The organism is Micromonospora sp. DSM 43699 (assembly GCF_055517075.1).
Genome location: NZ_JBTMMT010000024.1, coordinates 1 through 57,671 on the forward strand (window position 1 = coordinate 1; position 57,671 = coordinate 57,671).

At 69.3% G+C, this 57,671-nt stretch carries 47 protein-coding genes and 1 pseudogene (1 of these 48 running past the window's edge); 30 read left to right on the plus strand and 18 right to left on the minus strand.

Features of this window, described 5'->3' with window-relative positions:
* The 7 genes from AC0AIB_RS14370 to AC0AIB_RS14400 all read left to right on the plus strand — a co-directional run.
* On the plus strand, positions 1-667 hold a 667-nt coding region (locus tag AC0AIB_RS14370), incomplete at its 5' end, for a hypothetical protein (protein WP_465096819.1).
* Positions 664-1,221: a DNA cytosine methyltransferase gene (locus AC0AIB_RS14375; protein ID WP_465096820.1), complete on the plus strand. Its 558-nt coding sequence runs from the start codon at positions 664-666 to the stop codon at positions 1,219-1,221. The genes AC0AIB_RS14370 and AC0AIB_RS14375, both read left to right, overlap by 4 nt.
* An 88-nt stretch (positions 1,222-1,309) precedes the next feature.
* Positions 1,310-2,098: a hypothetical protein gene (locus AC0AIB_RS14380; protein WP_465096821.1), complete on the plus strand. Its 789-nt coding sequence runs from the start codon at positions 1,310-1,312 to the stop codon at positions 2,096-2,098.
* Positions 2,095-3,255 (plus strand): DNA-methyltransferase, encoded by a 1,161-nt coding sequence (locus tag AC0AIB_RS14385; RefSeq protein ID WP_465096822.1) that lies wholly within the window; start codon positions 2,095-2,097, stop codon positions 3,253-3,255. Before AC0AIB_RS14380 ends, AC0AIB_RS14385 begins: the two co-directional genes overlap by 4 nt.
* Positions 3,252-3,710 carry an XF1762 family protein gene (locus AC0AIB_RS14390; protein WP_465096823.1) on the plus strand — a complete coding sequence of 153 codons (459 nt, stop codon included), beginning with the start codon at positions 3,252-3,254 and terminating at the stop codon, positions 3,708-3,710. The genes AC0AIB_RS14385 and AC0AIB_RS14390 overlap by 4 nt, the downstream gene beginning before the upstream one ends.
* Before the next feature lie 90 nt (positions 3,711-3,800).
* Positions 3,801-4,067: a helix-turn-helix domain-containing protein gene (locus AC0AIB_RS14395; protein ID WP_465096824.1), complete on the plus strand. Its 267-nt coding sequence runs from the start codon at positions 3,801-3,803 to the stop codon at positions 4,065-4,067.
* A 91-nt stretch (positions 4,068-4,158) separates the two neighbouring features.
* Positions 4,159-5,625 (plus strand): tyrosine-type recombinase/integrase, encoded by a 1,467-nt coding sequence (locus AC0AIB_RS14400; RefSeq protein ID WP_465096825.1) that lies wholly within the window; start codon positions 4,159-4,161, stop codon positions 5,623-5,625.
* A 173-nt stretch (positions 5,626-5,798) separates the two neighbouring features.
* Here AC0AIB_RS14400 and AC0AIB_RS14405 read toward each other — a convergent pair whose 3' ends face one another.
* The 5 genes and pseudogenes from AC0AIB_RS14405 to AC0AIB_RS14425 all read right to left on the minus strand — a co-directional run bounded on the left by AC0AIB_RS14405 (position 5,799) and on the right by AC0AIB_RS14425 (position 16,412).
* Positions 5,799-7,292, minus strand: a complete 1,494-nt coding sequence (locus AC0AIB_RS14405) for an IMP dehydrogenase (protein WP_465096826.1) — start codon at positions 7,290-7,292, stop codon at positions 5,799-5,801.
* 57 nt (positions 7,293-7,349) lie between these two features.
* Positions 7,350-9,800: a condensation domain-containing protein gene (locus AC0AIB_RS14410; protein ID WP_465096876.1), complete on the minus strand. Its 2,451-nt coding sequence runs from the start codon at positions 9,798-9,800 to the stop codon at positions 7,350-7,352.
* A gap of 35 nt (positions 9,801-9,835) precedes the next feature.
* Positions 9,836-14,692: pseudogene (locus tag AC0AIB_RS14415) on the minus strand (AMP-binding protein); the annotation flags it as partial.
* Positions 14,689-15,396 (minus strand): DUF6875 domain-containing protein, encoded by a 708-nt coding sequence (locus AC0AIB_RS14420; protein WP_465096827.1) that lies wholly within the window; start codon positions 15,394-15,396, stop codon positions 14,689-14,691. The gene AC0AIB_RS14420 and the pseudogene AC0AIB_RS14415, both read right to left, overlap by 4 nt.
* 11 nt (positions 15,397-15,407) lie before the next feature.
* Complete coding sequence (locus AC0AIB_RS14425) at positions 15,408-16,412, minus strand: TauD/TfdA dioxygenase family protein (protein ID WP_465096828.1); 1,005 nt, start codon at positions 16,410-16,412, stop codon at positions 15,408-15,410.
* A gap of 412 nt (positions 16,413-16,824) precedes the next feature.
* Between AC0AIB_RS14425 and AC0AIB_RS14430 the strand changes: the two genes are divergently transcribed.
* Together AC0AIB_RS14430 and AC0AIB_RS14435 are read left to right on the plus strand one after the other, a co-directional pair.
* The gene (locus AC0AIB_RS14430; RefSeq protein WP_465096829.1) at positions 16,825-18,165 is read left to right on the plus strand and encodes a hypothetical protein; all 1,341 of its coding nucleotides are present in this window, start codon (positions 16,825-16,827) and stop codon (positions 18,163-18,165) included.
* Positions 18,166-18,242: 77 nt separating this feature from the next.
* The gene (locus AC0AIB_RS14435) at positions 18,243-18,824 is read left to right on the plus strand and encodes a class IV adenylate cyclase (protein WP_465096877.1); all 582 of its coding nucleotides are present in this window, start codon (positions 18,243-18,245) and stop codon (positions 18,822-18,824) included.
* Here AC0AIB_RS14435 and AC0AIB_RS14440 read toward each other — a convergent pair.
* The 3 genes from AC0AIB_RS14440 to AC0AIB_RS14450 are packed head-to-tail and all read right to left on the minus strand — an operon-like array spanning position 18,821 to position 21,355.
* Positions 18,821-19,624 (minus strand): endonuclease/exonuclease/phosphatase family protein, encoded by an 804-nt coding sequence (locus AC0AIB_RS14440; protein ID WP_465096830.1) that lies wholly within the window; start codon positions 19,622-19,624, stop codon positions 18,821-18,823. The genes AC0AIB_RS14435 and AC0AIB_RS14440 overlap by 4 nt on opposite strands.
* Positions 19,625-19,636: 12 nt before the next feature.
* Positions 19,637-20,245, minus strand: coding sequence for a dTMP kinase (gene tmk / locus AC0AIB_RS14445; protein WP_465096831.1), 609 nt, complete (start codon positions 20,243-20,245; stop codon positions 19,637-19,639).
* Between the two features lie 6 nt (positions 20,246-20,251).
* Positions 20,252-21,355 carry a radical SAM protein gene (locus AC0AIB_RS14450; protein ID WP_465096832.1) on the minus strand — a complete coding sequence of 368 codons (1,104 nt, stop codon included), beginning with the start codon at positions 21,353-21,355 and terminating at the stop codon, positions 20,252-20,254.
* 624 nt (positions 21,356-21,979) lie between these two features.
* Between AC0AIB_RS14450 and AC0AIB_RS14455 the strand changes: the two genes are divergently transcribed.
* From AC0AIB_RS14455 to AC0AIB_RS14505, 11 genes are all read left to right on the plus strand, one after another.
* Positions 21,980-23,071: a sensor histidine kinase gene (locus tag AC0AIB_RS14455; protein WP_465096833.1), complete on the plus strand. Its 1,092-nt coding sequence runs from the start codon at positions 21,980-21,982 to the stop codon at positions 23,069-23,071.
* A gap of 28 nt (positions 23,072-23,099) precedes the next feature.
* Positions 23,100-23,516, plus strand: coding sequence for a roadblock/LC7 domain-containing protein (locus tag AC0AIB_RS14460; RefSeq protein WP_091250922.1), 417 nt, complete (start codon positions 23,100-23,102; stop codon positions 23,514-23,516).
* Positions 23,513-23,890 (plus strand): DUF742 domain-containing protein, encoded by a 378-nt coding sequence (locus tag AC0AIB_RS14465; RefSeq protein ID WP_363817456.1) that lies wholly within the window; start codon positions 23,513-23,515, stop codon positions 23,888-23,890. The genes AC0AIB_RS14460 and AC0AIB_RS14465 overlap by 4 nt, the downstream gene beginning before the upstream one ends.
* Complete coding sequence (locus tag AC0AIB_RS14470) at positions 23,865-24,482, plus strand: GTP-binding protein (protein WP_091250917.1); 618 nt, start codon at positions 23,865-23,867, stop codon at positions 24,480-24,482. The genes AC0AIB_RS14465 and AC0AIB_RS14470 overlap by 26 nt, the downstream gene beginning before the upstream one ends.
* Positions 24,479-25,039, plus strand: coding sequence for a GAF domain-containing protein (locus tag AC0AIB_RS14475; RefSeq protein WP_465096834.1), 561 nt, complete (start codon positions 24,479-24,481; stop codon positions 25,037-25,039). Before AC0AIB_RS14470 ends, AC0AIB_RS14475 begins: the two co-directional genes overlap by 4 nt.
* A 184-nt stretch (positions 25,040-25,223) precedes the next feature.
* Positions 25,224-26,486, plus strand: coding sequence for an acyl-CoA dehydrogenase family protein (locus AC0AIB_RS14480; RefSeq protein ID WP_465096835.1), 1,263 nt, complete (start codon positions 25,224-25,226; stop codon positions 26,484-26,486).
* The gene (locus AC0AIB_RS14485) at positions 26,480-27,322 is read left to right on the plus strand and encodes an HAD family hydrolase (RefSeq protein WP_465096836.1); all 843 of its coding nucleotides are present in this window, start codon (positions 26,480-26,482) and stop codon (positions 27,320-27,322) included. Before AC0AIB_RS14480 ends, AC0AIB_RS14485 begins: the two co-directional genes overlap by 7 nt.
* A 73-nt stretch (positions 27,323-27,395) precedes the next feature.
* Positions 27,396-28,316, plus strand: coding sequence for a hypothetical protein (locus tag AC0AIB_RS14490; RefSeq protein WP_465096837.1), 921 nt, complete (start codon positions 27,396-27,398; stop codon positions 28,314-28,316).
* Positions 28,313-29,374, plus strand: coding sequence for a hypothetical protein (locus AC0AIB_RS14495; RefSeq protein WP_465096838.1), 1,062 nt, complete (start codon positions 28,313-28,315; stop codon positions 29,372-29,374). Before AC0AIB_RS14490 ends, AC0AIB_RS14495 begins: the two co-directional genes overlap by 4 nt.
* Positions 29,371-31,872, plus strand: a complete 2,502-nt coding sequence (locus AC0AIB_RS14500) for a helicase associated domain-containing protein (protein ID WP_465096839.1) — start codon at positions 29,371-29,373, stop codon at positions 31,870-31,872. Before AC0AIB_RS14495 ends, AC0AIB_RS14500 begins: the two co-directional genes overlap by 4 nt.
* Positions 31,872-32,786, plus strand: a complete 915-nt coding sequence (locus AC0AIB_RS14505) for a hypothetical protein (protein ID WP_465096840.1) — start codon at positions 31,872-31,874, stop codon at positions 32,784-32,786. Before AC0AIB_RS14500 ends, AC0AIB_RS14505 begins: the two co-directional genes overlap by 1 nt.
* A gap of 573 nt (positions 32,787-33,359) precedes the next feature.
* Here the strand turns inward: AC0AIB_RS14505 and AC0AIB_RS14510 are convergent.
* Positions 33,360-34,814 (minus strand): UDP-N-acetylmuramate--L-alanine ligase, encoded by a 1,455-nt coding sequence (locus AC0AIB_RS14510; RefSeq protein ID WP_465096841.1) that lies wholly within the window; start codon positions 34,812-34,814, stop codon positions 33,360-33,362.
* Between the two features lie 566 nt (positions 34,815-35,380).
* Between AC0AIB_RS14510 and AC0AIB_RS14515 the strand changes: the two genes are divergently transcribed.
* The 3 genes from AC0AIB_RS14515 to AC0AIB_RS14525 all read left to right on the plus strand — a co-directional run bounded on the left by AC0AIB_RS14515 (position 35,381) and on the right by AC0AIB_RS14525 (position 36,797).
* The gene (locus AC0AIB_RS14515; RefSeq protein ID WP_465096842.1) at positions 35,381-35,908 is read left to right on the plus strand and encodes a DUF6244 family protein; all 528 of its coding nucleotides are present in this window, start codon (positions 35,381-35,383) and stop codon (positions 35,906-35,908) included.
* Between the two features lie 95 nt (positions 35,909-36,003).
* Positions 36,004-36,387: a DddA-like double-stranded DNA deaminase toxin gene (locus AC0AIB_RS14520; RefSeq protein WP_465096878.1), complete on the plus strand. Its 384-nt coding sequence runs from the start codon at positions 36,004-36,006 to the stop codon at positions 36,385-36,387.
* Positions 36,384-36,797 carry an Imm1 family immunity protein gene (locus AC0AIB_RS14525; protein WP_465096843.1) on the plus strand — a complete coding sequence of 138 codons (414 nt, stop codon included), beginning with the start codon at positions 36,384-36,386 and terminating at the stop codon, positions 36,795-36,797. The genes AC0AIB_RS14520 and AC0AIB_RS14525 overlap by 4 nt, the downstream gene beginning before the upstream one ends.
* A gap of 338 nt (positions 36,798-37,135) precedes the next feature.
* Here the strand turns inward: AC0AIB_RS14525 and AC0AIB_RS14530 are convergent, their stop codons facing one another.
* The 3 genes from AC0AIB_RS14530 to AC0AIB_RS14540 are packed head-to-tail and all read right to left on the minus strand — an operon-like array spanning position 37,136 to position 39,146.
* Entirely contained in the window at positions 37,136-38,557 is a 1,422-nt protein-coding gene (locus tag AC0AIB_RS14530; RefSeq protein ID WP_465096844.1) for a ThiF family adenylyltransferase, read from the minus strand.
* Positions 38,488-38,874, minus strand: a complete 387-nt coding sequence (locus AC0AIB_RS14535; RefSeq protein ID WP_465096845.1) for a hypothetical protein — start codon at positions 38,872-38,874, stop codon at positions 38,488-38,490. Before AC0AIB_RS14535 ends, AC0AIB_RS14530 begins: the two co-directional genes overlap by 70 nt.
* Positions 38,871-39,146, minus strand: a complete 276-nt coding sequence (locus AC0AIB_RS14540) for a multiubiquitin domain-containing protein (protein WP_465096846.1) — start codon at positions 39,144-39,146, stop codon at positions 38,871-38,873. Before AC0AIB_RS14540 ends, AC0AIB_RS14535 begins: the two co-directional genes overlap by 4 nt.
* 173 nt (positions 39,147-39,319) lie before the next feature.
* Here AC0AIB_RS14540 and AC0AIB_RS14545 point away from each other — a divergent pair, with 173 nt between their 5' ends.
* Positions 39,320-39,697: a helix-turn-helix domain-containing protein gene (locus AC0AIB_RS14545; protein ID WP_465096847.1), complete on the plus strand. Its 378-nt coding sequence runs from the start codon at positions 39,320-39,322 to the stop codon at positions 39,695-39,697.
* A 3-nt stretch (positions 39,698-39,700) separates the two neighbouring features.
* Positions 39,701-40,306 (plus strand): ImmA/IrrE family metallo-endopeptidase, encoded by a 606-nt coding sequence (locus tag AC0AIB_RS14550; RefSeq protein ID WP_465096848.1) that lies wholly within the window; start codon positions 39,701-39,703, stop codon positions 40,304-40,306.
* 305 nt (positions 40,307-40,611) lie between these two features.
* Here AC0AIB_RS14550 and AC0AIB_RS14555 read toward each other — a convergent pair whose 3' ends face one another.
* The 3 genes from AC0AIB_RS14555 to AC0AIB_RS14565 all read right to left on the minus strand — a co-directional run bounded on the left by AC0AIB_RS14555 (position 40,612) and on the right by AC0AIB_RS14565 (position 43,707).
* Entirely contained in the window at positions 40,612-41,619 is a 1,008-nt protein-coding gene (locus AC0AIB_RS14555; RefSeq protein WP_465096849.1) for a Z1 domain-containing protein, read from the minus strand.
* A gap of 62 nt (positions 41,620-41,681) precedes the next feature.
* On the minus strand, positions 41,682-42,932 hold the full coding sequence (locus AC0AIB_RS14560; protein WP_465096850.1) for an XRE family transcriptional regulator: 1,251 nt from the start codon (positions 42,930-42,932) through the stop codon (positions 41,682-41,684).
* A complete protein-coding gene (locus AC0AIB_RS14565) occupies positions 42,919-43,707 on the minus strand; it encodes a hypothetical protein (RefSeq protein ID WP_465096851.1) in 789 nt (262 codons plus the stop codon). The genes AC0AIB_RS14560 and AC0AIB_RS14565 overlap by 14 nt, the downstream gene beginning before the upstream one ends.
* Before the next feature lie 273 nt (positions 43,708-43,980).
* On the opposite strand from AC0AIB_RS14565, the gene AC0AIB_RS14570 reads away from it, so the two are divergent.
* The 4 genes from AC0AIB_RS14570 (at position 43,981) to AC0AIB_RS14585 (ending at position 52,370) form a co-directional block, all read left to right on the plus strand.
* Positions 43,981-45,117, plus strand: coding sequence for a restriction endonuclease-related protein (locus AC0AIB_RS14570; protein ID WP_465096852.1), 1,137 nt, complete (start codon positions 43,981-43,983; stop codon positions 45,115-45,117).
* Positions 45,114-48,455: an ATP-dependent DNA helicase gene (locus AC0AIB_RS14575; RefSeq protein WP_465096853.1), complete on the plus strand. Its 3,342-nt coding sequence runs from the start codon at positions 45,114-45,116 to the stop codon at positions 48,453-48,455. The genes AC0AIB_RS14570 and AC0AIB_RS14575 overlap by 4 nt, the downstream gene beginning before the upstream one ends.
* On the plus strand, positions 48,455-49,135 hold the full coding sequence (locus tag AC0AIB_RS14580; RefSeq protein WP_465096854.1) for a pPIWI_RE module domain-containing protein: 681 nt from the start codon (positions 48,455-48,457) through the stop codon (positions 49,133-49,135). Before AC0AIB_RS14575 ends, AC0AIB_RS14580 begins: the two co-directional genes overlap by 1 nt.
* Positions 49,136-49,907: 772 nt before the next feature.
* A complete protein-coding gene (locus AC0AIB_RS14585; protein ID WP_465096855.1) occupies positions 49,908-52,370 on the plus strand; it encodes a pPIWI_RE module domain-containing protein in 2,463 nt (820 codons plus the stop codon).
* 123 nt (positions 52,371-52,493) lie between these two features.
* Here AC0AIB_RS14585 and AC0AIB_RS14590 read toward each other — a convergent pair whose 3' ends face one another.
* The 3 genes from AC0AIB_RS14590 to AC0AIB_RS14600 form a co-directional block, all read right to left on the minus strand.
* A complete protein-coding gene (locus AC0AIB_RS14590; protein WP_465096856.1) occupies positions 52,494-53,978 on the minus strand; it encodes a UvrD-helicase domain-containing protein in 1,485 nt (494 codons plus the stop codon).
* Positions 53,979-53,998: 20 nt separating this feature from the next.
* Complete coding sequence (locus AC0AIB_RS14595) at positions 53,999-55,942, minus strand: ATP-dependent nuclease (RefSeq protein WP_465096857.1); 1,944 nt, start codon at positions 55,940-55,942, stop codon at positions 53,999-54,001.
* Positions 55,943-56,378: 436 nt separating this feature from the next.
* Positions 56,379-57,032, minus strand: a complete 654-nt coding sequence (locus AC0AIB_RS14600; RefSeq protein ID WP_465096858.1) for a hypothetical protein — start codon at positions 57,030-57,032, stop codon at positions 56,379-56,381.
* Between the two features lie 512 nt (positions 57,033-57,544).
* Between AC0AIB_RS14600 and AC0AIB_RS14605 the strand changes: the two genes are divergently transcribed.
* On the plus strand, positions 57,545-57,671 hold the beginning of the coding sequence (locus AC0AIB_RS14605) for a GNAT family N-acetyltransferase (protein WP_465096859.1). The gene runs 1,925 nt beyond the window's last position; 127 of the gene's 2,052 nt are visible here — the first part of the coding sequence; its start codon is at positions 57,545-57,547; the stop codon falls past the right edge of the window.

A 57,671-nucleotide genomic window follows, 5' to 3' on the forward strand; every position in this document is an offset into this window, starting at 1 on the left:
CGTCAGCACCGGAGACATCCGGGCTGACGCCCACGACCCGGAGCACCGCTTCGCGTCCATGCCCCTGTTCACGCTCGGGCCGAACGGTCAGCGGGGCATGGCCCGACGGCAGTGCACCTCCGAATACAAGATCAAACCAATCAAGGTGGAGGTGCGGCGCCGGCTCGGCTACCCGCACCCGACGCGGGTGCCGGCCGGGCTGCGGGCGCAGATGGCGATCGGGATCAGCCTGGACGAGATCGGCCGCGCCCGTGACTCGGACGTCGGCTACATGCGCAACGTCTTCCCGTTGCTCGACCTGGGCTGGCGGCGGATCGACTGTCTCCGCTTCCTGGCCGACCAAGGCCTCGGGGACACCCCGAAGTCGTCGTGCGTGGGTTGCCCCTTCCACGACGACGGCTTCTGGGCCGGCCTGCGGGCGAACAGCCCCGCGGAGTGGGCCGACGCGGTCGCCTTCGACCGGGCGATCCGCAACGGATCCGCGAAGGCCAACGCCGACGGGCACCCGCTGCGCGGGCAGTTCTTCCTGCACAGAGCCCGGGTGCCGCTCGACGAGGTGGTACTGCGTCCACGCCCACGGCCGGCGGATGCGCCTGGCTGTGGGCCGTGGGCCTGCCCGCACGACGCGGCGGCACCTGCCGCCGCGGGGCGTGGGGAGGTGGCGTGAACGGTGAACACGCCGCCGCACCACGAGTCGGCTCGGTCTGTAGCGGATACGGAGGACTCGACCTGGCCGTCGAGCTGGTGCTCGGCGGCCGGCTCGCCTGGTACGCCGAGACCGACCGACACGCCGCCGCCGTCCTGGCCCATCACTGGCCCGGCATCCCGAACCTCGGCGATATCAGCGTTGTCGACTGGGCACAGGTCGAACCCGTCGACATCCTCACCGCCGGCTTCCCCTGCCAGGACATCTCCAACGCCGGCAAACGCGCCGGGATCACCGGAGAGCACTCCAGCGTCTGGACCCACGTCGCCACAGCCGTTCGCGTCCTACGACCGCACCTGCTGTTCGTGGAGAACGTCGCCGCCCTCCTACGACGAGGACTCGACGTCGTTCACGCCGACCTGGCCGAGATCGGGTACGACACGAGCTGGTCATGCCTACGCGCATCCGACATCGGCGCCGCCCACCAACGGGACAGGCTGTTCCTGCTGGCCACCCCCACCCACCAACGGGGAGGAGAAGGGGGTACGGACGTTGCCGACACCCTGCGCGCGTGACGGCAAGGGCCCCGGCCACCAGTACGGGCTACCGGACCTGGTCGAGCCGACCGGGACCCGCCATCACCTGCTGCCGACACCGACCGCGGTGACATACGGGTCGAACAAGTCCCCGTCGGCCGGGGCGGCCCGCCGGCCCAGTCTCGCCGGTATCGCCGGGCAGTTGCTGCCTACACCCACCGCGGGAGGCGGCACCGGCTACATGAGCGGCACCCACCGTGACACCTGGCGGCCGACACTAGAATCGGCGGTCCGCGGCTACCGGCCGCAGCGTGGCGGGAAGCCGACGACTCCGCCGCTGCTGCCCACCCCGCGCGCCAGCGACACCGGCACCCCCGGCCGGCGCGCCGGTGCCGGATGGCGGCCACCGCTGTCGCAGGTGCTGCTGCCCACCCCGAAGGCCACCGACGGCACTAAGGGCTGCCCGGGGCAACGCGGCTCGCACGGGGATCTCACCCTGCCGTCGGCAGCGGTGCGGGTGCCGGCCCGGACCTTGCCCACTCCGCGCGCCTCCGACGCGCGGGGACCTGGCCGGCACGGCGACGGTGGCGCGGACCTGCGTACCACCGTCGCCGGGTTGGGTCAGCCCGACGTCGACCGGTGGGGCGTCTATGCCGAGGCGGTAGCGCGGTGGGAGTTATTGCTCGGCCGGCCGGTGCCGGAGCCGACCCAGCCCGGGCGGCACGGCAAGCCGGTGCTGGCGCCGCCGTTCGTGGAATGGCTCATGGGCCTCGACCAGCAGTGGGTGACCGACCCGGTGCTCGCGGTGCCGCGTACCGGCGCGCTGCGGGTCCTCGGCAACGGCGTCGTCCCGCACCAGGCAGCCGCAGCGTTGCGGCTGCTGCTGTGCCCGCACCGGTGGGTGGTGCCGGCATGACCGACCCCACCTCGCTGGACGCCTACCGGTACCGGAACGCCGGACCGGTCGAGTTGTATCTCGGCGACGCCCGGCAGGTGCTCGCCGCGATGCCCGACGGCAGCGTCGACACCATCGTGACCAGCCCGCCGTTCTGGTCGCTGCGGGACTACGGCACCGGTGCGTGGCACGGCGGCACCCCCGCCTGCCCGCACCCGATACCCGCCGGGCATCGCCGCGACGGCGCGGCGTACGGCCGGTGCGGGGCGACGTGGGGCGACCCGCAGTACGGGCTGGAGCCCACCGTGGGCGAGTACGTCGATCGCCTGGTGCGCGTGTTCGACGAGGCGCTGCGGGTCCTTCAACCCACCGGGACGCTGTGGCTGAACCTCGGCGACAGCTACACCGGCGGGACCCGTCGCGCCTACGACACCGGCGGCGGGACCACCGGAACATCAGGGCGGTCCGCGCCGTTGCCGGCGAAGAACCTGATCGGCGTGCCCTGGCGGATCGCGTTCGCACTGCAGGCGCGCGGCTGGTGGCTGCGCAACGCGGTCATCTGGTCGAAGACCAACCCGATGCCCGAGTCCGTGACCGACCGGCTGAGTACCGGCTACGAACTGCTGTTCCTGCTTACCAGGTCCCATTCCTACTACTTCGACCTCGACCCGATCCGGATTCCGTTCGTCCGGCCGGAGGCCGCCGACGGGACCCGGATCATCGGCGGGGCACGCAAGGGCCGCACCGGGGGGATCGGCGCGACCGCCCGCCGCCGCGGCGCCAGCGCTTACGGCGCTGGTAAGTACGGTGCCGAGGAGGTCCGGGGCGAGCCTCGGGCCGGGCGGGGCAACCTCGTCCCGCTCGGGCACGCCCACACCGCCGCCCATCCGAAGGGACGCAACCCGGGGGATGTGTGGCGGATCGCGACCCGCCCCTACCGGGGGTCGCACGTGGCCCCCTTTCCGATCGACCTGCCGCTACGGGCGATCGCGGCCGGCTGCCCACCCGGCGGTGTCGTTCTGGACCCGTTCTCCGGCGCCGGGACGACCGGCCTCGCCGCGCTGCAGCTCGGCCGCCGCTATGTGGGGGTCGACATCAGCGCCGCGTTCCACGACGAGGCGATGGCCCGGCTCGTCCCGTACCTGCCCGACGACCTGTCGAACGAGGAGAGCGGGTGAGCCTACGGACGGTGCCGGTCACGTTCGCCGAGGCCTGCGGCTTCGTCGCGGACTGGCACCGCCATCATCGGCCGCCGCAGGGGCACAAGTTCAGCGTCGGCGTGGCCCGCGACGACGTCCTGGTCGGCGTGGCCGTCGTCGGGCGTCCCGTCGCGCGCAGACTCGACGACGGGATGACCCTCGAGGTCACCAGAGTGGCCACGGACGGAACTCGCAACGCCTGCTCCCTGCTCTACGGGGCGGCGTGGAAAGCCGCCCGGGCGTTGGGCTACCGGCGTCTGGTCACCTACACCCAGGACGGGGAGAGCGGGGCCAGCCTGCGGGCGGCCGGGTGGCGCGTGGTCGCCTCCCGGCCGGCGCAGTCGGGCTGGTCACGCCCGAGCCGCCCCCGCGTCGACCACGGCACCGCCGAGATCGGCCGGCGTCGGTGGGAGCCAACCGAACCAACCGGCTGACCACCACACCAACAAACCCCCACCATCCCGAGAGCCCGCCACCACCACGGTGGCGGGCTCTCACCCTCTTTGCGCGAAGGACCAAATCCCATGGACAGCAAGATGGCCAGCACTCCCGCAGAGAATCCGCCGGTGTGGACCGTTGAGGGCATCCGGGCGCTCGGAGCGGTCACGGACGTCGCGACCGTCGGTGAGATCTTCGGCATGTCCCGCAGCAGCGCCTACGAGCTGGCGCGCCGCGACCGGCTGCCGGTGCCGGTGTTGCGGGTCGGATCCCGCTACCGGGTCTCCGTCGCCGCGATCCTGGCAGCTCTCGGCGTCTGTTGCGACCCACCGCCCCCACCACCGACGACTTGATCACCCGGCCGAAACGAGCGGTGATCACCACCCAACGGACACCCGACAATCCGATGCTCACCAGCGGGCGTCGGCGAGGAGCGAACTCGTCATGGCAGACGGATCCATCACCAAACGCTGCGGTTGCCGACACAACGGCCGACGCCTCGGCGCACAGTGCCCCAAACTCCGCCGCGGCAACGGCTGGAACCCCCACCACGGCACCTGGCGGTACCAACTCGAACTGCCCCTCGACGCCGGCCACGCACGGAGGCAGATGCGCCGCACCGGGTTCGACACCCGCGAGGCTGCCGCCGCCGAACGCGACCACGCCCGCGCGCTGCTCGACCTCGCCGGCCGCGACGAGATCCAACGCCGACGCATCGCCGACCTGCTGCAGGCGTGCAAGCCCCACCAGCCGCTGCCGGACCGCGACCACGTCGCCCGCCGCATCCGCGCCGACGTGCCCGCCGACACCCGGCTCACCCTCGGCGAGTACCTCGCCGAATGGATCACCAACCGGGTCAGGCTCGCGCCCGCGACCCGGCGCAGCTACCAGGACCACATCACCAAGTACTGGACCCCGCATCTGGGGCAGGTGGCGCTGCAGGAACTCACCGCCGCGCACATCGAGTCGGTCTTCGCCACGATCGAGGCCCGCAACGACGAGATCCGCGCCGCGAAGGCCAGCCCCGTGAAGGAGATCCGCGACGCCGTCAAGGGAATCCGCACGGTCGGCGACGCCAGCCAGCAGCGGATCCTCGCGACCCTGCGTAAGGCGCTCAACGACGCCCGCCGTCTCTATCACCACAAGTTGGTGGACCACAATCCCGCCGAGTCGGTCGAGTTGGCCTCGGGCAGGCCGCCGAGACCCCGGCTGTGGACCGACGCGGCGGTCAACCGGTGGCGCCGCACGCGGCAGCGGCCCAGCCCGGTCATGGTCTGGACACCTGTCCAGGCGGGCCAGTTCCTCGACTTCGCCGAGGCCGAGGACCCCGAGCTGTACGCCCTGTTCGACGTGGCGATCCACCGCGGCCCTCGACGAGGCGAGCTGTGCGGTTTACACGACTACGACGTCGACCTGGAGGCCGCGGCGATCACCATCACCGGGCAGCGCACCAGCGTCGGTTACCAGGTGATCGAGAAAGGGGTGAAGTCGGCGGCCGGGGACAGGATCGTTGACCTTGGCGACGAGACCGTCACGAGTCTGCGCCGGTACCTGTTCCGCCGGGCGGCGTGGAAGGTTGTCGCCGGCGACGCCTGGGCCGACAGCGACATCTTCTTCGTCCGCAAGCGCGACGGCCAACCGTGGCACCCGGAGACGGTTACCGGCCGCTTCGACCGGCTCGTCGAACGCAGCGGCCTCCCGCCAGTACGGTTCCACGACCTCAGGCACATCGCCGCGACCCTGATGCTCGCCGCCGGAGCCAGCATCAAGGAAATCCAGGACACCCTCGGCCACTCGTCCTACAAGATGACCGCCGACATCTACACCTCCGTCCTCGCCGAACTGAAGAAGACGACCGCCGAGGCCACGATCAAGCTCGTCCCACGCAGAAACCGACCGAAGGCTGCGTAACGCCACGTGGGCCGCGCCATCGCTGGCCGGCACCTCGACCAATGCGGGGTCGTCGGCCAGCGATGGCGTCGAAGCTTCCGACGTGGGTCCACCCGGGCTTCAGGCCACCGGGCACGCGGGCACCTGGGATGCCCGGCGAGACCTGCGCTGGTCGGTAGTGTCACCCCGCCGGATCAGCTGATGGCGCTGGGGCGATCGCGTAGCCGTACGTCTTCTCTGTTCTGCAGGTAGCTCTGGTGGGAGACCTCGACGAGGGTCGCCGTCTGGTGGAATTGCGGCAGGGTGGTGGAGCCGCAGCTGATCATCGTGGAGGTGATCTTGGTGAGGGTGACGGATACGTTGTCGTAGAGGCTGCCGGCGTAGGGGACGTATCCGTCGACGCCCTCTTCGAAGACGAGGGCCTTGCCCTGCCCGTAGCGGGCGGCGTTGCGGGCGCGTTGGCTGCCTTCGCCCCAGTATTCCTTGAACAGTTGCCCGTCGACCTTGACCAGGGGTGACGGGCTTTCGTCGTAGCGAGCGAAGTAGCGCCCGAGCATGAGGAAGTCGGCGCCGAAGGCCAGGGCGATGGCCATGTGGGAGTCGTGCAGGACGCCACCGTCGGAGCAGAGCGGCACGTACTGGCCGGTCTCGCGGGCGTAGGCGTCGCGTTCGCGGACGACGTCGGCGAGGGCGGACGCCTGGCCGCGGCCGATGCCCTTCTGGTCGCGGGTGATACAGATCGAGCCGCCACCGATGCCGACCTTGACGAAGTCGGCGCCGGCCTCGGCGAGGTAGCGGAAGCCGCGTCCGTCGACGACGTTGCCGGCCCCGATGCGGACCGTGTCGCCGTACTGCTCACGAACGAACTGGAGCACGGTGCTCTGCCAGGTCGAGTAGCCGTCGGAGGAGTCCAGGCATAGAACGTCGGCTCCGGCAGAGACCAGGGCAGGGATCCGTTCGCGGTAGTCGTGGGTGTTGACCCCGGCGCCGACCATGAACCGCTTGTCCTGGTCGATGCTCTCCTTGCGGAACTGCTTGTGGAGTTCGTAGTCGCGGCGGAGGACGATCGAGGTGAGGCGGCCGTCCTCGTCGACGATCGGCAGGACGTCTTGGCGGGCGTCCCAGATCAGGGTGTTCGCGTCGGACAGCGAGATGCCGGTGGGTGCGGTGGCGAGGCCCGCAGCGGGGCGCATCCGGGTTTCGACGCTGTCGCCGAGGTCGTGGCGGTGCACGTTGAAGTCGCTGGTGGAGATCAGACCGAGGAACATGCCGCCGGGGCTTCCGTCGTCGGTCACGACCGCGACATCGCGTTCGGCGGCAGCCAGCAGGTCGCCGACCTCACCGAGGGTCGCGGACGGTTTGATGTTGATGTCGCTGTGCCGGAAGCCGGCCTTGTGCCTTTTGACCGCGGCCACCATCTCGGCCTGTGCGGCGATCGGCTGGTTCTGGTGGATGAACGCCAGCCCTCCGCACTGGGCCAGGGCGATGGCGAGCCGGGGTGAGGACACCGCCCCCATGATCGCGCTGACCATCGGGACGGCGATCCGCAGCGCCGACGGCTCCCCGACCCGGTGTCGCACCACGGGGGCGGACAGATCCACGCGGTCCGGCGTGCACGCCTCGTCGGTGAGGTTGGGCAGGAGCAGGTATTCACCGAAGGTGCGGGAGATCTCGGGCAGGATCCGCACTGCTTTTACTCCTTGAAGAATGGGATGCCGCACAGCGTGGGCGATCGGAAGACGCTATCAGGCAAGTGCGTTGTAACCGAAAACACCCGTTCTGTCGTGGTGGCGTTGCGCCGCCCCGGGGTGTGTCGGCCGCGCTGAATGCCGCTCGTGAAGGAGCGTGGTGATCTGGTCGAGCCCTGGCCCGGTGAGCATGCTTTCGTGGTCGCCCGCAACCGTGGTCACGTGCGGGTCGCTGCTTCGGGTTCGCCACGTCCGTGTCGCGTTCTCAGTCCCGGGGGTGACGGTGAGCGGAAGGATCAGCTGCAGCGTCGGTGTCTGACCGGCCGGATGCCAGGCGGACATCGCGGCATGGCAGACGAGCCGGATCCGCATCTGGTGCAGGAGGGACTCGTGCTGGCTGGGCCAGCTCGGCGGGACGATGGACTCCGGGGCGAGGACCGCGGCCAGCGCGTAGGCCCGGTCCGGGATCGGCAGGGCGCTCGTGGCGCCCAGAGCGGCGGTGATCGCTTGTCGGGGCTGGTCGGGCCAGCCGTGCTGCATGAGGGCGTACTGGACGTGGGTGATGATCGCGTCGTCGGCGTCGAGAGGCTGCTCGGCGTGGGGCGGGTCGAGTAGGAACAGGTCGTCGATGCGGTGGCTGTCGCCGTCGCGTTGTGCCTGCTGGGTCATCTCGTAGGCCAGCACCGCGCCGAGACACCACCCGGCCAGGGTGTATGGGCCGTCGGGTTTGGCGGCGCGGAGGCGACCCAGGTAGGTCTGGGCGAGCGCGGGCATGGTGTCTGCGTCGGTGGATCCGTCGTGCGGAAGGCCGTAGCAGTCCCAGCCAGGTCCCAGGGCGGCGGCCAGCGCGGTGTACCAGTCGATCTTCCCGCCGACGGGGTGGATGAGGAACAGGGTGCGCGCGTCTGCCTGAACGGGCGTGGGGGTGAGGGCGATGAGCCGGGCGGCCGCTTCGACCTCGGCGGTGAAGCGGTCGGCCATGTCCTCGGCTGCTTGCGGGGTGAGCAGGCCCGTATCGATCAGGAACTGGCAGGACATGATGCCGTCCGGATCGGCGGCGACTGTCAGGTCGATCGGTGTGGGCAGCACGTTGCTCGCGGCGATGCTGGCACCGGTCGGGCCGGGGACCGGGCGCAGGATCCGGTCTCGTCCGGTGGGTTGGTGGTGGCCGAGGTAGTTGACGGTGACCTGGGGGGCGGCGAGGGCTTCCAGTTGGCGTCCGAGTGGGGAGTCGGGGTGCAGGTAGCGGGATTGGCCGAAACCGGCTCCGCCGTCGGGGATCGCCGCGAGTTGCCGCTGGAAGTCGGCGGCCACGTCGATGAGGCGTCCCGGGTGGGTGTCGGTGGCGGTGAGGAGGGCCGGGTAGAGGGTGGTCAGCCAGCCGACGACGCCCTCGTGGTCGGCGGATCCGTGATGGGAGCGTCCGTGGCCTTCGAGCCAGACGTACAGGTCGGGGCTGTCGGTGAAGGGTTGCAGGGCTCGTCGGAGCGCGGCCAGCAGGATGGCCTGGGCGCCGACGCCGCGCAGCCGGTGGGCGTCGTGGCGCAGGTACATGCCGGCGTGGGTCGACAGCCGCCGCCGCACGCGGATGCGGGCGCCGACCGGGGCCGGTGGCCCGCCGGAGCCGGTGCCGGTGAGGACCGGTTTCGCCGCTGTGGCCAGGTTCTGCCAGTAGAGGTCGGGTTCCGGGCCGACCTTGGGCGGGGTCGTGGGCGCGGTGGGCAGGCCCGGCGCGCTGCCCTCGGGTAGGGCCTGGCCGGCACGCAGCAGGCGGTAGGCCCTCTCGACGTCGTCGACGAGGATCTGCCAGGACACCGCGTCGATGATCAAATGGTGGGCGATGATGTACAGCCAGCGCTGCCGGCCGTCGTTGTCCCTCACGATAGTGACGGATGCCAGGCGCCCGGAGGCGATGCTGATGCCGTCGTGCAGACCCTCCAGGACGGGGGTCAACCGTTCGGATGTCGGCCGGTTTCCGGCCGGGGGCAGGGTGTGTTCGCGGATGAGGCCGCCGTGCATGGCGTCGTCCAGGACGGCTGTCCACGCATGGTCGTGGCGGGTGAAGCGGGTGCGGAAGGCGTCATGGCGGTGCAGCGCCCACCTGGCGGCGGCGCGCAGGCTCGGCAGATCGCAGGTGTCGGCGAGGGTGAACAGCCGCGCCTGGTGGAAGTGGTCCGGATCGGCGAAGTTCTGGGCGAAGAACCATGCCTGGATGGCGGTCAGCGCGAGCGGTGTGCCGCCGGGACGCCGCGCGGTCGCCGCCAGTGCGACGGTGGCGTTGTCGTCGGGGGTGGTGAGTAGTCGGTCCAGGGCGCGGACGGTCGGGGCGGCCACGAGCTGCGCGACGGTCACCTCGATTCCGAGGTCACGGGCGCGGGCCGCTGCCTGGATCGCCTGCAGCGAATCGCCTCCACAGGCGAAGAAGTCGTCGTCGATGCCGAGGTCGGGTCGCTGGAGTTGCTCGCGCCACGTCCGCAGCAGCCGCTGCTGGCGCTGCGTGGTCGGCACGGCGACCGGGGCCGCCGCTGCGACCGGGGTGCTCAGTGTGCTGAGGCGTTCGGGCTGGAGTTTCCCGGTCGCGGTGCGCGGGAGTTCGTCGACGACGACGTAGCCGGCGGGGGCCATGTAGGCGGGGAGGCGCTGCGCGGTCCAGGCCCGCAGCAGATCCGGCAGGCATGCCTGGGGGTGAGCGGTGGCGACGAACGCGATCAGCTTCCCCGCATCGCTGGGGCCTTGCACGGTGACGGCGGCGTCGGTGACGTCGGGGTGCTGGAGCAGGCAGGCGGTGATCTCGCCGAGTTCGATGCGGTAGCCGCGGATCTTCACCTGGTCGTCGAGGCGTCCGAGGATCTCGTACCGGCCGGCGCGCAGGCGTGCCCGGTCACCGGTGCGGTAGAGACGCTGTCCGGCCAACGGACCCCGTCGGGGCGTCACGAACCGCTGCTGGGTCAGGTCGGGTTGGCGGTGATAGCCGGCGGCGACACCGGCACCACCGATGAACAGCTCACCTGCGGCACCTGCGGGCAGGAGGTCGCCGTCCGGGCCCAGGACGAACATGCTGTTGTTGGTCAGCGGGAGACCGACAGTCACCCGTGATCGCGCGTCGGGCTCCGGCGGGTGCAGGCGCGCGACGGAGCACCAGACGGTGGCTTCGGTAGGGCCGTACTCGTTGTCGAGGGCCACGTGCGGCAGCCGGCGGGCGTGGTCGCGGACGTCGTCGGGTGCGCACGCCTCACCGCCGATGGCCACGACCCGCAGTGTTGGCTGCCATTCGGTGGGCATCGTGCCGAGCAGGGCCCGGTAGAACGACGCGGTGAAGTTGACGTGGGTGACGTGGTGCCGGTCGACCAGGGCGCGGATCTGGTCGGGGTCCTGGGCCTGCTCGGCGTGTCGGGCAGGACGATCGTGCCGCCGGTCTGCAGCGTCCACAGCATCATGTGCGGCGCGACATCGAAGATCGCGGGCAGGGTGACCAGGGTCCGGGCGGGCCTCGCGGGTGCGGGCGTGACCGCGTGGTGGCGGGTCCGGGCGTGCAGGGCGGCGCAGGCGTTGCGGTGGGTGGTCACGACCGCTTTCGGGGTGCCGGTGGACCCCGAGGTGTACACGAGGTAAGCGCGATCGTCCGGACGCACGCCAGGTGCGGCCGGCGGCGGGCCGGCGGGTGCGGGGCCGGGTGCGGGGTCGTCGGCGTAGAGCAGGGCCGTTCCGGCGGGCGGCCATCCGGTGTCGTGGCCGTTCGTGGTCTGGCGGGTGGTGACGATAACGCGGATGTCGGCGTCGGCGAGTATCAGCCTGGTCCGTGCCGGGGGCTGTCCGGGGTCCAGGCAGACGTACGCGGCGCCGAGACGCAGGGTGGCCAGGATGGTGGTGATCAGTTCGACGCCCGGCGGGCACGCCACCGCCACGATGTGCCCGGGGCGTACGCCGAGGGCGGTGAGGCGTTGCTGAAGTGCCCCTGCGCGTAGGTCGAGGTCCCGATAGGTCCACCGGGTGCCGGCGTGTTCGAGCGCGACGGCGTGCGGGTGGGCGGCGGCGGCTGAGTCGAAGCCCGCGTGCAGGGTGCCGGACGGCATGGCGTCGTGCGGGCCGGTTCCCGCGGCCAGGATCCGGGTGGTCTCGGCGGTTCCCAGGAGGTCCAGGTCACGGACCGGCCGGTCGGGTGTCTGAGGCAGGACGTGCAGGATCCGCTCGTAGCCGGACAGGAGTTCCCTGGCGGTGTCGGGATCGAACAGGTCGCTGTCGAACTCCCACAGGACGCTCATCCCGGGCCGGTGCTCCGCCGCGCCGGGGGTCGGTGGGTCGGGCACGCACACGACGTTGAGGTCAGCCTTCGCGGTCCCGTTGTGCTCGATGACCAGCTGCCCGCTGAGCGTCCCGACCTGGAAGTCCGGTCGGGGGGTGTCGTGGAAGGCGAACATCAGGTTGAACAGCGGGTTGCCCGGGTCGCGGGGCACGTTCAGATGCGCCAGCAGGTCCAGCAGCGGCAACTCCTGGTGGTCCTGCGCCCCGAGCAGGGTGGTCATGGTGGCCTGGAGCAGTGCTGCGGTGCTGGCGTCGGGGTCGACGTCCACGCGCAGCGGCAGCGCGTTGACGAACATGCCCAGCAGGGATTCGGTGCCGGCCTGGCGCCGGTTGACCAGAGCCGACCCGATCACCATGTCGCGATCGTGGGTGTGCTGCCACACCTGCAGGGCGAACGCGGCCAGGAACACCGCGAACCTGCTCACCCCGTGCGCGGCGGCCAACTCGTCAAGGTGCCGCACGGTCTCGGGTGGGATGTGGGCGACCAGACGGCCACCGCGGTAGGTCCGTCCGGACGGACGGGGCCGGTCGGGGGCGAACGTCGTCCCTTCCGGCGGGCAACCGTCCAGCCGGTTCCGCCAGTAGGCGACCTGGTCGGCGTAGTCGCCGGTACTGCGCCATTGCTGATACCAGGCGGCGTAGTCGCGGTACTGCACGGGCAGCGCGTCGAGGCGCGGAACCTCGCCGTCGAGGATCGCCCGGTAGGCGTCGCGCATCTCGGCCAGGAACAGCTGCGCGGACCATCCGTCGTGCGCGAAGTGATGCTCGACCTGGAGCAGCCGCCATGATCGCGGCCCGAGCCGGAACAGGTGCCAGCGCACCAGCGGCAGCACCGCCACGTCGAACCCGGCCGCCACCGCCGCCCGCATCCGCCAGTCCAGCTCCGCTGCCTGGGCGTCGTCGTCGAGGTCGCTGAGGTCGACCAGGTCCACCCGGGCGGCCCACGGTTCGCGCACGACCTGAACCGGCCCGTCCGGGCCGTCGTGGAAGGTGGTGCGCAGGATCTCGTGCCGGGCGACCACATGGGACAGCGCCGCCTGCAGGGCGTCAACGTTCACCGGGCCGGACATCCGCAGGGAGAACTGGGTGCTGTACGCCAACGCGTCGGGGGCCATCTGCGTCAGGACCCAGATCTGGCGCTGTTGACCACTCAGCGGCCACACGCTCCCGTAGACGGTCTCGGGCTCCCCTGCCGCCGGACGGAGAACCGGCCGGCCCGACGGGGTCCCCGCCCGGACCAGCTCGGCGATCTGGTGGATGGCGGACGCGCCGAACAGCGCGCTGATCGGCACGTCGACCCCGTGGTCGTGGGCGATGACGGCGGCGAGGCGGATCAGGACCAGCGAACTCGCCCCCAGGGACGTCAACGGCTGGTCCACCGGCACCGTGGCCACGCCCAGGATGCCCGCCGCCGCCCTGACCAACGCCTTGTGCAGCGGATCTGTCGGGGCATCGGCGGCGGCAGCGGCGGCGGCGGCGACTGTGGGGTTGGGCAGTTTCGCCTCGTCGATCTTGCCGGCCGGGGTGCGGGGCAGTTCCGGCAGCACCACGTACGCGGACGGCACCAGATAGGCCGGCACCCGATTCCGCAGGTATTGGTCGCAGTCGCCCGCCATCTGCCCTTCCCCGCCACGGGCCGGCACGGGACTTGAGGCTGTGGGCGCCAGACTGTCCGCGTCCGGGTGGGGCACCAGGTAGGCGACGAGGGTGCTCGACCCGGTGCCGCCGACGCCCGGCAGGCCGGCGACGTGGGCCTGCATGACGCCGGGGTGCCCCATCAGCACGGTTTCGATGTGGCCCGGCTCGACCCGGTGCCCGCCGACCTGGATCTGCCGGTCCGCCCGGCCCAGGAACACGAAGTCCCCGGCGGGATCACGCTCGGCGAGGTCGCCGGTCAGATAGGCCCGCTCCCCGCTGGCGAGGGTGACGAACCGCTGCGCGGTCAGCCCGGGGTTGTTCAGGTAGCCGAGGGCGAGGTTCGTGCCGGTGATGGCCAACTCACCGGCACCGGTGGCGAGGTTCCTGTCGCTGTCCAGCAGAAGGTAGCCCGTGTTGCGTACGGGCCGGCCGATGCTCATCGGCGCCGATCGGGCGTGCGGCCCGTCGTAGATCAGGGCGTAGCTGGAGCAGACGGTGGCCTCGGTGGGGCCGTACTCGTTCACCAGGGATACCGCTGGCAGCACACGGGCGTGCCGTTCGATCAGCACGGGGCTCCAGCGTTCGCTGCCGATCCCGACCGCCACCAGGCTGGCCGGCGGCCCGTGGGCTGCCCGGTCCAGGAACGCCCCGTACAACGACGCCGGGTAGATCAGATGCGTGATGTCGTGCCGGTGGATCAGCGCCACGGTGGCGGCGACGTCGGCGAGCCCGCCCGGTGCGATGACCAGGGTGCCGCCGGACAGGATCGTCCAGAACAGCACGCCGGTGGTGAGGTCGAACGCCGGTGAATGCAGCAGCGGCACCCGCCCCGCCGGCCCGTACCGGTCGACCCGGGCCGCCGTGGCGTTCAGCAACGCCTCACCCGACACCACCACACCCTTCGGGGTGCCGGTGGACCCGGAGGTGTAGACCACGTACGCCGGGTCCCGCAGCGCCACCTCCGCCGTGCTCACCTGCTTCTCAGGCGGGTGGCCGGTGATGCCGGCGGCATCACCGGTGGCGACGGCGGGGGCGGAGGAGGTCAGGTCGAGGGGGGTCACGACCGGGGCGTGGGTCAACCCCCGCAGGCGGTGAGCACGTTCGCTGCTCGTCACGACCATCGACGGCCTGGACTCGTCGAAGATCTGACCCAGATAAGTGTCGGGGGCACCAGGATCCAGCGGCAGATACACCGCACCCGCGGCGGCCACGCCTATGACGGTGGCCACGAAGTCGGGGGACCGATCGAGCACCACGGCCACGATCGGGCTCCGTCCCGCGGCCGGCGTCGCGGTGCGCACGGCCTCGGCGACACCGTGAGCGCGAGCGGCCAGATCGCGGTAGGTCCACGTGCCGGCCGGGGTGACGACCGCCGGCGTGAGCCCGTTGTCGCGGTAGGTCGCCTCCAACGCCGTCGTCAGGGTCGGTGCCGCGAGCGCTGGGGTGTGTCGGACGGTCACGACGGGCCTCCCGAGGTCAGGGCGGCGCGGACCTCGTCGATCCGCGAATGCAGGCCCACCCGGGCCGCCTGGTTGAGGCGTGCGCCGACGTGCCTGTCGAACGCCTCCAGGTAGGCCAGCCGGTCGGCGGGCGGGGTATCGGGCTGGTCGAGGAACATCAGGTCGTGAGGGGTGATCGCGCGGACCGCGAACATCGGTGCCGGGCACCGCATCACCGGTAGGTCGCGGTTGTGGACGCCGCCGACGGTGCTCGTGGGGTGGAACTCCCCGAGCATCAGTCCGCGCTCGACGAACCACGGCCGTACCAGCCGGTGGCCGCCGTCGATGAAGGCGGCGGCGTTCTGCGCCGGCAGGTCGGGGAAGAAGCCCAGCAGCGCCGCCGACTGCCGCTGCTCCGGCGTGGCCAGGTCCTCGAACAGGTGCCCCAGCACCTTGCTGGCCTCGACCGCGTGCTCGGGTGACGCGCCGGTGAGGGCGATCGCGACCAACCACACCGTGTCGGTGCGCAGAGCGGGCGCCAGACGTGGACACACCGCGCCGGGCCGGCCCAGGTCGGGATGAGAGCGGGTGACGAACCGCGCCAACCACTCCAGGCCCTGCCGGTACATCGGGAACCGGGGGAACAGGTGCGCGGCATCGGCGGCGCTGGTCAGGGAGCCAGGCTCGAAGCGGGCGAAGCCGTGCGACGTGCGCTGGCTCGGCATCGGCGCGGCCCTCACCGGACGCGCCCTTCCACAGGCGCCTCGTCCATGGGAAGGTCCGCGCCCAGCGGCGTCCCGGAGAGGGCCCGTGACGTGTACCCATCGGGGCCGACGGGCAGGTCACCGATGATCGTCACCCGGTGCAGGACCCGTTCGACGCCGTCGAGGTGGTCGATGTCCGGGGCCGCCAGATGCGCGGTGGACCGGTTGTCCCAGAACGCCACGGAACCCGGCTCCCAACCGAACCGCACCGTGTACTCCGGCCGCGTCACCTGGTCGAACAGCAGGCCCAGCAGCGCGCTGCTCTCGGCCGGGGACAACCCGACGATCCGCGCGGTGCGCGACGGGTTGACGAACAGCGCCTTCTCGCCGGTCTCCGGATGCACCCGGACCACCGGGTGCACCGCGACCGGCGCGTCGGGGCCGATCATGTCGAGGATCGCGCGGTCGACCGGATCGGAGGGGACCATCCGATAACCGGCGAAGAAACTGTGCTCAGCCTGGAGACCATCGCACAACGTCCGCAACGGGGCCGACAGCCCCTCGTAGGCCGCCACGAGGTTGGTCCACTGCGTGTCGCCGCCGAACGGCGGAACCGTTTCGGCCCGCAGGATCGACGCCGCCGGCGGGTTCACCACGTGGGACATATCGGTGTGCCAGCCGGTTGTGCCCGACGCCCACCGGAGGCGGTAGTGGGCCTCGTAGTCGACCCCGTACCGGTCCCGGTCGATCTGCGGAGAGATCGTCAGGATCTGCGGATACACGTCGAGGGAGGCGTTGCTCTGCGACCGGGATCGCACGGTCAGCGTCCCGAACCTCTGACCCAACGCGACGTGTGCGGCGTGGTCCAGCTCCTGGTTGCGGAAGAACAGCACCTTGTGGGCCAGCAAAGCGTCGCGCAGCGCCGCGATCAGCGGCTCGTTCAACGCGCCTGCGAGGTCGACGCCGTCGACGTACGCGCCGATGTGGCCGGCGGCCCGGCGCAGGGTGAGCATGTCGGCCGCATCCGATTTCGGCATCATCATTTCCCCTGTCCCATTGCTGTGCGACGTCCGGTTGACAATTCGATCGGCCGGCTTATAGCGGCGGTTATGGACAGCCGTGTGGCGCGTCCGCATCGCGCTCGCACCTTGTTCCCGGCTCCAGGTCGTCAGCCCGCAGTCGTCGCCACGGTTCTGAAGCCCGCTGGGTTACTGGCCTTGGCCGGTAGCAGCAGCGCCATCAGCCGGTGAGGTGCCGACCGTTCGCTGCGATATCAGCATCGGTCGTCGACTATCGCTGGGGCTAGACGGTGAGGCGGGGTGCCGGGTGCAACCGGCGTAGACACCGAAGAGGTGTACGACACCTGATCCATGCAGGACAGGCCGGACAAGACCTGAAAGCAGTGCTACCTTCGGGCACGCGAAAAAGCCACAAGGACTTGGAAGCGACATGACAGCGACGCACGAATCGCCGCTGCGGGCACATATGACTGCCCTCGGATGGAGCCCCGAACAGCTCATCGCCAGAATCAACGAGGTACGCCGTCAGCGCGGGGCGGCGGCCCTGCACGCCAAGACCGCCTACAAGTGGGTGCAGGGTCGCCAGCCGTCGACTGCGACCATGACCGACATCATTGCCGTCCTTCACCTGCATCGAGGCTTGCGTCTCACGCCCGCCGACTTAGGCTGGGACAGACCGGCCCGGCGGTCGCACGCTCTCGACGACCCCTACGCCGTCACCGCCCGAGAGCTGTTGCTGGCCAGCCAGGGAGACGACATGAAGCGCCGCAAGTTCGTACTGCTCACCGGATCCGCAGTCACCGCGTGCGCCCTGGACCTCCTACTGCCGGCAGGAGAAACCCTCCAGCCAGCGCTCAACGGCGACCGCGTGTCCCAGTCACTACTGGCCAACATCGAGACATCCGTGCGACGAAGCCGCGAACTCGACGACACCGAGGGCAGCAGACCGGCACTGCTGTGGGCCGGCGGACTGTGGAGCCTGCTCAGCCAAATCGTCACCCGATGCTCCTACGGCGATACCGAAGGACGACAACTCCACCGCCTCTACATCGAAATGTCCGAGACATACGGCTGGATGCTCTTCGACGCCGCCGAACACGCACGCGCCCAACGGGTCTACCTGACCGGACTCCGGGTAGCCCGCGAAGCGAGCCCCGACCCCGCGCTGCACCAGGCCACCGCGAACCTGCTCGCCTCCACCGCCTACCAGGAATCCTGGCTGGGCCACCACACCGAAGCGGCCACCCTGATCGCGACCGCCGCCACCCGCAACCCCGACACGCTGCCGAACCGCGTCCGCGCCGTGATCGCACAACGGGAGATCACCATCGCCGGACGTCGAGGCGACATCGACGGAGTCGAACGAGCCAGCGCCCACGCCCACGAACAACTCCAGGACGTCAGCCACGACGATCAGCCCTGGTGGACGCAATGGCTGACCCCGACGGCCGTCGACGGGGCGACCGGCCGAGCATGGCTGGCCCTGCGCAAACCCGACCACGCCACGTCCTACCTGACACAACGCGCGAACACCGCGACGAACGCATACCCGAGGGACCGCCTGCTCGCCCTCTGCGACCTGGCCAACGCCCGGCTCCGGGCAGGCGACCCAATCGCCGCCTGCGAGCCGCTCGACCACGCACTGGACGTAGCCACAACAGTCGACTCACCCCGGGTATCCACGTACCTGCAGGACGTGGTCCGGCAGCTCCGCGACGCGCGATGCACCCACCCACAGGCACGTGACGTGCTGATGAAAGCGGCAAGCTGACCACCTCGTGCACGGTCGCGGGCGCGCCGACCGCCGACCCGGGCGATCGAGCCGTAGGGTGCGACGGCGTGACGGGCATGAACACGCTCCAGACGACAGGTATGACCGGGCCGTCGGCGTACGAGGTGGAGGTCAAGTACCGGATCGGTGATCTTGCCGCGTTGGAGGCGGCCCTCACGGTGCGTGGTGTCGTCCTGTCGGCGCCGGTTGAGCAGGATGATCAGGCGTACGCGCCGGTGGGCTGGGAGTACGGCCAGTCGAAGATCGGGGTGCCGTTCGCCCGGCTGCGTACCGAGCGGGGGCGGCATCTGTTGACGGTGAAGACGCCGGTGGCCAACGAGTTGTCGTGTGTCGAGCACGAAACCGAGGTGGCCGATCGGGTGCAGATGGACGCCGCGATCCGGCAGATGGGTTTCTACCCGACGGTCCGCATCCGCAAGGCCCGCCGCACGGCCACGCTCGGGCTGATGTCGCTGTGCGTCGACGAGGTGGACGGCATCGGGGCGTTCGTGGAGATCGAGCGGATCGTCACCGACGGCGAGGCGGGTGAGCGGATCCAGGCCGAGCTCGACCGGTTCGCCGCCACGCTGGGCGTGTCCCTGGAACGCACCACCGACACATACGACTCGCTGATCCGGGCGGCGCGGGTGGGAGTTTAGAACAGGGTCGCCGGCTCGACCACCGACGGAGTGGGCCGTACGTCGAGGGTGTGGACCTGCAGGTCCAGGTCGAGGGTGACCGCCGCGTGGTCGGTGAGGCGCTGTTCGCGGGGCTCCTGCAGGTAGCTGCCGCCGCACAGCCGGTCGCGCAGTGCCGTGCCGACGTGCAGGTAGTCGAAGCGGTAGCCGTTGCCGGCCCGGCCGAACCAGCTGTGCTGCTGTGCTCCAGGGGCGAGATGGTCGTGTACGTCTGTGAGTTCGGCGGCGGTCAGTGCGTCGAACAGTTCGTACTCGAACGGCAGCCACACGCCGGGATAGGTGGGCTTGTGTTCGCGGGGGATGACGTTGTAGTCCCCGCCGAGCACCAGGTGCGCCCGCTCGCTGGCCGTCAGGTCACCGATCACGGTGACGAGGGAGGCGACGAAGGCCCGCTTACGTTCGACCTTGGCCTTTGCGCGATCGCTGGAGGGCACGTAGACGCCGAGGACGGTGACCGGTGGGTCGGTGTGGACGGTGGCGGCGACGGCCCGGCCCGGGATGCTCAGCCCGGCGGTGATGTCCGGGCGGACGGTGATGGGGACACGGCTGATCATCGCCGCGCCGCGGTCGCCGGGCAGGGGTGGGTGGTGTACCTGGCAGCCGGCGCGGCGGAAGCAGTCGAGCAGGTGGGCGGTGCCGTCGCCGCCGCTGGTCTCGGTCAGCAGGAGGATCTGCTCAGGGCGGCCGGAGAGCCACCGCAGCAGCGCGTCGGCGCGCCGCCGGGAGGTGGCCTGGATGTTCAGGGTCAGGATCGACAACACGGCGTCGAGTCTTCACGCCGCAGGAGTGCGGGCGAGCAACGGGGCCAGCGTGTCGAGGACGGCGCAGACAACCTGCTCGGGGTTTCGGCCGCGGCAGTCGATGATCGCCTGGTGCCACGACTGGCGGTCGAGGAAGTCGAACGCCTGCTGGTAGAGCTGCAACTCGCGTTCGGGTGTGCCGGTGGCCTCCAGCCGGGTCAGCCGTCGGCGCGCGGCGAGCCGGCCGGCGATGACCTGCGGGTCGTCGACCAGGTAGAGGGAGATGGCCGGTTGCAGGACGTACCGGTTGTAGCTCCAGATCTCGCGGAGGTCGACCGCGTCGACGCGCTGCAGCACCAGCGAGGACTGGACGTACCGGTCGGTGACGACGATGCCGCCGGCGTCGAGGGCGGGGATGATCTCGTCCTCGACGTGCATGGTGCGGTCGGCGGCGATCGCGAGCGCGAGGGCCCGTCCGTGGATGACGGCCTCGGCCTCGCGCAGCAGGTTCCCCAGGCGGGTGCGTGTGGGCTCGGTCGTCAGGTGCACGGGTTGACCTGCACGGTGGCGTAGCCGCTGGGCCAGCAGTCCCGCGATGGTGGTCTTGCCGACGCCGTTGGGTCCCTCGACAACGATCAACATGGCAGGTCAGGCTCCTGTGGGTGAGATCGGGATCAGCGGGAGCCGGATCGCCTCGGGCGGGCACTGCTCGGTGTCCGGGGCGCCGATGCGTTGGCCGGCGGCGATCACTGCGGCGGGGCAGCCCTTGCCGCAGGAGTCGTTGACCGCGCACGTCCCGCAGGTCGTGTTGGCGCCGACCTGGTAGCGGTCGTGGAAGCGGTACCGGTCGAGGGCGTTGGCGATCTCCCCGTCGAGGATGTTGCCGACCAGGAACTCGCGGTCGGCGTGTGGGGACTGGGGTGTGCGGGCGGCGAAGACGAGGTAGGGGCAGACGGCGGTGTCGCCGTTGGCGAACACGTAGATCAGGGTGCCGGCGTCGCAGCCGGACAACGGCCGGGTGTCGTTGGGGAACCGGATCGGCACCAGCTCGACCCGGTCGGCCAGGGGCGCGGTGGCGGCGGCGATGGCCCGCATCGTCTGCTCCGGGGCGGCGAGCCGTCCGTGGGACTTCACGCCCCGGCCGAAGCTCGACAGCGGGTTCATCAGCACGTACGCCGCGCCCAGGTCGGCGGCGAACGCGCACAGCTCGGTGAACTCCTGCGGGCGGGTGAGCACGTTGGGCGTCGAGAGGATCCCGTGCAGCAGGCCCGCGTCGGCGAACCGTCGCGTGGTGTCCCGGGTGATGGCGAAGGAGTCGCGGTTGCCTCGGAACCGGCCGTGCGAGGCGGGGCGGAATCCGTCGAAGCTGACGTTGACCCGCACGTTGCCCAGCTCGGCGAGGGTGCTGATCTGTTCGTCGCTGGTCTGGGTGGCGTTCGTGCAGATCTTGACGGGTAGGTCCATCCGCGCCGCCGCGGCGCAGATCTGGAGTAGGTGCGGGTGCGCGAACGGCTCGCCGCCGGTCAACGTCAACCGGGTTACCCGGGCCCGCCGCAGCCGGGGCAGCACCACCTCGACCATCTTCTGGAGCGCGATGTCCGTGCCGGTTTCGGTGGAGGACACGAAGCAGTGGGCGCAGTGCAGGTTGCACCGCTCGGTGATCTGCACCAGCGCCTTGCGCTCACCGTCGTCGACGGACGTGCGGAAGTAGCAGGAACTGGCGTGGGTCTCGACGACCAGACGTTTACTCATGAACCCTCCCAGCGCCGACCCGCTCGCAGGAGGCGCCGAAACCGCCTCGCCTACCTCGCGGACTCCCTCGTCCAGTAGGCCGGCATCTACTCGTGTCGAACACCCTCGACGCCGATAACCGACACCGACCAGGTCAGCCGCGACCGCCGGAATCCGCGCTAATTCCTCGCGTCGACAATGTTCGACGCCCCATCGCCGACCAAGACTGAACTCCGGCGGCATTGATCACCACGACGCCACGGCCAATTAGGTCCGGCGCTGGACAGCTACTGCCAGAGCCCGCCCGGGTCCCCACCGTCGGCGGAGCCGCCAACGACGTCAACTCAGGGAGGCAGGGTGCGACTCGACGCGTCGGACGGAGGTCCGTCTGTGGCTGGCCTGCCCGCTCGCCTGGTGTGGGTGTGTGTGGCACTGGCCGCTGGGGTGGTGGCGATCGCCCTGGGCACGGCGACATGGGCACTTGCGCAGTCACCGGGGCCTGTTCCGACGACGGCCGGCCTCGCCCTGGTGTGCGCGGCGGCGGCCAGCATGGCGATCACTGCCGGCGCGGCCGTGTGCGTTCATCGACTCGCCCGAGCGCATGTGCGCACCATGGTGGGCGCCTCACCTGCCGCTGGCCAGCCGATGGCCGGGCAGCAGGTGGAGGTGTTCGTCGGCCTCGCCCGTCGGCTGCAAGGGCTGGTGCACCGGGAGATCCAGCTGCTGGATGTCCTGGAGGCACAGGTCGAGGACCCCGACCTGCTCAAGGGTTTGTTCCAGGTCGACCACCTCGCGACCCGAATCCGCCGTTACGCGGAGAACCTCGCCGTGGTCGGTGGGGCGGTGCCGCGGCGGCAGTGGAGCCGTCCCCTTCCGCTGGTCGAGGTGCTCCGCTCGGCTATTGCCGAGGTGGAGCAGTACGCGCGGGTGCGGGTCGTGCCTCCGGTCGAGGGAACGGTACGCGGCCACGCGGGCGCCGACGTGGTGCACCTGCTCGCCGAGTTGGTCGAGAACGCGACCGCGTTCGCGCCTCCCCACACTGAGGTGACGGTACGTGCCCGGCGGGTGGCAGTCGGCGTGGCGGTTGAGGTGGACGACCGCGGTCTGGGGATGCCGCATCCGGAGCAGGACCGGGTGAACGCGCTGTTGGCGGACCCGGGCCGGGTGGACGTCGGTGACCTGCTGCGCGACGGCCGTATCGGGGCGTGGGTGGTCTCGGCGTTGGCCCGTCGGCACGGCATCACCGTCAAGCTGCAGAGCAACGTCTACGGCGGCCTGCAGGCGGTGGTGATCCTGCCGACGCCGCTGCTCGGGGACCTTGCCCCCGGGCAACCGCCGGCTGTGGAGGCCGGCCGGATGCCACCGCGCGGCGAGCCGACAGGGACGGCGACCGCGTCCTCGCCGGTGGCAGGTGCTTCGCCGTCGCCCGTCGGCGCTCGCCACCACCCGCCTGCGCCGCCGCCAGCGCTGACACGGGTCGCCTCGTCTGCGACGGCGCCCGCGCTCCGTGACGGTGCCGCGGTCGGACAGGTGCCCAGGGAAGCCGGCGCTGCGGGTCCGCTGCTGCCGCGCCGGACGCGGCAGGCGCATCTGGCGGCCCCGTTGGGGCGGAGCCGCCCGGGGGCGGTGAACCAGCGGGCTGGTGATCATGACCCGATGCTGATGGCCGACTTCCTGCGCGGGGCTAGTTCCGGCAGCGGCGAGCCGCCCGCCCCGCGTGCTGTCCCGCGCCACTGACTGTTGATAGGAGAAGGAGTTGTCTGCGATGACCGGTACGTCTGGCCAGGAACTGGCGTGGCTGCTGTCCGGGTTGGTCGAGCGGGTGCCGCACACCCGCAGCGCGCTGCTGCTGTCCGCCGACGGTCTGCCTCGCGCCGTTCACGGACTGGCCGACGACGACGCGGACTACCTGGCGGCGATCGCCTCCGGGCTGTTCTCCCTGACCCGTAGCGCCGGACAGATGTTCAGCGGCGGTTCTGGTGTGCGGCAGGTGGTGGCCGAGCTCGACGAGACGCTGCTGTTCGTCACGGCGGCGGGCGAAGGCGGGGTGCTGGCGGTGCTGGCGGGCCGCCAGGCCGACGTCGGCGTGCTCGGCTACGAGATGTCGCAGATGGTCAAGAGCGTCCGACCGTATCTGGCGACACCGGCCCGGAGCGGCGCACCGTCTCCCGTCCTGTCATGACCTCCCGCAGCGCGCATCGAGAGACGTGGCTCGACGAGGCGGCCGGGCGCCTGGTGCGCCCCTACACGGTCAGCGCGGGACGGACCCGCCCCACCACGGCGATGGACCTGTTGTCGTGGGTGGTCGCCACGGGCGTGCGTCCCCGAGGGCGGTTGGAGCCGGACCACGACGTGGCGCTGGGCCTGTGCGGCGTGGCGACCACGGTCGCCGAGGTGGCCGCCCGGATGAGGCTGCCGGCCGCGGTCACGAAGGTGGTGCTGTCGGACCTTGTCGCAGTCGGCGCGGTCCTGACCCGCCCACCCAGCCCGGCCGCCGACCCCACTGACCGATCGATCCTGGAGAAGCTCCTTGTCGGCCTCCAACAGCGACTCTGACTGGGCGCCGAGCGCGCTCAAGGTGTTGGTCGCCGGCGGGTTCGGGGTCGGGAAGACCACCTTCATCACGGCCACGAGCGAGATCCCGCCGCTTCGGACCGAGGAGCTGCTCACCACTGCCAGCGTCGGCACCGACGACCTTGCCGGGATAGCGGCGAAGACGACCACCACGGTGGCCCTGGACTTCGGTCGCATCACCATCGACCGCGACAGCGTGCTGTACCTGTTCGGCGCGCCCGGGCAGGACCGGTTCTGGTTCCTGTGGGACGAACTGAGCCACGGCGCCCTCGGCGCGGTGGTGCTGGTCGACACCCGCCGCCTGCCGGACTGCTTCGCCGCCGTGGACTTCTTCGAGTCCCGCGGCATGCGGTTCCTGGTCGCCGTCAACGAGTTCGACGGCGCCTACCGGCACGACCCGCGGGAGGTGCGCGAAGCCCTGAGCCTGCCGCCCGCGGCACCGATCGTGACGTGTGACGCCCGCGACCGGCGGTCCGCGACCACCGTCCTGGTGACACTCGTGCGGCACCTGCTCGCCGCTCCCTCTCCCACACACGCCAACTCCGCATCAACCGAGGTAGGTGATCGCGCATGACCAGCGACAACTTCGAACCCCCACCCCTGACTCCGCCCGACCCGGAGGCGCCCCAGCGGCTTCACCGGCTGCGGGCGCTCGGCCTCGGCAGACCGGAGCGGGAGTTCGACGACTTCGCCCGCAACCTCGCCGACGTCACGGAGATGCCGTGGGCGATGGTGAACTTCCTCGACGAGAACGGCCAGTTCTTCGCCGGCCTCTACACCGGCCGGACCACGCAGCCCGGCGTGTCGGCAGCGGCCACGCCCCTCGAACCCGGTCGCCGGATGTCACGAGACCAGGGATTCTGCCCGCACGTCGTGCACCGGCGCCGTGCACTGGTCCTCGACGACGTCTGTTCCTACCCGCGGTTCGCCGGCAACCCGGTCGTCGACCAACTCGGCATCCGCACCTACATGGGCGCCCCGCTCATCGACCACACCGGCACCACCCTCGGAACGATCTGCGTGGTCGGCACCGAATCCCGCACCTGGGGACAGCAAGGACTCACCACCATCAAGACCTGGGCGGCCGAGCTGTCCGCACGGATCAGCCAGCGAGAACACCACCCCCGGTAACCAGGCCCACAGCCCGACACCCCCTGATCGCGCCCCCGCGCACAAGACATCCTTCGTCGCCTCGCTGCCCAGGCCGGCAGCTCACATTCCAGGAACTGCTGGTGACCCCGCCACGGCCCTGCCCGTGGCGTTACCCACCGCCCCACCGACGGACACCGTTGGCGACCCACGAGGAGAGCGGCAGATGGTCAACGGCTACCACCTCACCCCCCGCCACACCCGCCTGCGGGACACGGTCCGAGCGTTCGCCGAGGCCGAGGTCCGGCCCCGCATCACAGAGCTGGAGGCGGACCGCAGCGTGGCGCAGGACCTGTCCCGGCAGATCGCCCGCCAAGGATGGCTCGGCGCCACGATCGACCCCACCTACGGAGGCCTCGGACTCGGTCACCTCGCCAAGACGCTCATCATCGAGGAACTGTCCCGGGTCTCGGCCGCCATGGGCGCCATGCTTCAGGCGTCCCACCTCGGCACCGCGAAGATCATCCACTTCGGCAGCGAGGCGCAGAAACAGACCTGGCTGCCCGCCATCGCCGCCGGCGACTGCCTGCCGACCATCGCCGTCACCGAACCCGGATCCGGCAGCCACGTCCTCGGCATGACCACCACCGCCGTGCGCGACGGCGACGACTACGTCATCACCGGCACGAAGACCTTCGTCGGTAACAGCCACATCGGCGATCTGCACGGCGTCGTGGCCCGCACCGGCCCTGGCACCCGCGGGCTGTCCGCCTTCCTCATCGAAGCCGACCGGCCCGGCGTGCGTCTCACCGCGCACCAGCCGAGCATGGGCCTGCACGGTTTCAGCTTTGGCGAGATCGTCTTCGACAACTGCCGTGTCCCGGCGGCGAACCGGCTCGGCGCCGAAGGCGACGGCCTCGACGTGGCGTACTCCTCCAGCGTCCTGTACGGCAGACCCAACCTCGCCGCTGTCGCCCTCGGCATCCATCAGGCCGTCCTCGACACCACCGTCGCCTACGCGACCAGCCAACGCCGCTACGGCCAACCCCTGGCCGACCTACCCACGGTGAAACAGCGCATCGGCGCCATGCAGTCCCGGCTGATGGTCGCCCGCCTGGCCGCCTACCACGCCGTACACCTGCTCGACAGCGGGCAACCCTGCGACGCGGAACTCGTCAACGCCAAACTGATCAACGCCGAACACGCGATCGACTCCGCCCGCGCCGCGATGGAGATCCACGCCGCGCACGGCCTTCACCCCGCCCAGTCGCCCATCGAGCGCTACTTCCGCGACGCTCTGCACATCTTCGCCCCTGCCGGCACCTCGGACATCCAACTCCTCCGACTGGCCGAACACGCCCTCGGCGCCACCAAACAACTTTGGTCAACCCGGTTCCACTCCTCCGTCCCTCAGCGGAGGCGAAAGCGTGGCGAGGCGAGGCCCACGCCGCGGGCAGGAACGAGCGCACCGGGGTCCATCGCATGCTGACCACCTCCTGCACCCTCGTCAGCGACCAGCCCACCGACACGCTGCCGGTCCTGGCGACATACCTGCAGACGCGACTCGGCACGACGCCGCCACGACCACTCGCGGCCATCAGCCTCGACCTGGACGACACACTCATCGACACCAGCACCAGCCTGGCTCACGGCGTGCGGGCGGGAGCCCAGCTCGCGGCCACCCTCACCTCCCGCGTCGACCCAGGCGCACTGATCGACGCCTACCACGCGGCATTCGTCACCCACTGGCGGCATCCCGCGGCAGCGGGCACCGGCGGCCTGCAAGACCTTCGTCGACGCGTCTGGCGGACGGCTCTCCGAAGCGTGGGCGTCACGCTGGACACCAGCGACCTGGACCGGCTGGTGCGCACCTGCGTCGCCGCCCAACTCGCCATGATCGCCCCGGACCCGGAACTACGCAGTCTCCTGCGAGAGCTGACCGACCTGGCGCCGGTAGCGGTCTGCAGTAACGGGCACCGTTCCTCGGTCCAGCGGAAGCTGGACAAGGCGGCTCTCACCGAGTTCGTCACGGCCATCATCTGCGGTCCGGACATCGGCCTCGCGAAGCCCGACCCCGGACTCTTCCACGCGTGCAGCCGAGCGCTGAACGTCGACCCCGCACGGTGTCTCCACATCGGCGACAGCTGGCACGCCGACGTCCAAGGCGCCATCGCCGCCGGCATGGTCCCGATCTGGATCACCCGCCAGCCGGCGGCCAACCGGCCGCGACCACCAACCGTGCCCTCGTATCCCACCGTCACCCACGCCATCCGCGACCTCCTGCAGCTTCTCTCTCCGGCACCCCCGGAACGCAGTCGCGGCTAGCTGACCCGGCCAGCCCCGCAGTGTTCGATCGCTCCTCCGTCACGTCCAGACAACCGACGATGAGGCAACAGCCATGACTCCACTCGACGCGCAGACCCTGCACCGGCGCAGGGGCAACCCGTGGCGTCCGCCACTGCTGGTCGCCCTGGTCGCCGTCACCATCGCCCCGACGGCAGTTATCGCGTACCCGGTCCGCACCGGAGGCGACCGCCCAGGCGTAGAGCCGGCGGTGATCCCCGCAGGCCTCAACAACGTCCCCGCCGGCACGCCGGCCGCAGCCGTCATCACCGCACCGTGCCTCGCGCAGTTGGCTGACACGCTCGCCACGGCGGCCGACGCCAGCCGTTCGGTCAACGCCACCCCGGCGAGCCCCGCCGCGTACACCCGCACACACACTCGGTCCTGGGCCGCGCAGGACACCATGATCCCGTCGGGGACCAGCAGCCGCACGATCGTCACCACCGAGACCTGGCAGTGGCGGGCCGCCGACGGATCTGGTCGCACTGTCAGCACCACACCCGGCTCCGCCGGCCACACCGTCACTGACCATCCCGCTGGCGGAATTCCGGCACCGCTACCCGAGCCGACTCCCACCGACCCGAGTACCCTCGCCGCCCACCTCGCCACGGTGCAGCCGCCCGAGATGGGCCCGCAGTGGATCATCCGTGCGGTCGCGGACGTGCATCTCACCCAACACCCCGCCCCGGCCACCCGGATCGCCCTGCTCCGGCTCCTTGCCACCGCCGAGGCCGTTATCTGCCATGGCACGGTCGCGGACCGGGCCGGCCGGGCCGGTATCGCCGTCGCCGTCGAGCACCAGCAGGCCCGCGACACCCTGATCATCGACCGGGCCGGCGGGGTCCTCGCCCACGAGAGCACCGACCTCGGCCCGCCACCCCGCATGGCCAAGGACGCACCACGCCTGCGCCTGTACACCCTCATCGTCGACCGCTCCGAGGACCCCACGATCGACACGGCCCAGGCCATGCGGTGACCCGCACCCGTACCGGCGCGTTGCTGCTCACGGCGTCACTTCTTCTCACCGCCTGTGCCGGCCCCTCCGACGGCGTGAACCCCGACCCGCCGTCTCCGACGACGCCCCCGAACAACACACCACCGGTCCCGGCCGGACCGGTCCTGACCCGCCTGGCCAACACCCTCGGCGACGCGCCCGCCGACACCACCAGCGGCGACTACCAGTACGTCGAACGCCGCACCTGGTACCGCGACGTCATCGGGCCACCCGGCCCCACCGGGTGGCCCGAACGGGTCCGCGCCGACCAGCTGTGGCGCACCGATGACGCCGCCGACGGCCGGCAGATCAGCGTGCACGTCGACAGCGGAAGCTGCATCCCCGACGGCGGAGACAGCAGCTGGACAGGCCAGACCGGGGACCGGTTCGACCAGCCACCACCGAGACAACCCGCTGCCCTACGCACCTACCTGCTCATCGCGGCCGGTCCCGGCGAGACCCGTCCCCAGGACATCGTCGGCGGCATCGCGATGCTCTACGAACGCCACGCGCCCACCCGCCCAGTCCGGGCCGCGGTCCTGCGGCTCCTCGCGGCGCAACCCGGCCTACTCGCGCAGACCGACGTCACCGACCGCGTCCAGCGCCCCGGCATGGACGTCATCCTCCCGTACACCGACCGCTCCGGCGTGCCAAGGCGCGACATCCTCACCATTGACGAGCACAGCGGCGTCCTCCTCGCCGCCCACAGCACCATCACCGGCCCCATCCCACCCCAGGACCCGCGCCTGGGACCCGACACCACAGACGTGATCGTCGCCGATGCCGCCAGCTACCGGCTCTACGTCGACAGCCGCCGCACCCCGGACACCCACACACCGGCGGCCGGCTGCCAACACCCCACCCTCCGGCCAGGCGCAGGGCAACGCCTCACAGCAGTGAGCGGTGAAAGCGCCCATCCGGATCCTCGACCCCCTGGCGGCTCCCCGCACCCGGATCAGGGCGTCGACCCGGCCGCGCCGGGGCGGCACGGTCCCCGCACGCCATCAGCCGGAACGCGCTGTAGGAGAGCCCTGAGGTGAAGGACTCACCAGCGGTCGAGAAGCTGCCGCCTCTGCGGGACTACCAACAGGAGGCCGTCGAGGCGATCGTGCAGGGCCAGGCCGATGGTGGTCGCGGCCAGTTCCGGGCGGCCTGCGGTAGCGGCAAGTCCCTTGTCGCGGTGCACGCCGCCGTCCGGCTCTGCCCGACCGGGCTGGTGGTGGTGGCCTGCCCGTCGCTGCCCCTGCTCGCGCAGACCCTGGCGGTGTGGGCCGCTGCCGGCATGGCGGTGCAGGTACTCGCGGTGTGCAGCGATGACACCGTCGCCGATACGGCGGTGCGCACGACCGACCTTCAGTGTCCGGTCACCACGCGGCCGGGCGAGATCGCGGACTGGGTCCGGCGAACTCCTACCAGCCGTTTGCGGCTGATCCTGGTAACTCATGCTTCCGCGGCTCTGGTGGGCGCGGGGCTGCACGCCACGGACACCGCCGCGAGTCTGTTGGTGATCGACGAGGCGCACCACACCGCCGGATGGCCCGGCAAACACGTTGCCCTGGTGCACCGTGACGAGCACCTGCCGGCCACCCGGCGGCTGTACATGACCGCCACACCACGGGTCCTCAGCGCACGACGCCGCGCGGGCCGTGGCGGTGAGGACGTGTTGTCGATGGACGACGCGGACGTGTTCGGCCCGGTCCACTACAGCTACCCGTTCGCGAGCGCGATCACCGATGGCTGGCTCGAGGACTACCGCATCGTGGTGATCGGGGTGACCTCCGAGGAAGCGCTGTCGACCCTGCGTCGCCTCGACCCCCACGCCGTCGTGCGTGCCGGCGCGGCGCCGCTGCGCACCGCGGTGGTGCAGACCGCGCTCGCCCGCGCTGCCGCCGAGTTCGGTCTTCGCCGGGTGCTGGTGTTCACCCCACGGGTGGCCCAGTCCCAGGAGTTCTCCCGTACTCTGCCGGCAGCCTTGGCTGCCCTGCCTGAGCAGGACCGTCCCAAGGGCCGCCTGACGGTCGGGCATGTCGACGGCACCCAGACGATGACGCAGCGGCAGATCCATCTGGCCAACCTCGCCGACCCGCCCGAGGACGGCTGGACGGTGATCTCCAACTCGCGGTGCCTGGGCGAGGGCGTCGACGTGCCCGCCGTCGACGCCGTCGTCTTCACCGCCCCGAAGGAGTCCGAGTCCGACGTCATCCAGGCCGTCGGCCGGGCACTGCGCCGCAACCCCGCCGGGTCCGGCATCGCCACGATCCTGCTCCCGGTCCTGCTGCCTGACGATCCGGTCGAGACCGCCCGTGACCTCGCCGCGGACCTGGCCGAGTGGACCACCCTGTTGCAGGTGCTGCGCGCGCTGCGCGCCCACGACAACGGCTTGGCCGCCGAGCTCGACACCCAGCGCACGAAGGCGTCCACGGGGGCCGCGGCGCTGCCGCCGCATCTGCTCGTCCGCCTTCCCGACGGCTACGCCTCCGAGGACCTGCTGCGGACCCTCACCGTGCGGGTGCTGGAGGAGACCACCTCGGAGTGGCTTGTCGGGTACGCCGCCCTGCGCGCGTTCCACGCCGACCACGGACACCTGCGGGTGCCCGTCGGCCACGTACGCCACGGGGTGCGATTGGAACGCTGGATTGCGCGGCAGCGTGCCGAGTACGAGGCACGCCGGCTTCCACAGGACCGGGTCCAGCACCTCAACGAGATCGGCTTCGACTGGACACCCATGACGCGGGCCTGGGAGCGGGGCATCGCCGCCGCCACCGCGTTCCGCGCCGAACACGGCCACCTGGACGTGCCCACCGGCCATGTCATCGACGGACTCGACCTCGCCCTCTGGATAGGACAACAACGCGGCTACCACCGCAAGAACACCCTTCCCGACAACCGGGTCGCTGCCCTCACCGCCCTCGGGATCGACTGGACCGTCAAACGCCCCTCCTACCACGACGGCTTCACGGCCCTGCAGCACTTCCACGCCACCCACGGCCACATCCGGGTCCCCTACGGCACGACCGTCAACGGCATCAACCTCTACGACTGGCTCGCCGCCCGACGCACCGACCACCGACTCGGACGCCTCAACGACGACCGCACACGCAGCCTCGAAGCACTCGGCATGCAATGGTCAATCCGCGACGCCGCCTGGCACCGCAACCTCGCCACCGCCACCACGTTCTCCCACCGCGAAGGACACCTGCACCCACGCAGAGGCCACCGCGAAGACGACATCGACCTATCCCGGTGGATCCATGCCCAGCGCATCGCGCGACGTGACGGCAAACTCCCCCCGGACCGGGTCGCCGCACTCGATGCGATCGGGATGCAATGGGAGATCGCCAGCGGCTGGACCGGCATGCACCAGGTCACCGCAAGCCGAACCGGCCGCACAAGCGACGACAACGAACCCACCGAACCCCGTCCCGCACCGAGCCGTCCAGGCGGGCCGGCTCCACGCCTGCAGCCCGACGTCTCGCTCCTTCCGGCGGGACACCGGCACCAGCACTCGCCATCCACCACATCCGAAGGGACCCGCTGATGACGCGCCTGCTGATTGCGACCTACAACTACGAGGCGGGCGGCTACCGCGACGGCACCTTCAACATGCGGCCCTTGCAACAGACGTTCGCCACCCTGGACGTTCCGCCCGCGATCATCCTCTTCTGCGAAGCCAAGCACTACCGGCGAAACCAGCACGAAGGCTTACGCCTGGCGGAGAAAGCCCTCACCGACGTCCACCACGCCCCCTACGCCGGGCTCCTCGGCACCAGCCAGCACGGACCCATCCCACCAGCCATCTTCTACAACGCCAACCTCGTCACCCACCTGGCCTGGCCCGGCGACGACCCGCACGACCCCGACGTCTTCCCCGACAAACGCAACGTCGGCCGGTTCCGGGTCAACACCACCGGTGCCGAGTTCGGCGCCTGGGTCGCCCACTTCAACTCCCGCAGCGGCTCCGCCCGCCTGGAAGAGGCGAAACTGCTCGACCGCTACGGCAACGACCCGCTCCCGTTCATCGGCGGCGGCGACCTCAACTCCACCGCCAGTGGCCCGCATTTCCCCCAACGAGACTGGCACGCCGCGAACCACCACATCCGCACACACAAAGGCAAACGGATCGACGACGGCACCCCCGAAGGGCACTGGGAAGCCGACACCGACGCCCTCGACCACCTCATCGGCCGATGGGACCCGATCAGCAACCGCCGACTCGACGGCGCCGGCTACCACGCCATCGCCGAACTAGCCTGGCTCGCCAACCCCGACTTCGTCATCGCGCCCACCATCATCGACAAGCCCGGTGAAGGCGGCCCTGACCTCATCGACTACCTGCTGGTCAACAACGCCATGCGCCCACACGTCATCCCCAGCAGCTACCAGGTCCACATCCCCGACGGGCCGCCGTACCCATCCGACCACCACCTCGTCACCGCCACCATCGACCTGTAACGGCACCGGCAGCCCTTCGAGCCGGGCGCGAGGCTCTGCAGCCCTTCATGGCCCTGAGGAGGACTGCGCCCGTACGAGCCGCGTCAGGCGTCCGCCGCTCTGTGAAGCTGGGACACCCGATCGAGGCGGCGGCCGGGCAGCGTCTCCGGGCAGGACACCGTTACCACCCGCCCCGGCCGGCCGGAGGGCCGCTGTCAACGGCGCCCGCAACGCTGTGCTGGGTGCGATGCGCCCCGCGATGCGGGCGTCGCACGCGAAGGCCAGCGACGGCCGGCGGTCGGTCGCAGTGCTCGGCGAGATGGCCGAGTTGGGTGAGCACCCTTCCCGCAGGTGCGCCGGCAGATCGGGCAGCAGGCCGCTGGACCAGAGCCGGGCGGCTGGTCGCGATCGGCGAGTACACCCGGCGGGCGGCATGGCTGTGGGCCGCACGGCGGACGTGTCCGAGGCGTGGAGTTGCTGCAGGCGGCCCCTGGGCGACTGGACCCAGGTCAAGGTAACCAACAGCGCGGGACTGCTCACCGGGCCAGCAGACGGTCGAGTGACCCGGCAGCGTCAGCCCTTGACGGAAGAAGATCAGGCCGACAGGGTCACCTCGGATCGGCAGCTCAGTTTGTCCAGGATCGCCGCACCGTAGCTGGTCACGTCACCGGTGCCCATCGTCAGCACCAGGTCGCCACGTCCGGCCATCCGCGCGATCACCCGGGCCGCGTGGTCGGGCCCGATGGGCAGGCAGTAGGCACCGTCGCGCAGCTGGGCCATGACGGCGGTAAGGTCCGCTGCCGGCCGGCCCTCCGGCACGGTGCCCTGCACATCGAGCAGCAGGACGTGGTCGCCGTGGTCCGCTAGGACCCTCCCGATCCGCTCCCCGAAGGCCAGGACGCGGGCATACCCGGACGGCTGGAACACCACGAACACCCGCCCCCGGGCCAGGGTGCGCGCGGCTTCCAGGTCGGCGGCGATCTCGTGCGGATGGGCGGCGTAGGAGTCGACCACCGTCACCCCGGCCCGGGTGTCGACATGTTCGAACCGGCGGCGCACCCCGGCGAACGTGCACAACGCCCCGCCCACCTCGGTGGGGTCGAGCCCGAGGGCCACCGCGCACGCTATGGCCGCCGCCGCGTTGCCCAGGTGATGCGCCGCCGGGGTCGGCAGGGTCAGCCGGACCTGTGTGTCATCCGGCATCCGCACCGTGGTCGACGCGCTCCACCCCTCGGCGTGCACGTCCAGGAGCCGGACATCCGCCGTCCGGTCCCGCCCATAGCGCAGCACCGTCAGGTCGGGTCGCTCGTCGGCGATGACCTGGGCGGCCACCGTGGCGCCCACGCAGTCGGCGTTGACGACCAGGAAGCCGTTCACTGCGGTCCGGCACCCGAACGTGACGTAGGCGCGCAGCAGGTCGGCGTGGCTGGTGAAGTTCTCCGGGTGCGCGTCGGTCACGTTGGTGATGACCGCGATCGACGGGGTGAGGTAGTGGAACGAGCGGTCCGACTCGTCGGCCTCGGCGACCAGTAGCCTCGACCGGCCGAGCTGGGCACCGGAGCCGGGCCCGGTCAGGTCGGCGCCGATCAGGTAGGTCGGGTCCTGTCCGCAGGTCCGCAGGATGTGAGCCAGCATGCCGGAGGTGGTGGACTTACCGTGCGACCCGGCCACCGCCACCAGCTGCCGCCCGGCGGCCAGCCGGTCGAGGACCTGCGCCGGGTGCACCACCGGGATGCCAGCGGCACGCGCCGCCCGAACCTCCAGCACGTTCTGCGCGCTCGCCGGGCAGACCACGCAGGTTGCGCCCTCGACAGGCGCCACGTCGTCGTCCAGGTGCAGGTGCACCCGAACACCGGCCGTGCGCAGCCCCTTGAAAGTGGCCGACTCGCGTATGTTGCTGCCGCTGACCTGGTGGCCCAGCTCGGCCAGCAGCCGGGCCAGGCCGGACAGGACCGGCTCGCCCACGCCCACGAAGTGCGGGCGGGTCAGATCGACCGGGCCGCTGTAGGCCGCCTCGGTGCTCGGGCTACCGGGGATCGTGTCGGTCATGGTGCCGTGCCTCCTTCGACAGAGCTGACGGGTCGGTGACGCGAACGGACGTGTGAGGAGGCCACTCCTTCCCATCCGTCCGCTCCTTGCGTGGCCGCGATGGCGTCGGGTCGCCATCGCGGCCACGCGGGTCCAATCGATCTGCGTCGTCCACTACCGGCCTCAACGACGCAGCCGCTGTTGGTCTCCGGTGCGTCCATCCCGCCTGCCGTCGCGGTGCAGACTGCCTCGGCGCCAATCGCCGAGCGGTTCGACACTGAACCCAGGCACCTGCCGACTCTGATGCGGTGGGGTCGCAACGGGGGGCATCTGCCTCCCTGCCAGTGCAGACCTCGGACGCGGTGTCGAACAGAGCCGACAACCGATCTCGACATCCCGCCGTAGACAGCGATCTCGCCCCGGTGCTCCAGTTGTCCGTGGTTGAACGAGGCGCGTCGAGCAACCGCGACCCGCCTACGCGCTGGCACAGCCGCGGTCTTCCGGGTGCGGTTGTTCCTATCGACCTCGATCTCTAGAGTGCCAGGGTTCATCGAGGTGCAAGAGCCGACAGGGTGAAGGGCGGGACCATGTCGTTGACCGACAGCATCGGTGATGACCTGCGGGCGATGGCCGAAGGCGTGGCGACCGCGCAGCAGGGTGCTGCCGGGGTCGACCACGCCGTCGAGCAGATCGCGGCGCGGGCCGTCGGGGCGGGCTTCGCGGGCATCGCGGTGGGACTGGCTCGCGTACGCGAGCAGGTCGGGCAGGTCCGCGCACGGCTGAGCACGGTCGGCGAAATCATGGGCGAGGCGGCGCGCTCGGTGTCCGGGGTGCCGCAACAGCCGTCGCCCCAGGAAGCCATCGCCGCGCTCACGCCGCTGGTCGCCACCCTCGCCGCTGTCGACGGGGCGGTCGAGGCGGCGGCAGCGGGCATCGAGGAAGCCCGGCGACTCGTCGCCGCGGCGCTGCGGGGTGGGCAACCCGGCCCGACTCTGGCACGCCTGCAGCAGGTCGGACAGGGACTGGCCGCGGTCAGTGCCCGAGGAGGCGAGGCCCGCCAGCATGTCGAAGCGGCACTTGCGCAGGCCCGGCAGGTCGGTGACCTGGGAAACTGACCACGGGCGGCGGCGTCAGCCGACCGCCCGGCACGAGCGACACCTCTGCGAGCCCAACCCAGGCGCCGGCCGAAACGGATCGGCTGCCGGGGTGGCTGACGGAGGCCGCCCGCGACCTGCCCGCACGGCGAGCGAAAGACCCCACGTCCGGTGTGGCGTTGATCAACGGCGAACGAGTGCCCATGAGGTCGGGCCGCGACCCGGCAGCCGCCGCGGACCTCAAACCGGCCTACAAGCTCATCGCCACCACGACCGACCACCTGGAGGCCAAGCTCGCCGCCCGGATGCGCCGCGAACAGGTAACGCACGCGGTCGTGTTGACCAACAACCCGCCGTGCGACTACGAGCCCTACGGCTGCGAGAGGATCCTCTCCCGGCTGCTGCCGTCCGGTGCGGAGCTGACCGTGTACGTACGCGACGATGACGGGCAGGTACGTCTGTGGCGTACCTACACCGGCAACGGAAAGGCCATCGCATGAAGGTGACGTGGGCATACGACCGGGGCGACCACCGCGACAACCACGAGGTCGACCTGAGCGCCCCCGCCGCCCTGAGCGCCGTACTGCACGAGATCCACCAGGCCGGAGAGCCCGTCGTGGTCACCATCTTCAGCCAGGCGACCGACGACCCGGACGAACTACCACCCGGCCTGCAGATCGGCCTGGGCCACCCCACCCACAGCTTCGCCGTGCACATCGCCGACGACGGCGCATACCTCAACGATCCGACAGTCGAGGCCCGGGCCGCCGGACTCAGCTTCGACCTCGGCGGAGTACCCACCGAGTACCCCGCCGAGCATCTACGGCTCCGGCCCGACACGGCCATCCAGATCGCGACCATCTTCCTCGCAACCGGCGGCGAGCCCCCCCGCCTACCCGCCGCCGAGTAGCGCTGGTGGGTGCCCGGTGATATCGATGGGTGCGAGTCTCCAGACAGGATGGCTGCCGACCGAGACGCCGAGCTCCGACCGGGAGCCTCGCCATGCTGTCCTACCCCGCCACGATTCCGTTGTGCAGCAACTGGTAGTCCAACCAGCTCGGGCTGAGTCGTTGTTCTCGGCGAACGGAAACCGGGTCACCTGGTCACCCGGTCCGGGCCGCTTCTCGGTGAGGTCGAGCGTCACCCGACGAATCCTATTCCGATGTGTTGACCGGAGGCCGAGGTTGCGGCGTGGCCACCTCGGCCCCGCGCTCGACCAGCGCACCCTCACCATCGACAAGATCACCACTACCCTGATAAGCCATCACCGCGCCCGAGGTGCCCGTGTCGGGAGCACCATGGGCAGCCCTCGTCGCGGCGTGGCATCTGGCCAGCGCGTGCGCGTTCTCTCGGCAGATGGATCGTGGAGGTGGTGTCGTCGGGGTCGTGGTGCATGCCGGTGACGGCGAGCATGAAATGGTTGATGGCCTCGGTGGCGACGAGGCCGTTGAGGGCGATAACGCTGGGCGCTGGAACGCCTGCGACGTAGCGGGCGGCAGCCCGTACGTGTTCGGGTTGCATGTCGATCGCGAGTTCGGTCGGGTCGATGAGGCCGTTGCACCACATGCAGCCGCTTCCGGGGACCACGAACCGGTTGACGGCGTGGATCTGGCCGACGATGTCGTCGTCGTTCACGGGGATCTTGACGCCGATCTGCGTCGTGGGGATCAGGTACTGGTTGGCGGCGGCGTTGACCCAGTACCGGGCGGAGTGGCTGTCCGCGGCGAGGAATATCCAGTCACAGGAGTTCAACGACTGTCGCGCCCCGCTGGTCTCGACCCGTTCCGCCATCACCGTAAGGCCGATGTCCGGGTTCGCCCGACGGGCGTTCCGAATCGCGGGGAGGCTCTTCGGCCGGCCGACGTCGTCGCGTTCAGCGGCGAGTAGCCGGGGCAGGTTCGTCTCGTCGACGATGTCGTCGTCGATCAGGACGAGGCTGCCGACGCCGAGGCGGGCGAGGAATTCGACGAGGATGCTGCCGACTCCGCCGAGGCCGACGACGGCGACCCGCAGGCGGCTGAGGGACTCTTGGCCGAGCTGGCCGAAGAGCCTCGCCTGGCGGTCGTGCAGGAGCTCGGCTGTGCCGGCGCGGGCGGGGCGAGGCCGCAGGCGAATGAGATTGCCGCTGGGGATGACGACCTCCGCGAGGTCGACGCGGGACCCGTCGGGCAACCACAGGTCACCGGCGGCGGCTTGGGCAGTGAGGACCAGCCCACCGACGACCTGGCCGGTGATCTGCCGCAGCGCTGGGTAGCCCCGCTCGTGGCTGGCCAGGTCGACCCGGGAAAAGCCGACCGTGGCACCGCCGAAGTGGTTATGAATGGCGAGGTAGGCGAGTCCCTCTTCCCGCGCCCGGACTGCGGCGTCGCGTACGAAGGACGGCGCGAGGGCCCGGTACCCGGTCTCACCGGGCACATAGTCGACCCCGTCCTTGGCGAGGATCAGCTCGCGGGCGAGCAGCCGGGGCCCGCGCGGGCCCTCGGCGCGGCCTGCGAGGATGACCGCGCCGTGTTCGTCCCTGTCGCCCCGGAACAGGTGTTTGGACAGGTCGGCCCACAGCCGAGCCGGCACGGTGAGGCTCCAACCGTCCGCCGGCGGGTTCACTGGGTGACGAGCCATGTGATCACCTTCTCGGCCTTGAGCGCGGCATTGTCGATCCCGGCCTGCCACCCCTTGGAGCGGCGGGATAGCTGCATGGCCGGCCGGTTCTGCCATTCGATCTGTTGGATGGCCGGCCCGTGGGGCTGACCGTCGGTGCGGGTCAGCCTGCCGGTGTAGTGGGGGTAGACATCCGCATAGGGGTAGGCCGCGTTGATCTGGAAGCCCAGCCAGGTAGTCGACGGGATGAAATCCGGGCCGATCTCGATGTCGTGCACGATCACGAAGGCGCCGCCGGCGCCGTCCGGGGTCACCTCGACCGGCTTGCCGGCGAAGTGTTCCCGGACGGCGTCGACCGCGGTGGTGACCGCCGGGGTCAGCTCGGTCACGAGTTGTCGTCCGGCGCGACCGCGAGGAACTCCTGGCGGGGATGGACCGCGACGGTGTCGTTGTCACCGATGACCTCGTAGCGGTTGCCCCGCTTCACCGACAGCTGGAAGTTGGCCTGGATGTGGACGCCCTGCGCGATGGCGGCCTGCTTGATCTCCAAGCCGATGACCCGCCGTTCGGGCAGTTCCACCGGCTGATTGTTGACCGAGACCGTGATAGTCCGCGGCGGACGCTGGATCTGGTCGACGTTCTCGGTAGCGTTGGTCGTCATATTGATCTCCTCGGATCATTGCTGCGGCTGGAGCGCAGCAGGTACGGTGGATGTACTACGAGTCGGACATCGTTCGACTTGTCGAACGAGATCAACGCTACCACGCGAGTGTTCGACATGTCGAACGGTGGTAGAAAGGTGGTTCGCGCAACCTGCGAGGAGATGCCCCGCCCATGGCCCAGACCAGGATCAACGTGCCGGCGCTGTACGCCGCCCTCGACGCCGCGCGCAGAAGCAAGAACCTCTCCTGGCGACAACTCGCCGGCGAGGTGGGATGTAGCCCTTCCACGATGACCCGCCTTGCCAACGGCTACCGGCCGGACGCCGACGCCTTCATGACCCTCACCCAGTGGCTGAAGATGCCAGCGGAAACCTTCTGGATCTCCGACACGGAAGACAGCCAGGGCGAGGAGCCGGAACTGCTTGCCGAGGTCGGCGTTCTCCTTCGGGCTCGCAAAGACCTCGGCGAGGAGGAGAAGCAACACCTACAGAACGTGCTGGAAGCGGCCATGAAGCTGCACGCGACCCAACGCGCGGCTCGGAGCCGGTGACACGTGGGCAAGAGGCTCCCCAAGGCTGAGATCCAGCGCCGAGCGATCGACATCCGCAAGACCGACCTCGGTCTCACCGAATACGATCGGCTCTGCCCCTACGAACTCGCTCGCGAGCACGGCATCGCCGTACACACCTTGGATGGCCTCGCGGAGGTGGGATGTCCTGAGAAATCAGTCACCTTCTTCGCCGCGGAACATCCGGATGCCTGGTCCGCCGCGCTGGTGCCTGCGGGAACGGGCCAGTTCATCGTGGAGAACACCTCACACCTGCCCCGCCGCCGCCGATTCAACGTCGCCCACGAGATGGCCCACGTCCTCCTTGAACACGAGTTCGACCGGGTCATGTTCAGCGCCGAGGGGCGCCGCGGTTGCGCCAACCCCACCAGCAAAGATCAAGAGTGGGAAGCGCAGGAACTTGGAGCCGAACTGCTTCTGCCCCTGGCCGCCGCGTACAAGGCGGCCAGGCAGAGCAGGACCGACGAGCAAGTCGCCGACCTGTTCGACGTCAGCCTTCCGGTTGCCAGGTGGCGCATGAACGGAACGGGGGCCCGGATCGTTGCCCAACGTGCAGCCTCGAAGCGGGCCAAGTCCGGAAAATCCGGGTAGCCAACTTTATCCGTCACCTAGCGACTTCGTGCGTGGTTGGCGGTAGCAGGATCTGTGCCGGCACATCGTTTGTGGGGTGCGGCGGGTAGCGCACGGATTCGTTGCGGGTGGTTGTTCCGCACCGGGTTTGATGGAGACTCCGTGAAACCCGGGGAACATCACAACGCCGATGAACCTCACCGGTTACGACACGGACTCACCTTTCACGTCATCCCCCCGACCTGCTGGCAAGGGACCCAAACCGCCCACGAACCCACAGTGGACAAACACTCTCGGATCACCCCCTCAGCCCCAGATGGCCGGGCTCAAGCTGAGGGAACTGGTGATTCGACGACGATCGCTGTGGGGTTGCTGCTGTCGATTGTGACCCATTTGATGAGCTTGCCGTCGCTTGGTGCCGTGCCCAATGGAGTCACGAAGTGGCAGGCCATGGTGACCTTTCCGGGTCCGACTGGTCCGTTGGTCTCTCCGTCGAGGGCGTCCTTCTCCACGACGGGGTACAGCACGAGCGCGGCGGTCCTGCCGTCGTTGAAGGAGTCGGCGATGGGGTCCGGGTGATCGGTTAGTATTCCAGCGATGCGGAACGCGGCGTTGCGGTGCATTGATTCGCTGAAGACGGCGAATGAGCCGGTTTCCTGCCTCGTCCGTTGGAAGATGCTGTACGGCCCTCGGTCGAGAACGGTCCGCAGTGTCGTGGAGCGGACCTGGTGGGGCAGGATGACGATCCATCGCTCGAGTTGTCCGGGGGCGAGCCCTCGCAGCCAGTTCAGTTCAGGCTGGAAGGTGTCCGGAGTGAGCCAGTCGAGGCTGGTCAGCACAGCCAGGAGGTCCCGGTGGCCGACGGTGGCGAGCCGGGCCTCATAACTCCTGCGTGTGGCCGGGACGTTGAAGCGTTCGGTCCTCGTTGCGGCGTCGAGGATCGGAAGCCAGCGCTCAAGGTTGGCACGCATCTTGGACTCGGACCTGGGGTATGCCACTGGCTCCATCGATGCGCCGGGTGATGCTTTGGCGACAAGCCGAGCATTCCACATCTTGTTGCGGGCTGAGGGTTTCAGGTCGGGGCGGTGCTGGGCGATCAGGGGTGGCACCTGTCGTGGAGTGAGGTGGGTCCCGTCGGGTGCCGACCCAGCGTATCGGCGTAGTTCCCTGCGGAGGAACTCCTCGTCCCGGCAGGCAGCGGCGAACATGTCATGCAGGTCCGGAGTGGTGTAGAGGCGGACGAGGTCGCGGTATCCGGGCCGGAAGCCGAACCAGCGGCCCATCTGCATCAGCGTGTCGACCTGGGCTGTGGCCCGTCGGAACTGCCGGATCACGCCCAGAGCCAGCATGTTCCCCAGGTGCTGGCCCTGATGGGGAAGTCGTCCAGTTGAGGTCGTTACATTGTGTCGGCAATGACGGACTTCAGGTGACGGACTCGATCGGTCATCGGTCTCATGGGTTCCGTCGCCTTGCCGCCGGCTAGAAGGTTGAGCGTTGGGCGGTCAGTGACGGCACCGAGTAACTGCCGGATGCGTTCCACCGGCCAGCGCAGTTCCTGTGCTAGCGCGGTGATGGTCAGCCCATGATCGGTGGCTAGCTCGAAGGCTTTTCTGAGGAGGGTCGGCTGTTCGCCGGGGAAGCCGTCGATGGGTTCGAGGGCCGGCTTGGACTGATTGAGGCGTTGGTAGGCGCGAGTCGCAGTGGTGTCGGTGTAGAGACCTACTTCGCGGCAGCGGTAGATGAGGCTGTGGATCGATGTACCCCACGTTCGCTGGAGTTCAGCGAACGCCGCGAAGTTCACTCTCGCCGGCAGAAGTGGGGTAATGCTGTCGTGTGGAGTGAGAAATTCAGCGGCGAAGGCGTCAGCGTCCCGTTCATGTCGGGAGTCACCGGGAAGGGCGTCGGCGTGGAGTACGAGGTGGGCGAGTTCGTGCGCGGCGGTGAAGCGTTGCCGGTACACATCATGCGATCGGTCGCGACTGATGACAATGAACGGCCGCGGTAGCCGGGAGGTCGAGAAGGCGTCCACGGTACGGAAGTCGCCGTCGGCTGGCGCGTGGACGACGACGATGCCGTGGACCTCAAGGGTGCGCACGAGGTGTGGAATGGGCGCGGTGCCGAGATTCCAGTGCTTGCGAAGTGCTCGGGCGGCTTGGACTGGCTCGGTGGGAAGGCTGGCACCGGGATGAATCTCCCCGCCGGCGAACCCGGGAAGGTCTACGTGGGGCAGGAAGACGCGCCGTTCGAGGGCGTAGATGAGTTCCCAGACCTGCTCGGTGAAGGAGACGGCCTTGGCGCGCTGGTAAGAGCGTGTCTCACGGAGATGGCGGAAGTGCGCTCCGGAGGAGTCCAGGCGGGCGTAGGGACGCCCGACCTGGAAGAAGCCGACGGGGTAGCCGAGGTTTTCGGCGAGGGCGATCAGAATCTCGGGTCGTGGCCGCGCCCCTGATTCGTACTGGCCGATGGCCGCGGCGCTGACCCCGACCCGGTCGGAGAGTTCCTTCTTGGTCAGCCCGGCGAGCTGGCGAGCTTGTGTCAGACGTGCCGAGTCGAACTGCCTGGCGACAGCGCTGACTGACCCCGAGGGCGACTCCACGGGAAGGCCGCCGGCAGAGAACAGGTCATCGGGCTCGTCAGTTCCGGGCATCGTTTCGCTGCTGGTGGTCGCTGTGTTCGGCTACGGGGCTGTCGGTGGCCTGCTCGGCGGCGGTACGGGCGCGCAGCGTCGGGCTGGCCAGCTCGGCCTGGTCGAATCGCGGCGACGCGGTCGAGGCCGACGGCTGGGTTACCAGGCGAAGTCCGGGGATCGGGTCTGCGGACGGGACGAGCAGGGGTTGTGCGGATACCCAGCTCGCTGTGCCGGTCTGGCTCACGCTGATCTGGCCCCATCCGATGTTGAGCAGCCCGTGCCGCTCGTGCGCGGCGTAGTAGATGATCACGATACCGTCTGGTTCCAGCCCGCGCAGGAGGTCGGTGGCGTGGGGGTCCGACTCGGACTCCATTCCTTCGAAGGCCGGCTGTTCATGATCGGGTTTGGGGCCGAAGAGCCGCGCCAGCTCCAGCGTCGTCTTGTTGATCTTCTTCAGGGCGCGAGGGCTGTCGTAGGCGGTCGCGAGGTCCTTCGCGTACTCCACCGGCAGCACGGCGACGTTGTTGATGACGACGATGCGGTAGCTCTTGCCCAGCGGGCGCACCGTCTGGGCGCCGGGGACCTCACCGAGGTGGTTGACCAGTTCCTCGTACCGCGCCGGCCAGCCTCCGCCGAAGGCGTGGCGCGACGTCAGGCGGACCGCGTGGTGGCCGTCCATCTGCCGTCCGACGGCGGCCTGGATGGCCGACGGGATGGCCTCCGTCAGCGTGGTTGCCACGTCGCGGCCGAACAGGGACGCCGCCCACGCTGCCGGCCGGATCTTCTTCGACACGATTCTCTCCTCATGCTTTACCTGCGTGCAGAAGGCTAGCATCTGTGCTTTAGTTTTGAGCGCGACGACGCCACTTCGGTGACGCTGAGTGTGTTCCCGCAGATCATGCCGCCTTCGGTGTGGCGTGATCTGTTGTGCGCTGCGATCGCGGCGGACGTCGATCAGGCCGCACACGGTGTCCGGTTGCGGTGTTGCGGGTCGCCCAGGATGAGCGGCCGGGGAGGAAGGTGACGCATGACGGCGGATCTGACCAGGTTCGGCCGGGACACAGTCGTGACCACGGTGACGCAGGCCGCCAGTGTCTGGATGTCGCCGGGGCCGCCCGGCGAGCGCTGGCGGCAGGTGGCTGAACTGCATGGGCGGGTCGCGTTGGCGCACCTGGCGCACGGTGAGCCTTTGCTGCCCCTGGTGGCCTTCACTGATCTGTTGACCGGCCCGCTGTCCGGGCTTCTGCCGGACGCGCTGAGGGAAGCGTGTGACGAGGTCTTGTTGGTGGAGGACGGGCAGCTCAGTGCTGCTGCCGCTGACCTGCTGATGGAGAACCTCGCGCCGTCGATGACGGCCTCCGATGTCGTCGGTTGGTCGGTGCCGCGTCTGAGCGCGGAGAAGGTGCAGGGCTGGCTCTACGGACAGATGCTGGCGACGGGCACGGAGGAGGGGTACCGGCGGGCGCGACGGACCGTCATCGAACACGCGGCGGGTGAGATGTCGGAGGTGATCGACGCGATCAAGGCCGCAGGGCTGCCCCGCGAGGGCCTGGTCGAGGAGATCCCCGCGTGGGCGTGGGTGGCGCACGAGGGGGAGCACTATTGGTTCGGGTGCCCAGTGTGCCGGTACCCGATGCGGTACCAACTCGGTCGGCTTGCCTGCGCCTACCCGCCGCACACGAAGGCCCTCGGCGGTTCGATCACGGTGAAGTTGGCCAAGGGCCGTGCACCGGTGGCTGGCGCCTGGAACGTCGGACGTGCCGCGCAGTTGGGCGGACCACAGGTCACCACTGCGGCTCCGGTCGCGGGACAGGTGTGCCTTACCCGGCCGGCTTGGCGGTACTCGACTATCCCCGGTTGTGAGGAGGTCCGCCTGCACCGCGAACTCGAGATGATCCCGGGCGTCACCGCGAGACTGTGGCCGTACGTCGACCGGTACGACCTGCACGTGACAGCACCACGACGCCGGCGCCCCTGGCGGGTCGATGTCAAGGACTACACCGACCCCGCGCGGCTGGCCAACGAGCTGCTGCGTCGGGGCAGCATCGGCGAATCCGACCTGTTGATCGTCGTCCCCGACTACCGGGCGGGCCATGTGGCGGTCCTCAACGAACGGCTGCGCCTTGCCACCGGATCACGGCGCCGGTTCGCCACGACGTCTCACCGATTCCTCACCGAGGTGAAGAGGGCCGCAGCCGGATGAGCAACCGTTCGCGTTTCCACAGAACCGCCAACCGGTTCATGATCGGGCCGTCGCTGCGTCTGGCGCTCGGCCTGGCCGAACAGCTCTTCCCCACCGAGACCTGGGAAGGCGCGCCCGCGGTGGACCCCCGCGACGCGCGGTTCCTCCTCTCCGGCCAGCTCGGGGTGTGGAGCCGCTGGCGCGACGGCCTCACCGCCACGCAACGACATGCGATCGACCGCCTCATCCACCTGCGCCCTCGCCGCCTGGCCACAGAAGGAGGCCTGCGCGTCAGCCTCGACGAGCACCTGCGCAACAACCGGTCGCCCCGCTACCGGGAGGCCGGAGACTTCCTGCAGGTGATCGACGGGGTGCCGGTCGGTGATCTGATCACCGCCGCGCTGCAGGAGCTGGAGGATGCGTCATCCCCGATGCGCGTCCCCCCAGAGGCACTGGCCGAGAGGCGCTACAGCTCGTCGGTCTTCCTCGCCGGCCCCAGCCGCGACGAGTTCCGACGCAACACCTACCTCATCCCGCGGGCGCCGATGCCCTACCCGCCTGTCCCGGTTCTGGACGCCACCGCGCCAGCCGAGGTGGTGGCCGACCTCGCGGACATGCACGCCACCGCCGAACTGATCGACAAGAAGCGGGGTGACGATGCCTTCCGCCTGGCGGAGGTCCTGGACGGATTCTCACGGAAGCTGCGGACGCCACAGGGCCAACCCGTCGACCGGCTGAAGCTCGCGGCAGGGCCCCTCCAGCTCATGATCGCTCCCACTGGTTCCGGCAAGAGCGTCTGGATGCGCGTCGCCGCCACCCACCTCGCCAGCCACAGAGGAGGCCGCCGCACCGTCGTCCTGCTCACCCCTGATGTCGAGAGCACGCTGAATCTTGTCGCGGCCATCCGCAGTGACCTCGCGGCGCTGAGCCTCGACATCCCCGTCGTCGCACTCATGTCCCACCGACGGCTCATCGAGGTGGCCGTCCAGCGCACCAACGACGCACCGGAGGATCCGGCCGGTGCCAGATGGACCTGGCAGGAGCTCGGTTACTCCTGCATGCTGAGCGACGAAGAAGGCGCCGCATGGCAGCCCGGCCAGGAACCCTGCACGGATCTGCACGAGCCCGGCGTCGAAGGCCGCCACCGATGCCCCCTGATCGGAGCCTGCGAGAAGTGGGCGCCATGGCGGCAAGCCGCCGGCCCAGCCAAAATCATCGTCACCAACCACGCCTACTTCCAGCAGGGCTCGGTGCCGTTCCCCGTCATCACGAACGGCACACTCCACGGACGGATGAGTGCGCAGGAGCTGCTGCTGCGGCGCGCCGACATCGTCCTTGTCGACGAGGTCGACGCCTTCCAGGGACATGCGGTCACTCAATCCGGCCGCACCCTCGTCCTGGCCCGCCGTGACACGCAGAAGCTGCTCCTGGAGAAGCTCGACGACCAGCGAAAGGAACAGGTCGAATCCAACAACGTGCCGGGCGAACTCGAACTCGCCTTCCAGCGGGCGATCCACCGGGTCGAGTTCCTCTCCGAGCGCTACCTGGCCGCCGTCGTCAACGGGTTCATCGACCCGCAGGACCCACTCGGCCCCAAACAGGCCAGGCTGCACCTGCCACGCCGATGGGACAACCTCCTCGCCTGCCGCCTCTTCGGCCTCAACGAACTCGAAGACCGCCCCAACGACGACCAACTCGACAGGTTCAAATCCCTGTTCACCCAGAACGAACCCGACCCTGACGCGCTACCCGCCGGCTGGGCGGACCTACGCAAGGAACTGCGCCTCGTCGTCGCCGACGAACCGGAATCCGACCTGATCCACAAAAGAAGCCAAGGCATCGTCAGCGCGATCCAAACGATCACTGCGCCCACCACCGACGAGGGCGAGCCGGACGCCGAGTTCGACCTGGACGCCGACGTCGACCTGGAGGAGACCGACTGCGGCCGTCAGACCGGGAAGGACGACGACCCAGCAGAACCCGCCGCTTCGGCGTGGCAGCTCCAGACCGCCCACCTTCTCCTACGCAGGGCGTTCCTCGGCGAACTCCAGCAAGGGCTCGCCGAACTGGAAGCCCTACTGCCGCTGATGCGCGACAGCGGCATGCGGCTCGCCGACGACGTCGAAGCCGCGTTGGACCGCGCTCCCTCCTGGCAGGCAACACCCGAAGGACCGATCGGCCGAGCGGTCTTCGGATTCGCCGTCACCGGCGACCCGGAGAGCCGCTCCGACCGACAGTTCACCGCAGAGATCCTCTCCGGCGACCCGCACGCCTACACCGCAGACCTCGGAATCACCACGGCTCCCGCGCTCACGGGCGCGCCCAGAGTCATCGTCGGACTCTCCGCGACCGCCTACCTACCCGGTTCCCCCACCAACCACGTCCATGCCGACGTCGCCTGCTACTACCCCGACATCGCCGGCACTGGCACTGGCAGGCTGACCGTCAGCAACGCGTCCGTCAACGACCACACGACCAACCGCGGGATCGTCATCTCCGGGGCAGCCCGCAACCGCAAGGCCCAACTACTCGAAGGCATCGGATCCGGCCTCTGGGACCAGATCCTCGAACAGAGACTGCGAGACCTGCACGACCACCGGGACACCGAACGCCGCGACCGTGCCCGGGTCCTGCTCGTCACGAACTCCTACGACCAGATGCTCGCCCTCTGCCGCGGCCTGATCGCCGGGGGAGCCCACCGCACCCGCATCGCCGTCGCCGTTCCCGCCGGTGACCGCCGCGGCCTGCAAATCCCCGACGACGTACTCGCCATACCCGCCAGCCGGCTGCGGACCTTCCCGGGCACGGGCAGGGACGTGCTGATCTCACCTTTCGCACGGGTTGCCCGCGGGCTCAACATCGTCGTCGGCCACCGGTCCGCGCTCGACTCCATCTGGGTATGCGTCCGACCCATCAAGCTCATCGACGAACCATCCGCACTGGTTGCCCACACCGGTGCCCACGCCCGCCGCAACCGGCACCCCGGCGAGGACCCGCGCAAGGAACTCGACGAACGCCACCGCATCGCCGCCAAACACCTGGAGCTCATCAACAGGTCCAACCCCGCCTTCGGGCGCCTGCCTCCCGACGTGCGAACCGCGATCTTCGCCGACGTCCTGGCCGACCTGATCCAACTCGCCGGGCGCGCAAGGCGTGGCGGCACCAACACCACTCTTCACCTGGTCGACAACGCCTTCCACCGAGGAGGCGCCGCACCGGGCAGCGACTTCGCCTCCCTCATCCGCAACCTCCACCAGCGATGGCGCGACGACAACCACCTGGACCAGGTCCGCTCCATCTACGGCACCACCATCGACGCGTTCTTCACGTTCGCCGGCATCAACGACAGGAACCCCTGATGCGCACCCTGGCTTTCCCCTACACCGAAGCGATGGCGGAGAAGATCCACGGCTACACCCTCGGCAGCGAGGTCAACGACACCTGGCAGGACCTGAACCGCCGATACACCCGCCACCCGAAGAACCTGCCGTACAGGGACCTGAGCCTCGGCCTGCGCTACGTTTCCAGCGACTACGCCACCATCTGCAAGGACCCCGACGGCCCCGGCACCCTGCTCCTGATGCGGAAGAAGATCGACACCGCCATCATCAGCCGGCTCTTCGCCGCCTTCGAACGAGACCTCGCGGCCCGCCACGGCGCACCATTCGAAGACCTCCTCGCCCCCCTGCTACGCCAGACCAAACCACGCACGATCCACATCGCCAAGTACCTCCAGGCGGGCACGGTGACGCACGCCGATATCCCCAACTGGGTTTTCGACGTCGCCACCTGGCGCACCATCGAACTCCTCCGAGGCGCGCTCAAGCTCCCCGACGGTACGGACCTGCTTCTCCGTCCCGACATCGACGGCAACCTCGTCGCCTTCAACCGCCCGCTTCCCGAGACGCACCCCAGGGCCGAACAAGGCATCCACTACATCAGTCTCGAACCCATCACCGTCCCCGGCTACCCCGGCATCCTGCTCAACCTCGACGCCCACATGATTGCTACATGGTGCCCGGGCACAGTGGCCAACTGACGGGCGACCGAGATACCCGCTCTTCGTCAAGGCAGTGGGTCCGTCGATGACGGGACTCCGTGTGGTGGTTCCCAAGGATGAGGTATTGGGGTTCGCCACAGCTCTCGCCAGTCGAGGAACAGCAGACATGGTCCGTCCACCGGCGGACGGAATCTCCGTCCGCCGCGTGGACAATTACCCGGTAGTGGTAATCACCGGCGCGGTAGCGGGTGAAATCGACCTTCGATGCTCGTGGAACCTACTGCGCAGCGCAGTAGCGACAAGCCCAGATGTCTCGGTGCCCTCCACCTCAGACCTGCGATTCAGTGCAGAAGCGGAGGTGCGGCTACCAGCGGCCGAACGCGCCGCCCTCAGTGGCCTTCTACGCAGGATCGCACTGTTCGAAGAACCTCACGCTCTTAACTGGCTGTTTGCTTGGCACCAGTGGGTTGCGCAAGGCCGAATCGGCAGAACCCCCAATCCGCCCCCCGGCTTGGTTCGTGACTTGACGGATGAGAGCTGGACCCTGCCGCCTGCGCAACTTCGTGTTCTGGGGATTGATGTGCCGACGCGCCGGGTGAGAACCCCGATCAGGAATAGCGGCTTCCCGGCAGTGACCAGCGGGACGGAACCTCATCCCCACCGCACCGACGGGAGCGCCTCGTCGGTCGCCGAGGCATCAGCCCCGAGGGCCCTTGGTGTCAGCGCCGTATCCGATGCTGCGCCGTACTCATATAATGACGGGCCGTCGTCGAGAAGAGTTACCCGCTACAATCAGCTGGCTGTCACTGTAATGCGACTCGACCCGGCATACCCGATCGAGCGCGAGTACTACACCATGCGTTTCCCCCAACGATGGTTGGAGTTGTTGCATCGGCTGGCGAGAACCTTCGGTGGCGACATCGCGAGGAATCCAATCGCCTCACTCAACGATGTCATCGCTGCCACAGTCCCCGATTGTGTGGTGACGCAGGGGCACGCGGGACCAGGCGACGACCACGACCAACACTGGTTGCTCGCCTACCAGCCGGTGAACGTGGCGACGATCTTCAACCTGGTTGCCGCGTGGGTACGTGCGAGGACGGCCACGTCAGAACAGTCTGAAGAGGCGCTGTCGCATCTGAGCCCCGACGACCTTATCTGGTCCCCGGTCCGCATCGGTCCGGAACTGCCCATGTCCCATCTCACCCGCCTGATCCCGATGGAGGTCGCGGCTACGCTGTCGCGGCATCGGGCACCTCACGGCGACCTGGTCTTCCTACCTTGCCCTACCGAGACAGGTGCCGAACTCATGTCCTGGCCACCCGAGCGTACAGAGGAGCGGACGCCATTCTCCGTGACGATCAGGGTGACCGCGCAGACCGCGCCAACCAGCAACGAGCTTCTGGTCTACCTTTCTTTCGGGGTACGGCGGTGGGCGCCGATGCGTGGGAAGCTGGCCGTAGGCCGCCGCTACCCGGTCTATCTAGCGCCTCCCGCTTCCTTTCCGAGTAGGCCGACAGCGCCTTACTTCGGACGGGCCGACATCGCGCTGGCTCGGGTATTGCAGGAGGACGGTCGTCACACCTGGCTTCCGCAGTGGGACGACGCCCTGACCAGCGTCATTAGCCAGGTGGGTTATCCGAACCTGCTCCCTGATCCGAACTTGCTGGTCAATGAGCCAGTGGAATCTCTGCGGCGCACCGACGCTCCGGCGGCCCTCACCTATGTCAACGGTATGCTTCCCTGGCCCAGGGTTAGTGAAGGATTGTCTGTGGCGGACCGGCATCCCCTGATGTCCTGGGTAGTCGATGCACTCTCCCCGCACATGCGCCCCGTCGAGCCGCTGACCCGCGCGGGGCGCACGATCTACAAGGGCTTGGCCGGCGCCGCCACTGACGTCATCGCGCCAGAGGTTCTTTGCGACGCGATTGGCCCGCGGCTGACCGTCGAACTGCTTACCGAATTTGAGGAGACCGCGCAGCACGCCTTGGACAGGCTGGAAGAACGGCTCGGCGTACCTTTCCCCCGCGGGGAGAAGCTTAACGAGGTGGAGGTTCTCCGGACCGTCGGACCGCTGACGATCGGCGTGCGGCGCATAACGCTCCCAAGCCTCCCTGTGAACATCGAAGAGGAGGCCGGTTCGCCGCAGACCGCGATCGAGGCGCGGGCTGAACTCATTACGAGCCTACTCAGCCAGGCACTTCACCCGACGATCACGCTGGTGGAGATCTCCAGCCCAGAACGGCACGAGCGCAGAGACGGCCAAGCCGACCTGAAGTTCGCACTCCGGAAAGCGCTACTGCACACTGGGCGGCACAGCCAGTTCGCCGCCCGACTCGTTCTGCCTAGAGAGGGCCCTGACCACGCGGCCAACGCCACCCGCACCCGGTTCGGTGCTGCCATCGACGAACTCCTAAGGCAACTGGGAGTGCGCCCGACCGCCCTGCCGTCGCCGACGCGGAAGACACTCGCTCGCAGCCCTGCCCTGCTGGCGATCTGGATGGTCGGCCATAGCAGGAGCAGAGCTTCGAGGGTAAAAATGCAGGTGCCCGTCGCATTGCTCGCTGACCCGAGCGGTCAGAAGGTGCTGGTGCGTACGCCTAGAACGGCATGGCAGCCGTTGCACAAAGGGCTGCTTGAGATAGTCCGAGCGCACACTGATACCGACCTCGTGTCTGCGCCTGGAGACACCATGCGATTCATTAACGAAGCTGTGGAGAGCGCTGTCGGCACCTACTCCGATACACTTCTTCTAACGCACGCGCAGAATTTGCGGAATGCCTGGAATCACCTCAGGAACAGCCACCTAGAGGTGGACATGCTGGACTTCGGTGTCGGTCAACGGCACTCGATTGCCACCATGCGCGGCCTGAGGCATGTCCGCGTGCGTACTCCTGAAGGTGGCGAGACGCCTGAGTGTTACGGAATAGACGGCCACCAGGTTGGTCAATCGGCGGGGCTTTGGCAATACATCAATCCCAGACTTTTCGGCAGTACCTCCGGAAAGCCAGCTACGCATACGAACGCGATGCATTCCGAGTCGAAGATCGTACCGGGAGTTCGTGCCGGTGGACGGTCGCCAAATCCCAAGACGCAGGTGTGGAACACTCAGTTCGTGGAGCTATGCGTAGCTGGCCTCCAGGAAAATGACCGGCCCGAGCATTGGGCCGCGTTAGTTCACGATCTCCGTAGCGCCACGCCGTACATTCGGTGGACAACAACCTTGCCGTGGCCCCTGCAGCTCGCCAAGCAGATCGCGGACTATATCCTCTGAGGCCAGCGACCAATGAGATACCTCGGTAGTTCTTCTGCCTTCGTGGGGCAGCGCGGCACGCCACCTTTGTGCTGTTGCACCAGTCCGACGACACAGGTGACCGTGCGGATCCTCGCGCCCGGCTCAGACGTCGACGGTGTTGGCCTTGCCGCGGGTGAGCGCGACGTAGATCGCGCGTTGCCCGTCGTGGTCTGGTGTGAGACCGGCGGCGAGATGTTGTTGCTCGGTGGAAGTCAGCCGGACTCCGACGGCGTGCCATTCCCGGCCCTTGGCTTGGTGGATGGTTAGCCCGGGGACCGGGCGTGCGACAGCGCGGCGTAGGTAGTCGCCGAGTTGAGCCAGCGGCCGGGTGTAGGTGGCGTGGCGTGGACGGAAGTAGCGGTCTGATTCGTTGGCGATGGCGGCTACGAGTGCGTCCCAGGCGTCGTTGACGGCGCTCTTCGTGGCCGGCCGTAGGGTGCTGAGCACGTCGGCCAGATGCGGGGCCAGTCGGGCCGTCGCGTCCGGGTCGGTGATCCGTAGCAGTTGTAGGGCCTCGCCGACGAAGACGGCGTGTTGGCCGAGTCCGGCGACGGTCACGATGTCGAGCAGAAGCAGCGCGGCGGCTTTCTCTGTGGTGCGGGGGCTGCCGAACGACAGGGGGAGCACGTCCTGCCCGATCTGCCACAATGTGCTCCAGTCGTGGGCCAGGACCATGTCGAGTGGCAGGGTGTCGCGGGTGGGTAGTTCCACGCCCTTGCCGGCGCGTAGGTCGGCGGCCAGGTTCTGGCATTGGGTGGTCTGGAAGCGGAAGGATCGGGTCAGCGGGTAGGTTCGCAGCTTGTGGTCCGTGATGAGCTGGTGCACGAGGTCAGGTTCGGCGCCGCGGAACTGGTAGAGCGCTTGCCAGGGGTCTCCGATGATGGTGACCCCGATCTGGTGGGCTGCGGCGAGGCCGATCAGCAGGACGTCAAGCCGGTTGGCGTCGAAGACTTCGTCGACGATGAGGTGGGCGACGACGGCCCGCAGACGTTCCCCCAGGAGTGGGCGCAGTTGGTCGTCGGCGAAGACCGCGGTCAAGACGGTACGAACGTCGTCGTGGGTGCAGACGCCACCACTGATCTCTTTGGTGAACGGCTCGTTGTCGATGTGGCTCCGCGGTCTCGGGTTGACGACGGAGGAGACCACGATGTCGCGGCCGGACAGGGTCAGGACCGGTTGGTAGCGGGCGAAGTTGTGGGTGTAGGTGTTGTCCCAGGTGTCCTTGACTGTGAGGTCCGTGTGCCCGCCCGGCCAGCGCAGGTGGCCCGCACGTAGCAGGAACGTGAGGAGTTCCTTCAGGAAGGTGTCGATCGTGACGACTCGGTGCGGGCCGCGTAGCGGGTCGACTCCCCAGGTTCTGACGATGCGGCGGCGCAGTTCCGCGGTCGCGGCGCGGGTGAAGCTGAGCGCGACCGTGGCTCGCGGTTCGCCAGGATCGCGGTAGCGCAGGTATCCGAACCGTTCGGCGGCGACGGTGGTCTTGCCGGATCCGGGGGCAGCCTCGATGAACACGCCGGGCTCGACCGCGGCGGCGGCTCGCAACTGCTCACCGGTCAGTCCGGCAGGCTTCACGGCCTGGGCTGACATGTCTCCGTGTCCTGTTCTGATCAGGGGGCGGCTGGCGTGGTGGGCCCACCGAAGGTGAGTGCGTCGTAGCCACGGTGGGCAATCTCGGCTTCTGGGTCGTACAGGAAATCGAACAGCTCCCTGAGGTGGTCGGGCACATGCACGGAGGCCGGGTCGGTATTGATGTTGTCCTGCAGCAGTTCGGCCAGGTGCAGGGAGAACTGCGCCTTCTTCGGCTTGCCGGGGCCGGCCGGGGTGCCGTCGGTCTTGGCACCGGCGAACAGCGCTGTGATCGTCGCGACATCGACCGGATCGGGTGCGGTCAGGCCGGTGCGTTCGAGTGCGGTGGTGAAGAGGGCTTCGTTGCCGGTGACCAAGGACGGTTCCAGGGTGGGGTGGCTGATGATGTACCGGAACGTGTCCGGGTGGTACTTGTTGGTCCAAGCGGGTTTCGTCGGGGTGACCGTGACGGGTTTGTCGCTGTCGACGAGGACCACGACCCGTGCGGCGAGTTCGTAGCCGTGGGTGGCGAGCAGATTCGCGGGGAACTCGCCGACCTTCCAGCCCATCACGGTGATGGTCAGCGCGCTGACGAACGCCGCTTTGGTGGGGTCGGCGCCGGCCCAGGCCTGGCCGAACAGGCGCAGGACGGCGGCCTCGGTGACTCCTTCGACGAAGACGACGCGTTCGGCGAACAGTGCCGCTGAGCGGGTGGTGTCCATGTGCAGACGGGCGAAGCGCAGCACGTGGTCGCGGTCGGGCAGGGGCAGCCGAGCGACGGGGCGGGTGATGTGCCGGCCGTCGCGGCCGCGGCGCAGCAGGACGAGATCCTCTGGCCGGCAGGCGGTGGTGATGTCACTGGCGTGGCTGGACAGGATGACCTGCAGCTCGGGTCGGTTCCGGACGGACTCGCGCAGGTAACGCGCCAGCCCGTGTTGCAGTTGCGGGTGTAGGTGTGCTTCGGGTTCCTCGATGACGACGGTGGCATGGAACGGTGCCGACGAGAAGAACGAGTCCTCCTCGGCATTGCGCTCGACGCGTGCCTGCGCCAGCCGCGCTGCGGCTGCCGCCACCTGCTGCTCTTCGTCGCCGGGGCTGTTCGCCTCCGCCGATGGGATGCCGGCGGTGCCTTCAGGGCCGGGTACAGCAGCGCCGGTTTCCTCGGCGTCGTCGGCGTGGGTGGGGTCGGGGATGGCGGCGAGGGTGACGGCGATATGTAGCAGGTTGACGTAGCCGAGACCGGTGATCGCCAGGTTGCGGGCCTGCAGTCGGTCCTCGACTGCGGCGACCATCAGCTCCAGCACCCGGGCGAGGTACTCGTCGCTGACGGCTTGGCCGCGTACGAACGGCCAGTGCTGGCGTACCCCGGCAGTCAGCGGGCCCAAATGCTCGCCGATGCGCTGCTCGACGGCCTGGATCAGGTCGGTGCTGGCCAGCGCGTCGAGTAACCTGGCCGCTTTCGCCCGCAGGTTGGTCAGGTCGCGGCGGCCAGTGAGCCGCTGCTGCTGAGCACGTAGCAACTCGACGAGCACCCGGGCTTCACGGCGGGCAAGGTCATCGACCGGGTTGCGAGTAGCCGGCAGATAGATCAGCCGGACCCGGTCGCGGAAGTCGTGGAACTCCGTGCGCGCGGCGACGCTGCCGAGGCTGCGTCGCAGTTCCGTCGTCCATGACGCGGCGACAGCGGTGCTTCTGGTTCCCGCAGCTTCCTGAAGCTCACGGCCGAGGGGCCCCTCGTCGTCTGGGTCCTGGGCATAGGAGTAGTCGACGGTGATGCTGCGCGGGCCGTCGCCCAGGGTGGCCGACGACGGCGGAGCCAACGATGGGAACCGCAGCCGGTGGGCGAGATACAACGCGTCGCAGACGGTCGACTTTCCAGCGTTGTTCGCGCCGATCAGCACACTGAACCGGTCGGGTATCTCGCACTCGATGAGGTCCTCGGCGCTGGCGCGAAACCCATGGACAGTGATCTTGCTCAGGTGCATGCGGTCGTCTCCATCGAAACAGCGGTACGTTGGATCAGCCAGTCTCCCGGTTTGCAGCACCACTCGTCCTGGACGCACGCGGACCGAAGGGCCGTCGCCACCTCACCCCTATGCGTCTTGGTCACCCTGCCACGGCTCCTGCAGCTGAGCGAGCAGCTGCGCCAGCAGCCCGGAGAACGCGATGGGGATAGTCCCACCAGGTCAGGGCACCTCACGGATATGAGCGTTTCCAACGCCTGAAGCAGCCGCTCGTGCGCTCTCGGCAGGTCGGCGCACTATCGGGCCACCCGCCACCGGACGACGGCCATCGCGAGACTGAAGCCGACGAGCCCTGCCTGGTGTTTCACCCGAGACAGCAGCTGCGGCAGGCGCTCACGGTCCCTCGATGACAGAGAGTAATTCAGGCCGTCGCCGAGAGACGTCCCCGTTCATAGGTCTACCGCTGGTCGCCGGGCCGTTCGTGGGGCGCTGCCAGCCAGCCGCCGACGACGTTGAGGTCGGCCGTGAGTCCTTGTACCAGAGTGCAGGGACTCCCGCCGGGCCGGTGCGCCTCCCCGCACGGGCACTCCCAGATGCCCGTCGTGAGTCGCCCGATGGCGCGCGTGAGCACCGAACGCGAGTACACCAGGGTCCTTCCGTTGATGGTCACCGGCTCGTCGCGTTTGCTGGTCCTGATCTCCGCGCCGATGCCGACGATCGCATCGGCGGCGTCGGTGAGGAGACCGGCGGCGTCGGCGGGATCCTTCTCGATCTGTTCGGTGGCCAGTTTGCATACCATGCCGAGTGCGGCGATCACCCGTCCCGCGTCTGGGACGGTGATGGTCACCGGCTCGGCTTCGGCCATCACGTCGCGGTAGGTGGCGGCGTGCTCGCCGAGAACCTTCGCCAGCAGCGAGATGTTGTGCGGGGTGATGTAACTCTGTAGCGCGGTGCGTTCAGTGACGCCGAGCTGGGCGGCGGTGAAGGCGACGCGCTCCGCCAGGAGGTCCGCTGCTTCGGCCGGCGCGAAGAACACCCCGAGCCGGTTCGTCTCCTCAAGCTGGGCGAGCCGCTCCTTGAAGGGTTTGGTGTTGCGGAGGTTGGCGGCCATCAACTTCTCCTGTAACGCCGTCTGGGTGCCGGCCCTGCGGTAGTCGGGATCTCCCGGCACCTTAACGCGCCGACCCAACCTCATCGCGCCCCCCTCACGTGCGCGTCGCACGTGCGGTGCGCGGGCGCCTGACGGCGGCTGTTCTATGCCCACCTGGGCGGAAGACGGCTTGTGCTGGCCGGCCAGGATGGCGTGCCGGCGATCGTGGGCGGGACCAACCCGTTCCTGCTGAATCGGGGCTGGTCAGGGCCACCATGGGGGAGCCCTTGAACGGCGAGCCCGCGACGGCACGAGCGATGTTTGCTCACGAACGCCTGACGTCGGCCACCGAACAACAGCACCAAATCTCAGTGGCCACGACCTACGGCACGAAGAAGTTCCGCCACGAACCAGAGGAAACTCACTATTGGTGTGGACTCCTGGCATGGTCGTGTCATGCCAGCCAGTTGAGCGTCGATCTTTAAGACGCGCGGTCGATGTCATCGGAGCTATCAGGCAGGCACACTGCGTGCATGTCGATTTCGACCTCGCCCCGACCGGTCCAGCTAGAGACGGTGCGATCTGACGACAGCGACGCGGTCGCGCAGGCGTTCGAGCTCGGCTGCCAGTTCAGGGCTCGACTCGGTATGCAGATGCGTG

Coding starts and splice junctions, on each gene's coding strand:
- AC0AIB_RS14395 (WP_465096824.1), top strand. CDS start 3,801: ATGGACAGCAAGATGGCCAGCACTCCCGCAGAGAATCCGCCGGTGTGG.
- AC0AIB_RS14455 (WP_465096833.1), top strand. CDS start 21,980: ATGGCCGGGCAGCAGGTGGAGGTGTTCGTCGGCCTCGCCCGTCGGCTG.
- AC0AIB_RS14485 (WP_465096836.1), top strand. CDS start 26,480: ATGCTGACCACCTCCTGCACCCTCGTCAGCGACCAGCCCACCGACACG.
- AC0AIB_RS14590 (WP_465096856.1), bottom strand. CDS start 53,978: ATGTCAGCCCAGGCCGTGAAGCCTGCCGGACTGACCGGTGAGCAGTTG.
- AC0AIB_RS14600 (WP_465096858.1), bottom strand. CDS start 57,032: ATGGCCGCCAACCTCCGCAACACCAAACCCTTCAAGGAGCGGCTCGCC.
- AC0AIB_RS14420 (WP_465096827.1), bottom strand. CDS start 15,396: ATGCCGAGCCAGCGCACGTCGCACGGCTTCGCCCGCTTCGAGCCTGGC.
- AC0AIB_RS14435 (WP_465096877.1), top strand. CDS start 18,243: ATGAACACGCTCCAGACGACAGGTATGACCGGGCCGTCGGCGTACGAG.
- AC0AIB_RS14515 (WP_465096842.1), top strand. CDS start 35,381: ATGTCGTTGACCGACAGCATCGGTGATGACCTGCGGGCGATGGCCGAA.
- AC0AIB_RS14505 (WP_465096840.1), top strand. CDS start 31,872: ATGACGCGCCTGCTGATTGCGACCTACAACTACGAGGCGGGCGGCTAC.
- AC0AIB_RS14490 (WP_465096837.1), top strand. CDS start 27,396: ATGACTCCACTCGACGCGCAGACCCTGCACCGGCGCAGGGGCAACCCG.
- AC0AIB_RS14425 (WP_465096828.1), bottom strand. CDS start 16,412: ATGCCGAAATCGGATGCGGCCGACATGCTCACCCTGCGCCGGGCCGCC.
- AC0AIB_RS14595 (WP_465096857.1), bottom strand. CDS start 55,942: ATGCACCTGAGCAAGATCACTGTCCATGGGTTTCGCGCCAGCGCCGAG.
- AC0AIB_RS14540 (WP_465096846.1), bottom strand. CDS start 39,146: ATGACGACCAACGCTACCGAGAACGTCGACCAGATCCAGCGTCCGCCG.
- AC0AIB_RS14585 (WP_465096855.1), top strand. CDS start 49,908: ATGCGACTCGACCCGGCATACCCGATCGAGCGCGAGTACTACACCATG.
- AC0AIB_RS14580 (WP_465096854.1), top strand. CDS start 48,455: ATGCGCACCCTGGCTTTCCCCTACACCGAAGCGATGGCGGAGAAGATC.
- AC0AIB_RS14560 (WP_465096850.1), bottom strand. CDS start 42,932: ATGCCCGGAACTGACGAGCCCGATGACCTGTTCTCTGCCGGCGGCCTT.
- AC0AIB_RS14430 (WP_465096829.1), top strand. CDS start 16,825: ATGACAGCGACGCACGAATCGCCGCTGCGGGCACATATGACTGCCCTC.
- AC0AIB_RS14450 (WP_465096832.1), bottom strand. CDS start 21,355: ATGAGTAAACGTCTGGTCGTCGAGACCCACGCCAGTTCCTGCTACTTC.
- tmk (WP_465096831.1), bottom strand. CDS start 20,245: ATGTTGATCGTTGTCGAGGGACCCAACGGCGTCGGCAAGACCACCATC.
- AC0AIB_RS14460 (WP_091250922.1), top strand. CDS start 23,100: ATGACCGGTACGTCTGGCCAGGAACTGGCGTGGCTGCTGTCCGGGTTG.
- AC0AIB_RS14465 (WP_363817456.1), top strand. CDS start 23,513: ATGACCTCCCGCAGCGCGCATCGAGAGACGTGGCTCGACGAGGCGGCC.
- AC0AIB_RS14545 (WP_465096847.1), top strand. CDS start 39,320: ATGGCCCAGACCAGGATCAACGTGCCGGCGCTGTACGCCGCCCTCGAC.
- AC0AIB_RS14400 (WP_465096825.1), top strand. CDS start 4,159: ATGGCAGACGGATCCATCACCAAACGCTGCGGTTGCCGACACAACGGC.
- AC0AIB_RS14385 (WP_465096822.1), top strand. CDS start 2,095: ATGACCGACCCCACCTCGCTGGACGCCTACCGGTACCGGAACGCCGGA.
- AC0AIB_RS14525 (WP_465096843.1), top strand. CDS start 36,384: ATGAAGGTGACGTGGGCATACGACCGGGGCGACCACCGCGACAACCAC.
- AC0AIB_RS14575 (WP_465096853.1), top strand. CDS start 45,114: ATGAGCAACCGTTCGCGTTTCCACAGAACCGCCAACCGGTTCATGATC.
- AC0AIB_RS14480 (WP_465096835.1), top strand. CDS start 25,224: ATGGTCAACGGCTACCACCTCACCCCCCGCCACACCCGCCTGCGGGAC.
- AC0AIB_RS14510 (WP_465096841.1), bottom strand. CDS start 34,814: ATGACCGACACGATCCCCGGTAGCCCGAGCACCGAGGCGGCCTACAGC.
- AC0AIB_RS14475 (WP_465096834.1), top strand. CDS start 24,479: ATGACCAGCGACAACTTCGAACCCCCACCCCTGACTCCGCCCGACCCG.